Raw genomic sequence first — 56,511 nt, 5'->3', positions numbered from 1 at the left:
GAATTCGGTCTTCTGGGATTGTGTTAGAGCACGACTGGAGCACACAATTTCACACATCGCGATGACATTCGGGAGTCGTCGTGATCGGCCCGCCGCCACCACCATCCCCTCCGGCGGCGAGTGGTGCGGGTGCCTCCCCTGACATCGAGCGGCACCCGCACCGGCCACGTTCGACGCTGTTCCGTCGGGCCGTCCGACGACCACGCGGGATAGGAGAACGATCAGTGAGACTTTCGGTCATCGGCTGTGGATATCTGGGCGCTGTACATGCTGCAGCTATGGCTGGTCTGGGTCACACGGTGGTGGGTGTGGATGTGGATGAGGCGAAGATCGCGGCGTTGTCTCAGGCGCGGGCGCCGTTCTTCGAGCCGGGGTTGCCGGAGGTGTTGGCGTCGGCGATGGCCAGTGGGCGGTTGTCGTTCACGACGGATTTTTCGGCGGTCGCGGGCGCGGAGGTGCATTTCGTGGCGGTCGGGACGCCGCAGTCGGCGGGGTCGGATGCGGCGGATCTGCGGTTCGTGGATGCGGCGTTCGCGTCGTTGTTGGAGCACGTCTCGCCGGGGGATGTGATCGTGGGTAAGAGCACCGTGCCGGTGGGGACGGCTGCCCGGTTGGCGCAGCTGGTGGCCGGGCGGGTGCCTGGGGCGACGCTGGCGTGGAATCCGGAGTTTCTGCGGGAGGGTTTCGCGGTGCAGGACACGGTGAGCCCGGACCGGCTGGTCTATGGTGTCCCTTCCGGTGAGGAGGGGGTGCGGGCGGCGCGGATCCTGGATGAGGTGTATGCGTCGGCGGTGGCGGCCGGTACCCCGGTGATCGTGACCGATTATGCGACGGCGGAGTTGGTGAAGGTCGCCGCGAACGCGTTTCTGGCCACCAAGATCTCCTTCATCAACGCGATGGCCGAGATCGCCGAGGCCACCGGGGCGGATGTGACCCAGTTGGCGGACGCGATCGGCCATGACGCCCGGATCGGGCGCCGGTTCCTGAACGCCGGCGTCGGTTTCGGGGGCGGCTGCCTGCCCAAAGACATTCGCGCCTTCAGCGCCCGCGCCCGGGAACTGGGCCGCGGCGAGTCGGTGCGGTTCCTGGAGGAGGTCGACAAGATCAACCTCCGCCGCCGCGACCGGGTGGTCGACCTGGTGCGCGAGGAGACTGGCGGCCTGCACGGGGTGCGGGTCGCCGTGCTCGGGCTGGCGTTCAAACCGCACTCCGACGACATCCGCGACTCACCCGCTCTCGATATCGCCGTGCGCCTGGCCGAGGGCGGCGCGATCGTGACCGCCACCGACCCCGAAGCCATCCCCAACGCCCGCCGCCGGGCACCCCACCTGACCTACACCGACACCGCCGCGGATGCTGTCGCCGACGCCGACATCGTCGTCCTGATCACCGAATGGCCCGAATTCACCAACCTCGACCCCCACACACTCGGTCACCTCGTCACCCACAAAACCATCATCGACGGCCGCAACGCCCTCAACCCCGACGCCTGGCGCACCGCAGGCTGGAAATTCCGCGGCCTCGGCCGCTGACGAATCAGCCCTTGCCCTTGCCGGGCCCATTCCCCTTGTTGTTGCCGGGTCCCTTGTTGGGATTACCGTGCACCGGTGCCGGCGCCGGCTGCGGCTGCACCTGCTGCGGCTGATCCTGCTGCGCGGGGACCGTCGGCTGCGCCGGTTGGGCCGGCTGGGTCGCGTCCGCCGGCTCGACCGTCTGCGGCGGAGCGGTCACAGTCGGAATCGGCCGCTGCGTCGGCTCGGTCTTCGGTTCGGAGGAGGCCGGAGCCAAGAACGTCCCCAGGCTCAGAGCGAGGGCCACGATCGCTGTCGCGCCCGACGCCAGCAGAACCGCGTCGACCGCGCGCCGTCGCCCGCCGCCCACGCGCGCACGCCGACGGGGGCTCGTCAGCTGCTCCGGCGGGAGGATCGGGAGCGGCGGCGGCGTCATGGCCACGGTCGGGCCCTCCCAACCCGGGCCGGATGGTACGGCGAAGTCCTCCGGCACCACCCAGCCGGCCAGCTGCGGCGCCAGTTCCCGCGCCATGACCGCGACCTCCAACGCCGTCGGCCGGATGCGGGGATCACGCGACGTCATGGCACCGATGAGGCCGCGCCAGTCCTCGGGAAGCGACGCGGGGATGCGGGGGTCGCGCGCCACGCGGGCTGTCACGGCCTCCACCGGGGTGCCCGGGTACTCTCGCACACCGGTCAGCGACTCCAGTACGACGAGACCCAGCGAGTAGATGTCGGCGGACGGACCAGGCTCGCTGCCGTTCGCCTGCTCCGGGCTCAGATAGCCGGCGGTGCCGACGATCATGCCCGCCGTGGTCAGGCGCTCGGTGCCGATCAGGTGCGCGATGCCGAAGTCGGCCAGCTTCGCGTGCGGCACGCCACCGGGCACCTCCGAATCGGTGAGGAGGATGTTCCCCGGCTTCAGATCGCGGTGCACGATCCCCGCGGCGTGCACCACCACGAGCGCCTCCGCGATACCGGAGGCGATCGCGGCGACCGCCTCACCCGGCAGGGGCCCGCGGTCCAGTCTCGTGCCCAGGTCCTCCCCGTCGACCAGCTCCATCACCAGATAGCTCGGTGCGGGGTCGTCGCCCGACGAGAGGTGCGCGTCGTGGAGGCTCACCAGATTGGGGTGCGACAGCCGCGCCAGCGCCGTCGCCTCGCCTCGGCGGCGCGAGTCGTCGTCGGCCTCGCCCCGCGTGAACACCTTGACCGCGACGTACCGGTCGAGCTCGCGATCGTAGGCGCGGTAGACCGTCGCCATTCCACCGCGGCCGAGGCGGTCGCGAAGTTCGTAGCGGTCGAGCAGGACGGTGTCGGGTAGCACCCCGCGAGCATACGCGCACTGAGGGATGCCGTGAATCCGCCGAAAGTCATCGAATTGCCCGTTGAAATCGAGGACGAGCGGGAGATGACTGAGAGGAGTGAGCGAACGATCGGATGCCTCGCAGCCGGATGCACCGGCTGCAGACAGGGGTGTGCTCGAGGCGCTCCAGGTGTACCGGGCGGCGGAGACCGCGATGCGACGACGCACGGGAGCGGTCATGGGCATCGGCGAGAACGACTTCCTCGCGCTCCGGCTCATCCTCGACAATGCTGCCGGCGGCCGCCGCACCGCCGCCAAGGACGTGAGCGCATACGTCGGCGTCTCCAGCGCCTCCACGACAGCGCTGATCGACCGGCTCGTGCAGGCCGGACTCGTGGAGCGCCGGACGAACGACTCCGATCGGCGGTCCGTCGACCTGGTACCGACGAGGGCCGCCTTCGGCGACACCGGCCCGATGGTGGCTGCTCAGGAGCAGATCGCGGCGCAGGCGGCCGAGCTCAGCGAGGAGGACGCCCAGACCGTCACGCGCTTCCTCACCAAGATGCGGGAGACCGTCGACCGCATCAGCGCGGAACGACACGCGAATAGGCCCGAAAGGACCTGACGTCAAGGGGATTGTTCGATAACCGAAGTAGTTGTTCTGTGGTGTGCGTCAAGGAAAGGACAACCCCTCCCATGAACATCCTGCTCATCATCGTCGCAATCATCGCGATCATCCTGCTGCTCACCGGTGGCTTCGTGCAGTCTCTGAACTTCCTGCTGTGGGTCGGTATCATCCTGCTCGTGCTGGCCGTGATCGTCTGGCTGGTGCGGCTGCTGACCGGCAGCCGACGGGTATAGGGAGGCTGATCTATGAGCCTCGGTACCGGAATCGTGCTGTTCGTCATCGGAGCCATTCTGGCGTTCGCCCTCAACGTGCAGGTCAGCTGGATCGACCTCCACCTCGTGGGTTACATCCTGATGATCGCCGGTGCCGTCGGCATCATCCTCGGCATCATCCTGATGACCCGTCGCCGCCGCACAATCGCGACCACGCGCACGGCGGTCGACCCGGTGAACGGTGACCGAGTCACCCGCCGGGTGGGCGACAGCGACGACATCGTCTGACCCCGGAAAACACGAGGGCCCTCGCCACACGGCGGGGGCCCTCGTGCTGTTCACGGGAGGACTTAGATCGATTGAACGGATATCGTGACGGCGTGGCGAAGATGAGCATGTTCCTCTGCGAGGACGGCATGGTGCCGATGCCGCACATGGAATCGACGGCGGATGAGCAGGCGAAAATGGCCGCCGATGTGTTCACTTTTCTGGTGCCGTACCTTAGAGCGGCGCCGGCTGATCAGAGCTTCCCGTTTGCGGATGAGGAGCATGGCAAGCTTTCGATTCAAGCCGTAATCTGCGGGCCGGACGGCTCCGGGCAGAAAAACGCCGCTGCCGACTCAGCCGTGGCGAGCATGCTGACAAAACATGGCTTCCAAGCTGACGTTGGGACGTCCTTGAGGTCGTTCGGCCGCAACAAGGAAAAACCGCTCGATTCTTCCTGTTTCAGCGCTGATACAGGAAAAATCACGCGTCGCGCGCCGAATTCTCCTTTCCTAGGACGACCTCAGTCCTCCATCGAATCGAGGATCTCGACGAGGTCCTCATACGTGGTCAGCGGGTTGAGAACAGCGAAGCGGGTGTTGGGGCGCCCGGCGTGCGAGCTGGGCGTCACGAACGCGCGCTGCTCGTCGAGGAGGCGCGCGGACCAGAGCGCGTAGTCCTCCTTCGTCCACCCCTCACGCTCGAACACCACCACCGAGAGCTGCGGCTGCCGGACCAGGTGGTATCCGTCGCGCCGGTCGATCTCGTCGGCGATGCGCCGCGCCAGCTGCAGCGAGGCGGTGACGGCGTCGCGGTACGCGGCGGCGCCGTGCGAGGCCAGCGAGAACCAGAACGGGAGGCCGCGGGCCCGCCGCGTGAGATGCGCCGCGTAGTCCGACGGGCTCCATTCCATGGTGTCGGTGAGCGTGTCGAGGTATTCGGCGTGCTGCGTGTGGGCGCGACGGCCCGCCTCCGGGTCACGGTACAGGAGCGCGCAGGCATCGAAGGGGGCGAACAGCCACTTGTGCGGGTCGACGATGAGCGAGTCGGCGCGCTCCACGCCGGCGAACCGCGGGCGGGCCAGCGGCGACAGCATCCCGGCCAGGCCGTAGGCGCCGTCGACGTGCAGCCAGAACCCGAACTCGTCCTTCAGTGCGGCGATGGAGGCGACGTCGTCGACGATCCCGAAGTTGGTCGAGCCGGCGGTGGCCACGACCGCGAAGACCGCGTCACCGTGCTCGGCGAGCGCCGGCCGCACGGCGTCGCCGGTCAGCACACCGGACTCCCCCGGAGAGACGGTCACCACCTCCACGTCCATCACCCGCGCGGCCGAGGCGACCGATGAGTGGGCCTCAGCGCTGCAGACGATGATCCAGCGCCCGGGAGGATTGCCGCGCTCGGCGCGAGCGCTGTCGCGCGCGGCGACGAGCGCCGAGAGGTTGCCCAGCGTGCCGCCCTGGACGAACACACCGCCGGCCGACGGAGGCAGCCCGAACTCCGACGCCAGCCAGGCGAGCACCTGGTTCTCCGCGTACACGGCGCCCGACCCCTCGAGCCACGAGCCGCCGTAGACCGCGCTCGCGGACACGACGAGGTCGAAGGCGGTCGCGGCCTTGGTGGGGGCCGTCGGGATGAAGGAGAGGTAGCGCGGGTGGTCGGTCGTGATGCAGGCCGGGGCCAGGACGTGCTCGAACAGGGCGAGCGCCCGCTCGGCGCCCATGCCGTCCTCCGAGACGGTGCGCCCGGCGAGCCGGCGGAGCTCCGACTCCGGCAACGGCTTGTCGAGCGGGGTGTCGGTGGCGAGGATGCGCCGCCGCGAATAATCGAGCACGAGGTCGACCAGTTCGCTGGTCTCGGCGGTCACGCTGTGCATGCGTGCGGGATCGGTAGTCATGGGGCCTCCGCTCCCATGCTGACACACGCCGCCTGTCACCTTTCTTCCCGCAGACGCAGCTTTTCTGCGCGTTCTGGACTGCCCGCGCGCGTTACCTGCGCACTATCGTGTGCCAATGGCCGACTCGAGCGGAATCTGGGGAGGTGGACGCGCCTACGAACGCTACGTCGGGCGCTGGAGCAGCCGGGTAGCGCCGCTGTTCCTGGAGTGGCTGGACCTCCCGCACGGGCTGAGCTGGCTCGACGTGGGATGCGGCACGGGCGCGCTGACGGAGTGCATCCTCGACCGGGCGGCACCGAGGCGGGTGATCGCCGTCGATCCGGCGGAGGGGTTCGTCGCGGCCGCCGCGGCGCGGCTGGGGACGCGCGCGACGGTCTCGGTCGCCGGCGCCGACGACCTCCCGCCCCCCGACTCTTCGGTCGACTGCGTGGTGTCGGGGCTGGTCCTGAACTTCGTCCCGGACCCGACGGCGGCTCTGGCAGAGTCGCTCCGTGTCGCTCGCCCCGGCGGCACCGTCGCGGCCTACGTGTGGGACTACGCGGGACGGATGGACCTGATGCGACGCTTCTGGGACGCGGCGATCTCGCTCGATCCGAGAGCCACCGACCGTGACGAGGGCCCGCGGTTCCCGCTCGCGCATCCCGATGCCCTGGAGGCTCTGTTCACGGAGGCGGGTTGTGCCGCCGTCGACGTCACGGGGCTCGATGTCCCCACGGTCTTCTCGGACTTCGACGACTACTGGGAGCCGTTCCTCGGCGGCCAGGGGCCCGCTCCCGCGTACGCGGTGTCGCTCGACGCGGAGGCGCGGGAGGCGTTACGCCGGCTGCTGGAGACCACGCTGCCGCGCGAGCCCGACGGGTCGATCGCGCTGGTCGCGCGCGCGTGGGCGGTTCGAGGGGTCGTGCGCTAAGGTCGCCGGGTGCCTCTCACGCCAGCCGCCGACATCCCGACCGACGCCGCACTCGTCGCCGCCCTCGTGGAGGCGCAGCATCCCGACCTGGCCGGACCGCTGCGGCTGGTCTCGGACGGGTGGGACAACCAGCTGTACCGGTTGGGCGACGCGCACGCCGTCCGGATCCCGCGGCGTGAGGTCGCGGCCCACCTCATCGAGCACGAGCAGCAGATGCTGCCCGGCATCGCCCAGCGCGTCCACGCGCGGGTGCCCGTGCCGGTGCGGGTGGGAGTCCCGTCCGAGGCGTTCCCCTTCCCGTGGAGCATCATCGAGTGGATCGACGGGATCGACGGTGCGTCGATGGGCGCGGGCGAACGGGCGGGGCTGGCGGGGCCGCTGGCCGCGTTCGTCGGCGAGCTCGCCGTGCCGACGCCGGACGCGCCCCGCAACCCGGTGCGCGGGGTGCCGCTGTCGACTCGTGCGGAGGCCGTGCGCACGCGGCTGCGCTCACTGTCGGGCCGCATGGAGGTCGCGGACCTCGAACAGGCGTGGCGGGAGGCGCTCGCCGCACCGGAGTGGAGCGGACCGCCGTTGCTGCTGCACGGCGACCTCCACCCGGGCAATCTGCTGCTGACGCCGGACGGCGGGCTGGCGGCCGTCCTCGATTTCGGCGATGTCACCTCCGGCGACCCGGCGACCGACCTGGCGACGGCGTGGCTGACGTTCGACGGGGAGGCACGTGAGCGTTTCCGCTCGGCGCTTCCGACACCTCCCGACACCGCGACCTGGCGGCGGGCCCGCGGCTGGGCCGTGACCATGGCGAGCGCGCTGGCGATGTCCTCCGACGACAACCCGCGCATGGCGGCCCTGGCCCGTCACACTCTCGAGCAGCTCGGCGAGGACGCCTGAACGACGAAGCCCCCGTCGCCGCAGCCGGAGCTGCGGGGACGGGGGCTTCGCGGAGGGAGCGGCTCAGGCCACGTCGGAGTCGGCGGCCGCCAGAGCGAGGTCGGTGATCAGCTGGTCGCCCGGGATCGCGGGCACGAAGTCGGCCTCGATCTCAGCGCGCTGCAGCAGCTCGCTCATGCGGCGCTGACGCTGGCGGGGGATGAGCGTCACGACCGTGCCCTGCTTGCCGGCGCGGCCTGTGCGGCCCGAGCGGTGCAGGTAGGTCTTGTACTCGTCCGGCGCGTCGGCCTGGATCACCAGGTCGATGTCGTCGACGTGGATGCCGCGGGCGGCGACGTCGGTCGCGACCAGCACGTTCACCCGGCCGCTGGTGAGCTGGGCCAGGTTGCGCGTGCGGCGCGACTGGTTGAGGTCGCCGTGGAGGCTGACGGCCGGGATGCCTGCGTCGTCGAGCTGGTCGGCGAGCATCTCGGCGAACGCCCGGGTCCGCGCGAAGATCAGCGTCTTGCCGTCACGGTCCGCGAGCTGCTCGATGATGGCCGGCTTGTCGCGGTGCTCGATGACGAGCACCCGGTGGTCGATGGTCGAGGACGCCTGGTCCTCGCCGGCGACCTCGTGCACGGCCGGGTCGACGAGGAACTCGTCGACGAGCTGGGCCACGCCCTTGTCGAGGGTCGCCGAGAACAGCAGCTTCTGGCCGCCCTCCGACGTCTCGCGCAGGATGCGCTGCACGGGCTCCAGGAAGCCGAGGTCGCACATGTGGTCGGCCTCGTCGAGGACGGTGACGAGGACCTCGCTGAGGTCGAGACGACCCTGCTCGATGAGGTCTTCGATGCGTCCGGGGGTTCCGATCACGATGTCGACACCGCGCTGGAGGGCGCCGACCTGGCGACCCTGCGGCACGCCACCGTAGATCTGCGTGGTGAACAGGCCGACGCTGCGGGCGATCGGCTGCACGGTGCGGTCGATCTGGAGAGCGAGTTCGCGGGTCGGCGCGAGGATCAGCGCGCGGGGCGCGCGGCCCAGCTGGCGCTTGCCGCCGGACTTGCCCTGCTCGGCCCACAGCTGCATGAGGCGCTCGACGAGCGGCGCGCCGAAGGCGATCGTCTTGCCGGAGCCGGTGCGGCCGCGGCCGAGGACGTCCTTGCCTGCGAGCACGTCGGGGATGGTGGCCGCCTGGATCGGGAACGGCGTCTCGGCGCCGAGCTCCGCGAGAGCGCGGACGATGTTGCCGCCGAGCCCGAGGTTGGCGAAGGTCACGCCCTCCACATCGGAGGCCTGGATGGCGTCGGCCTGGAGGCGCTCGAGCACGACGTCGTCCTGTGCGTTGAACGCGGGCTTGTCGTCGCGCGACGGGTAGAAGTTCGAATCGCGACGCGGACGCTCGGCGCGGTCGTCGAACGAGCGGCGCGGACGGTCGTCGCGGTCGAACTGACGACGGGGACGGTCGTCGGAATCGCGACGCGGACGGTCGGCACGGTCGTCGAACGAGCGACGCGGACGCTCGTCGCGGCCGAAGTCACGGCGCGGACGGTCGGCGCGGTCGTCGAACGAACGACGCGGACGCTCGTCGCGGTCGACGTCACGGCGCGGACGGTCGGCGCGGTCGTCGAACGAACGACGCGGACGCTCGTCACGGTCGAAGTCGCGACGGGGCCGGTCGGGGCGGTCGTCGAACTGACGACGCGGACGGTCGGCGCGGTCATCGAACGAACGACGCGGACGCTCGTCGCGGTCGAAGTCGCGGCGCGGACGGTCGGCGCGGTCATCGAACGAGCGACGCGGACGGTCATCCCGGTCGTAGTCGCGACGCGGGCGCTCGTCGCCACGGCCGGCGCGGGAGCGGTTCTCCCACTCGCGTTCGGTGCGGCGCGCATCCTTGCCGCGCGGTTCCCAGTTGGGGCGCTCGCTGCGACCGGCCGAGCCGCCGCGCTCCGAGCCGCCGCGCTCCGAGCCGCCGCGGCCGGAGTCGCGGGTGCCGAAGGTGTCGCGGCCGCGGGCGGCGCGGTCCTCGGCGCTCCAGCGAGCCTTCTTGCCTGCGGCCGGGGCCTCGTCGCGGTAGCCGCGGTGCTTGGGGCTGCGGCTGCCGGCGCCCTTGGGGGCGCCGTGGGAGGAGCCGTTGTGCGGCTGAGCGGATCGTCGGTCGGTCTTCTTGTACGGGGGCATGCGTGTTCTTCCTGGGTTGCTCTGAGAAATGCGCGGCGGCACGCTGAAGCGCACCGGAGAATCCCCGTCAGACATCGCCCGGGGCCGTTCACATCGTGATGAATCCACTCGCCGAATGGCTGCGGAACCGGCCCACTTGACTTACAAACCCATCCGCGTCGAAATGCGCGGTGTCAAGAGCCGACTGATCAACGATACAGGAAGAAGGCTGAGAAGACGATGACGATCGCGCCGACCCCTGTCGGGCCGCGCGGAGCGGGGTATACAAGAGGCATGACCTCCGTCGACGCGATCGTCATCGGCTCCGGACCGAACGGGCTGGCCGCCGCCGTGACGCTGGCCAGGGCCGGCCTGAGCGTGCACGTCTACGAGCGCAACGCGACGACCGGCGGCGGGATGCGGACGGAGGAGGTCACCCTCCCCGGCTTCCGCCACGACATCTGCTCCGCGGTGCACCCGCTGGCGTTCGCATCCGGGTTCTTCCAGCGGTTCGGGCTGGCCGACCGGGTCCCTTTCATCACGCCGACGGCCTCCTACGGCCACCCGCTGCCGGGCGGGGAGGTCGCCGTCGCCTACCGCGACATCGAACGCACCGCGGAGGCCCTCGGCGCCGATGGGCCGGCCTGGCGCGCGCTGCTCGGCCCGCTGGCCCGCGAGGCGGACGCGGTGGCCCAGTTCACGGGATCGAACCTGCTTCAGCTCCCCCGGCATCCCGTCGTCGCCGCACGGTTCGGCCTCGCCGCCCTCTCGCAGGGCGGTCCGTGGTGGAACCTGCCGTTCCGCACGGAGAAGCCGGGAGCGCTGCTGACCGGGGTGATCGCACACACCACCCTCCCGCTGCCGAATCTCGCCGGCGCCGCTGCCGGGCTCGCGCTCGCGACGTACGCGCACGGCCGGGGCTGGCCCATCCCGGTCGGCGGTTCGCAGTCGATCGCCGACGCGCTGGTCGACGACCTGCGCGCGCACGGCGGGGAGGTCGTCACCGGCGCAGAGGTCCAGTCCCTCGGCGAGCTCCCCGACTCCAGGGTGGTGCTGTTCGACACGCACGTCGCCATCGCGGCCCGGCTCGGCGAGGACCGCCTCCCCGCCGACTACCTGCGCAAGGTCGCGGCCTTCCGCGACGGGAACGGCGTCTTCAAGATCGACTTCGCACTCTCGGGCCCCGTGCCGTGGGCCAACCCCGAGCTGCTCGAGACCGCGACCGTGCACCTCGGCGGCGAACGCTCCGCCATCGCCCGCTCCGAACGTGTCGTCGCCGCGGGCCGCGAGAGCGACGACCCGTACGTCCTCGTCTCGCAGCCCACGCTGTTCGATGCCGGCCGGGCTCCCGCCGGCAAGCACGTGCTCTGGGCGTACACGCACGTTCCCCGCGGATCGACCTCCGACCGCTCCGAGGCCGTCATCGCGCAGATCGAGCGCTTCGCCCCCGGGTTCCGCGACCTGATCCTCGCGACGGCCACCAAGACCGCGCATCAGATGGAGGCCTACAACCCGAGCTACATCGGCGGGGACATCTCGTCGGGCATGCCGAACCTGTCCCAACTCGTGATGCGACCGGTGCTGTCGACGGATCCCTGGCGGATGCCCGGCCGCGGGCTCTACCTCGCGTCGTCGTCCACCGTTCCGGGCCCCGGCGTCCACGGGCTGGCCGGGTACTACGCGGCACGCAGCGCACTGCGTCACGAGTTCGGCGTCACCCGGATGCCGTCCCTCGCCCCCGAGCGCTCCGCGTCGAGCGCCTCTCCGAGCCCCTCGATCCAGGAAGAGGTCGCCTGATGTCCGTCAATGTGCGCCGGTTCGCCTGCACCCCGGAGGAGGTCTTCACCGCGCTCGCCGACCCCTGGGTCTTCCCGACCTGGGTGGTGGGAGCGTCCCGGATGCGCGGAGCGGACGGGCACTTCCCCGAGCCGGGGTCGCGCCTCCACCACTCGATCGGCATCTGGCCGCTCGTGCTGAACGACGAGACAACGGTCGAGGTCTGGGACCCGCCGCGGCGCTTCCAGCTCGAGGCGAAGACGCGGCCCGTGGGGACCGAGCGCGTCGTGATCGAGGTGCGCCCGCGCGGCCGCGGCTGCGTGGTGCGCATGGAGGAGGAGGCGATCACCGGCCTCGCCGCCCGCATCCCCCGCCTGATCGCCGAGCCGATCCTCTGGATCCGCAACCGCGAGGCACTGCGTCGACTGGAGTGGGTGGCTCGGGGCATCAGCCGGCAGAAGGCGAAGGCGGTAGCGGAGGCGTAACCTCCACGACACACGCGGTGGCTAGCATCGAGCCCATGATCACGAGTGTCTCCGTCGAGCCCGCCCGCTCGCCCGGTGTGGAGGAGCTGCTGCGGTTGAGCGACGAGTTCACGTTCGCGCTCTACCCGGCCGAGAGCTGCTACCTGCTCGATGTCTCCGAACTGGAACGGCCGACGGTCACCGTGTTCGTCGGACGCGATGAGGCCGGACGGGCGCTGGGCATGGCCGCCCTGGTCGACAACGGCGACGGCACCGCCGAGCTCAAGCGGATGTTCGTGCACCCCGACGCGCGTGGCCGTGGTCTGGCCGCCGGCCTGCTCCGGGCGGTGGAGGCCCAGGCGGCCGTTGCCGGCATCCCGGTGCTGCGGTTGGAGACAGGCCCGCTCCAGCACGCCGCCATCGCCCTCTACGAGAGCCGCGGCTACGCCCGCATCCCGAACTTCGGCGACTACGTCGGCGATCCGCACTCGGTCTGCTACGCCAAGGCGCTCGTCGCCGCCTGACGGCGAGCCGCCCTAGCCGCGCACCGCGGCGCCCCGGCCCGTCACCTTCTTCTTCAAGAAGATCAGCGGCAGCAGCCAGCCGCCGAGCGCCGTGACGATCCAGACCACCAGAGCGGCGAGCACCCAGGTAACGAAGTCGTCCACCCGGATCCCGCCGGGGAAGAGGGATGCGATGATCAGCGCGATCAGAGTCGAGACCAGGCCGATGCCTCCCAGAACGGCCGACGCGTACTTGCGGGCGAGGTTGAAGATGAAAGGCGCCAAAATGCTCTGCGCCGCGGCGAAGACCACAACGGCGATGAGGAGGCCCTCCCAGTCCAGATGGAAGCCGGGGAGGAGCCACGACGCGACCAGGAGGCCGAGCGCAGCGGTGACCACGAAGATGGCCGCACGGATCAGGAATCTCACCATGGACGAAGGGTAGCGGCCTCCCCGCGGCTTGAGAACGGTCCTGGTGCGGCCTCGATGCTCCCGCTAACCTGTCTCCACCGTCGAGAGAGGCCTCCTGTGACCGATACGAAGCCCACCCTCCGCTCCTGGACCATCGCGCTGCTCGTCCTCGGCTCGGCGCTGGTGCTCATCGGTGGCGGGATGGTCGCCGGAGCCTTCGCCGTCACCGCTCTCTCCGCGGGGCGCAGCGGCTCGTGCGACTCCGCCGGGGTCGCCGACCAAGTGCTCCCGAGCGTGGTGACGATCGCGGTCGCCGGCGAGCGGGGCACCAGCAACGGCAGCGGCGAGATCATCACCGACGACGGCTACATCCTGACCAACAACCACGTGATCGCCGACGCGGCGTCCGGCGCGAAGCTCACGGTGCGGTTCAGCGACGGGCACGCGCTGCCCGCGACGCTCACCGGTCGCGATCCGAAGACCGACCTCGCGGTGGTCAAGGTGACGGACGACGAACCGCTCCCTGTCATCGGCACCGGCGACTCCGGCTCGCTGGTCGTGGGCCAGCCGGTGGTCGCGCTCGGCGCGCCGCTCGGACTCTCCAGCACCGTGACCGCGGGCATCGTCAGCGCGCTCGGCCGCACCGTCCCGGTCCCGAGCGACGACGACAGGAACGCGGTGCTCGCCGGCGCGATCCAGACCGACGCGTCCATCAACCCGGGCAACTCCGGAGGTGCGCTCGTCGACTGCCGCGGCCGCCTGATCGGCATCAACACCGCCATCGCGACCGTGCCGGGCTCGGGAGGCCAGGCCAGCACCGGCAGCGTCGGCATCGGCTTCGCGGTGCCCGAGTCACTCGCCCTGCCGATCGCGGACGAGCTGATCGCGCACGGCCAGGTCTCGCATCCGTCCGCCGGCCTGACCGTCGTGCCGATCCCGCCGGCCGCCGCCGCCGCGTTCGGGGTGACCGACGGCCTGTTCGTGCAGTCGATCGCCTCGGGCGGACCGGCGCAGCAGGCGGGCCTCGGGGTGGGCGACGTGATCACGTCGGTGAACGGGCACCCCGCGTCGAACATCGACGTGCTCACCGCGATCCAGGTGACCAGCAAGCCGGGCGACGAGGTGAAGGTCGAGTACCTCCGCAACGGCGCCTCGCAGACGACCACAGTGACGCTCGAGTAGCGCGGCGCCTGCGCTGCCCCCTCAGCTACCGCGAATGCGGCGCGAGAGCTCGGCGGCGGCCTCCCGAACACGGGCGGCGAGCGCGTCCCACTCGGCGGGCGGCACGTTCTCGCGGGGGAAGGTGACCGCGATGCCGGCGGCCGGCCAGCCGGCGTGGTCGCGCACCGACACCGCGACGGACGCGAAGCCGGGCGTGACGTCGCCGTCCTCGGTCGCGTACCCGCGCTCCCTGGCCTCCACGACCAGTCGGCGCAGCTCGGCGTAGGAGTGCGGGCCGGCTCCGGTGCGGTCCTCGAACGCGTCGGCATCAGGGTAGAGGGCGCGCAATTGCCCGGGCGGCAGGGAGGCGAGCAGAGCGCGGCCGCTCGCCGTGAGATGCGCGGGAAGCCGCACGCCGACGTCGGTGACCAGCCGAGGCCGGCGCGGCGCCCGCTCCTCCACGATGTAGACGACGTCGCGGCCGTGCAGCACCGCGACGTGCCCGGACTCGCCGAGCGCGTCCACCAGCGCGGCGACGATCGGGCGGCCGAGCCGGCTCAACGGCTGCTGGCGCGAGAACCCGCTCGACAGCTCGTAGGCCGCGACGCCCAGGCCGTAGCGGCGCGCCTCGGGGAAGTGCAGGACGAAGCCGTGCTCGGCCAGCACGGTGAGCAGGTGGTACACGGTCGAGCGCGGGAGGCCGAGGGAGGTCGCGATGGCGGCGGCCGGCACCGGCCCGCGCTGGGTGGCCAGGAAGGCGAGGATCCGCAGGGTGTTGTCCGCGGCCGGGACCTTGCTCACGACGCCTCCCGTTGTGCTCTTCGCGAGCCTTTCGACTCGCTTGCCGCCGAGCCCGAGTCTGGTATCCCGGACACCGAAGAGCCTAACCCCCGGGCGCGGAGAAGGCGCCCCGGCGCATGATCGAAGCATGTCCGCCCTCACCACCGGTTCCACCCCCGCAACCACCCATCCCGGCGACGACACCACGACCGTCACCGTCGGCGCGCGCCCCCTCACCATCTCCGAGGTCGTCGCCGTCGCCCGCCACGACGCTCCTGTGCGCCTCGACGCCGCAGCCCTGGAGGCCGTCGAGGCCTCCCGCGCGATCATCGAGGCCCTCGCCGACGACGTCGAGCCGCACTACGGGATCTCCACGGGCTTCGGCGCGCTCGCGACCACCTTCATCCCGGAGGAGCGCCGGGCCCAGCTGCAGGCCTCCCTGGTGCGCTCGCACGCCGCCGGCTCCGGTCCCGAGGTCGAGCGGGAGGTCGTGCGTGCGCTCATGCTGCTGCGCCTGGCGACGCTTGTGACCGGACGCACCGGCGCCCAGCGACGCACCGTCGAGACGTACGCCGCGCTGCTCAACGCCGGCATCACGCCGATCGTGCGCGAGTACGGCTCGCTCGGGTGCTCTGGCGACCTCGCTCCGCTCGCGCACTGCGCGCTCGCGGCCATGGGCGAAGGACAGGTGCGGGTCGACGGACGCCTCGTGGAGGCCGCCGACGCGCTCGCCGAGGCGGGCATCGAGCCGGTCGTGCTGGCCGAGAAGGAGGGGCTCGCCCTCATCAACGGCACCGACGGCATGCTCGGGATGCTGGCCCTCGCCCTGGACGACCTCGACACCCTCCTCGCCACCGCCGACATCACCGCGGCGATGAGCGTGGAGGCTCTGCTCGGCACCGACGCCGTCTTCGCCGCCGACCTCCAGCAGCTGCGCCCCCAGGCCGGCCAGGCGGTCTCGGCCGCCAACCTCCGCGCACTGCTGGCCGAGTCCCCCCTCGTCGCGAGCCACAAGGGACCGGAGTGCACGCGCGTGCAGGACGCCTACTCGCTGCGCTGCGCACCCCAGGTGCACGGCGGCGCGCGCGACACCGTCGCCCACGCGACCACCGTCGCCGAGCGGGAGCTCGCGTCGGCCATCGACAACCCGGTGCTCACGCCCGACGGCCGGGTCGAGTCCAACGGCAACTTCCACGGCGCGCCCGTGGCCTACGTGCTCGACTTCCTCGCGATCGTCGTCGCCGACGTCGCGAGCATGTCGGAGCGCCGCACCGACCGGTTCCTCGACAAGGCGCGCAACCAGGGTCTCCCGCCCTTCCTCGCCCACGAGGTCGGCGTCGACTCCGGGCTGATGATCGCCCAGTACACGGCCGCGGGCATCGTGTCGGAGCTCAAGCGGCTCGCCGCCCCGGCATCGGCCGACAGCATCCCCTCGTCGGCCATGCAGGAGGACCACGTCTCGATGGGCTGGGCGGCCGCGCGCAAGCTGCGCCGAGCCATCGACGGCCTCGGCCGGGTGCTCGCGATCGAGTTGATGACGGCCGCGCGCGGCGCCGAGCTGCGCGCCCCGCTGCAGCAGGGGCCGGCCACCGGCGCGGTGACCGCGGCGCTGCGCGCGACCGTGCCCGGCGCCGGCCCCGACCGTTATCTCTCCCCCGAGATCGAGGCCGCCGTCGCCTTCGTCGCCTCCGGCGCCGCTCGCGCCGCGGCCTCCACCGTCACCCCTCTCCACTAAGAAGCTGAAAGGACCACACCCGATGCAGGGATCACGACCCGTGCGGGCGCCGCGCGGCACCGAGCTCAGCGCCAAGAGCTGGCAGACCGAGGCACCGCTGCGCATGCTGATGAACAACCTCGACCCGGAGGTCGCGGAGCGTCCGGACGACTTGGTCGTCTACGGCGGCACCGGCCGGGCGGCGCGGAGCTGGGAGGCCTTCGACGCGATCGTCGCCACCCTCCGCGACCTGGAGGCCGACGAGACGCTGCTGGTGCAATCCGGCAAGCCGGTCGGCGTGTTCCGCACGCACGAGTGGGCGCCGCGGGTGCTGATCGCCAACTCCAACCTCGTCGGCGACTGGGCGACCTGGCCCGAGTTCCGCCGGCTGGAGGCGCTCGGACTGACCATGTACGGCCAGATGACCGCCGGCTCCTGGATCTACATCGGGTCGCAGGGCATCCTGCAGGGCACCTACGAGACCTTCGCCGCGATCGCAGACAAGTTCGCCGCCCGGCAGGGCGGGACTGACCAACAGGGTGGCGGGTCGCTGGCCGGCACGCTCACCCTCACCGGCGGCTGCGGCGGCATGGGGGGCGCGCAGCCGCTCGCCGTCACACTCAACGGCGGCGCCGTGCTGATCGTGGACGTCGACCGCACGCGCCTCCAGCGTCGCGTCGACCACGGCTACCTGGACGAGCTCGCGGACTACCTCGACGACGCGATCGCGCGCGTGACGGCCGCGAAGGACGAGCGGCGGCCGCTCTCGGTCGGGCTGGTCGGCAACGCTGCCACGGTCTTCCCGGAGCTGCTGCGCCGCGGCGTCCCGATCGACATCGTGACCGACCAGACCAGCGCGCACGACCCGCTCAGCTACCTGCCCGAAGACGTCACCGTCGAGGAGTGGCACGACCGTGCCGCCGCCGACCCGGAGGCGTTCACGATCGCGGCACGACTGTCGATGGCCAAGCAGGTGGAGGCCATGGTCGGCTTCCTCGACGCCGGTGCAGAGGTCTTCGACTACGGCAACTCCATCCGCACGGAGGCGCAGCTCGGCGGCTACGACCGGGCGTTCGCGTTCCCCGGCTTCGTGCCGGCGTACATCCGCCCGCAGTTCGAGGAGGGCCGCGGCCCGTTCCGCTGGGCGGCGCTCTCGGGCGACCCGGCCGACATCGCCGCGACCGACCGCGCCATCCTCGAGCTGTTCCCCGACGACCACAAGCTGCGCCGCTGGATCACCCAGGCCGGCGAGAAGGTGCACTTCGAGGGCCTCCCCGCCCGCATCTGCTGGCTCGGCTACAAGGAGCGGCACCTCGCCGGGCTGAAGTTCAACGAGATGGTCGCCTCCGGCGAGCTCTCGGCCCCGATCGTGATCGGGCGCGACCACCTGGACTCGGGCTCGGTGGCCTCCCCGTATCGCGAGACCGAGGCGATGAAGGACGGCTCGGACGCGATCGCCGACTGGCCGCTGCTCAACGCACTGCTGAACACCGCCTCCGGAGCGACCTGGGTGTCCCTCCACCACGGCGGCGGCGTCGGAATCGGCCGCAGCATCCACGCCGGCCAGGTGGTGGTCGCCGACGGCACCCCGCTCGCCGCCCAGAAGATCGAGCGCGTGCTGACCAACGACCCCGGCACCGGCGTCATGCGGCACGTGGATGCCGGGTACGAGCACGCGGCTGAGGTGGCCCGCGAGCGCGGGCTGCGCATCCCCATGCAGGAGCCGGCCGCCTCGGAGGCGTCGTTCTGATGCCGCGCGCGACGCTGCTGACCGGGATCGGCGAGCTCGTCACCTTCGACCCGTCGCACGAGGGGCCGCTCGGCGTCGTCCGCGATGCCGCGCTGCTCGAGGTCGACGGGCGCGTCGAGTGGACCGGCGCCGCCTCGGCGGCGCGGCGCGCGGACGTCGACGAGATCATCGACGTCGGCGGAGCGGCCGTGATCCCCGGCTTCGTCGACAGCCACACGCACCTCGTCTTCGGTGGCGACCGCTCCGCCGAGTTCGAGGCGCGCATGGCCGGTCGGCCGTATTCCGCGGGCGGCATACGGAGCACGGTCGCCGCCACGCGCGAGGCCTCGGAGGACACCCTCCGCGCCCGGTTGGCGCACCTCGTCACCGAGCTCCGTGCGCAGGGCACGACCACGTTCGAGATCAAGAGCGGCTACGGCTTGACCGTCCGCGACGAGGAGCGCATCCTGCGCCTGGCTCGGGTGGTGACCCCCGAGACGACATTCCTGGGAGCGCATGTCGTCCCGGCGGAGTACGCGGACCGCGCGGACGACTATGTCGACCTCGTCACCGGCGCCATGCTCGACGCGTGCGCCCCGCACGCGCGATGGATCGACGTGTTCTGCGAGACCGGCGCCTTCACCGTGGAGCAGTCCCGCCGCATCCTCACCGCCGGAGCCGAACGCGGACTCGGGGTGCGGGTGCACGCCAGTCAGCTCGGACCGGGCGACGGCGTCGCGCTCGCGGTCGAGCTGGACGCCGCGAGCGTGGACCACGGCACGTACCTCACCGATACCGACGTCGACCTGCTGGCGGCCTCCCGAACCGTTGCGACGCTCCTGCCCGGGGTCGAGTTCTCGACCAGGCACCCCTACCCAGACGCCCGCCGCCTGATCGACGCCGGCGTGCGCGTAGCGCTCGCGAGCGACTGCAACCCGGGCTCGTCGTTCACGTCGTCGATGCCGTTCTGCATCGCCGTCGCGGTGCGCGACATGGGCATGACGGTGCCGGAGGCCCTGCGTGCCGCCACCCTCGGCGGCGCGGAGGCGCTGCGCCGTGACGACGTCGGCCACCTGCGCCGCGGGGCGCGCGCCGACTACGCCGTTCTCGACGCCCCGTCGTACGTGCACCTCGCCTACCGCCCCGGCGTCCCGCTCGTCGTGCGGACGCACGTGGCCTGAGCTCGGCGCTAGGCTAGCCTGGAGTGTGACATTTCAGAGGAGTGAGCCGTGACCGACACCGAAGCCCGCCGACCACGCGCGCGCAGTCTCGCGCTGTACCTGACGATCGCGGTGCTGGCGACCTCCGCGATGTTCGGGGCGGTTCTGATCGTCGTCGGAGACCAGGCGAACATCGCCGGTCGTGCGTGGCTGACGCTCCTGCTCGTCGGGGCGTTCGCCGGAGCCGTCGCGCTGGACGCGACGGCGTCGAACGGGCCCAACCGCTGGTACCTCCCGGCGTCGACCATCACGAACGCCGCCCTGGTCGCGGTCGGGCTGCTGAAGCTGTGGAACGGCGTCCTCCAGCCCGACGACACCGCGGACGCCCGAGTCTGGGCGGTGCAGTTCTGGCGCTTCGCCGGCGTCGTGGTGCTTGCCCGCATGGCGCTGCTGCTGACCCAGGTGTACGGACTCCGCTTCGTTACGCGGGCCTCCTCGCGCGTGTCGTCGGTCGGCGGAGTCGTGACGCTCGCGCTCGTCTGGGCGACCGCGCTGGTGCTCGCTCTCCCGGCGATCCTCCCGGCGGCGAGTTGGCCGGACTGGTGGTGGCGGCTGGCGGCGGCGACCACCCTCGTGGCGACGGTGGCGGCGGTGATCCCGCTGATCGTGCGGGCGTTCGAGGCGAAGCCGGCTGCGGGTGTAAGCCAGCCGCCGGGCCCGCAGCTGCGGACATATCCGCCGTACCCCTTCCCGGATGCGGGGATGTACGCGCACCCTCAGCCGACCGCCGCTCCGCCCGCGATGAACGCGCCTCCGCCCGCCGCCTCCGGCTTCCCGCCCCCGCAGTAGCCCCGCCGAATCAGCGCGACATCAGCCCCGCCGCAGCCTCCAGCACCAGCAGAGCGGCGAGGCGCACGGTTCGCTGGTCGTCGGTGTCGGCGGTGGCGTCGACCTCCGCGATGTCGATCGAGCGAACCAGGGGGGAGGCGCCCGCGAGCCGGGCGAAGCGGCGCAGCTCCCACGCGGCGAGGCCGCCGGGCAGGGAGGCCGGGCAACCGGGCGCGACCGACCGGTCGCAGACGTCGACGTCGAGGTCGACGTGGACCGGGCCACCCCCGGCCCCGGCGACCTCCAGGGCCTCGGTCATCACGTCGTTGAGCGGTCGTCCGTGCAGCGTGTCGCGCGGCACCACAGTGATGCCGAGCTCCTCGGCGCGCGCGGCGTAGGCGGCCGAGTTCGCGAAGTCGGCGATGCCGATCTGCACGATCCGGCGCCCGTCGAGCCCGGCCTCGACCAGGCGGCGCACCGGCGAGCCGTTGGAGACGCCGTCGCGCAGATCGTGGTGGGCGTCGAGGGTGATGAGCCCGGCGGTCGGGAGCTCCTCACCCCACGCGCCGAGCGCGGCGGGAACGGTCAGCGAGTTGTCCCCGCCGACGGCGACCGTCAGGCGCGAACTTTCCGCAGCCTCCCGAACCGCTGCGATGGCTCGCTGCTCACCGTCGGCGCCGTCCGGCTCCGCCACGTCGCCGGCGTCGGCGAAACGCAGTGCCTCGACCTCCAGGCCAGGGACATGCAACGAATAGCGTCGCAGCGCGTCGCGCACAGCCGCCGGCGTGGCGTGCGCACCCGTCGGCGACAGGGAGGTGCGCCAGGTCGGGAGGCCGACCAGCGTGAGATCGACGGCCTCCCCGACAGGAAGCGAGGCGAGCGCCGGCCAGGAGCCGGCTCGTGGCCAGAGCGGATCGACGGAGAGTGCACCGGTGGAGAGGCTCATACCCGCGACGCTAGCAACGCGCTCACGTCGCGGCGCGCCGGCAAGCCACGGGCCCGTCTGGTATCCCGGACACTCGCCCGAGGGGACGAGCGCCCGGTGTCAGCTCAGAGCTGATGACCGCCGGCCGGCCTGGTGAACACGGGAGGCTCGGGAGACTCGGCGTCCGGTCCGCCGTCGCCGCCGGCGGGACCGGCACCGTCGCCGCCGCCCTTGGCCGCCCGGCGGGCGACCCGTCGTTCTCGGGCGCCCTCTACCAGGTTGTAGAGCGTCGGCAGCACCACGAGCGTCAGCACGGTCGACGACAGCAGACCGCCGATGACCACGATCGCGAGCGGCTGCGAGATGAATCCGCCGTGGCCGGTCAGGCCGATCGCCATCGGCGTGAGCGCAGCGATGGTCGCCAGCGCGGTCATCAGGATGGGCCGGAGACGTCGGGACGCACCGTGGGCGACCGCTTCGACCACCGAGAGACCCCTGGCCCGGTACTGGTTGACCAGGTCGATGAGCACGATCGCATTCGTCACGACGATGCCGATCAGCATCAGCACGCCGATGAGGGAGGCCACACCGAGCGGGATGCCCGAGGCGAGCTGCAGGAGGATCGCGCCGGTCGCCGCGAACGGCACCGAGACGAGCAGCAGCAGCGGCTGCCGAAGCGAGCGGAAGGTCGCCACCATCACGATATAGACGATCAGGATGGCCGCCAGCAGCGCGAGGCCCAGCTGCCCGAACGCACTCGACTGGCTCGAGGAGACACCCCCGATCTTGGCGGTTGCACCGGCGGGCAGGTCGGCCGTGTCGAGCGCCTTGGTGACCTCCTGGTTCGCCGTGGTGAGATTGTCGCCGGGTGTCGCCGTCACCGTGGAGGTGCGCAGGCCGCGCTGGATGGTGACCGTCGACGGGCCCTTGGCCTCGGCGACGGTCGCGATCGAGCTCAGCGGCACGACACCGGTGGCAGTCGGGATCGGCAGCTGGGAGAGCCCGGCGACCGTGGTCGGCGGGTTGTCGGTCTGCAGGTAGATGTTGAGGGTCGAGTTGTCGATCGCGACGCTGCCGATCTGCGTCGGCTGCATCGTCTGCGACACGATCGTGCCCACGGCGACCTCGCTGAGGCCGACCTGCGCCGCCTTCGTACGGTCGACGGTCACGGCGACATACGGCAGCGAGGCGCTCAGGTTGTCGGTGACCTGGCTGAGCGACTTCTGCTTCTTCAGCTCGGCGACGACCGAATCGGTCGCCTTCTGGAGGTCGGCGTTGCTGCTCGCTGTGATGTCCACCTCGATGTCCGTCGACCCGCCGAAGCCGCTCGACGCGGACAGTTGGATGTCGCCTGCGCCGGTGATGCCGTCGATCTCGTTCTGGATCGTCGTCTGCAGTTTGTCTTGGTCGGCGTTCGGGTCGGTCGTGATCGAGAAGGTCGTCGCGCCGCCTCCGCCCGTGAACGCGTCGCGCAGCGACGAGCCGCTGGAGCCGATCGACACCTGGACCGTCTTGACGCCCTTGGTGTCGAGCAGCTTCTGCTCGACCTGCTTGGCCGCGTCGTCCTTGGCCTGCAGGCTCGCACCCGGCTCGAGCTTCTGCGTGACGGTCAGCGAGTTCTGGCCGCTGGAGCCGAGGAAGTTGGTCTTCAGGAGCGGGAAGGCCGCGAAGGTCAGCACCAGCACCACCAGGGCTGCGACGATCGTCGTCCACGAGTGCTTGAGCGTCCAGTGGATGATCGGCAGGTAGCCGCGCTGCAGAAGCGACGGGTGCTCGAGCTCGTCGTGGCCCGACGCGATCGCGTCCGCGACCGACAGGTGCGCGGCCTCGTCGTCGTGCTCGCCGCCCTCGTGCTTACGCGCCTTGGGCGCGCGCAGGAACCAGTAGGCCAGCACCGGCACGATCGTCAACGCCACGAGCAGCGAGGACAGCAGCGCGATGGTGACGGTGAGCGCGAACGGACGGAACAGCTCGCCCGTGACGTCGCCCACGAACGCCAGCGGGAGGAACACGGCGACCGTGGTGATGGTCGAGGCCGTGATCGCACCGGCTACCTCGCGCACCGCGCGCACGATGGTGACGGCTCTGTCCATTCCGGGCACGAGTTGTCGTTTGATGTTCTCGATGACGACGATCGAGTCGTCGACGACGCGGCCGATCGCGATCGTGAGGGCGCCGAGCGTGATGATGTTGAGCGTGTAGCCGCTCGTCCACATCACGATGAACGTGATGAGCACGCTGGTCGGGATCGAGATGACGGTGACCAGGGTCGCGCGCACCGAGAGCAGGAACACCAGGATGACGATGACCGCCATCGCCAAGCCGAGGAGGCCCTCCTCGGCGAGCGAGTTGATGGACTGGGTGATGAACGGCGCCTGGTCGAAGACCACGGTGATCTTCGCACCGTTGCCGAGCTTGGTCTCGAGGTCGGGGATGAGCGAGGAGACGCCGTGCGAGACCTCCACGGTGTTGGCCGACGGGAGCTTGGTCACCGCGATGGTCAGCGCCGGCTTGCCGTCGACGCGCGACAGCGACGTCACCGGGTCGTCGGTCTGGACGACGGTGGCGACGTCGCCGATCGTGACCGGGGTGGCGGCGGCCGCCTGGGCCGCGGCCGCCTGGGCCGCGGCTGCCTGAGCAGCGCCGGCCTGAGCCGCCGCCCCCTGCTGACTCGCCGAGGCACCGGCACCGGCGCCTGCGCCGGTCGCCGCCGACGTCGTCTTGACGACCGGCAGCGACGCGATGCCGGCCACCGACGTCAGCTGCGATCCCGACTGGATCGTGAGCGTCTTGCCGTCCTCCGTGAGCGACCCGCCGGGAAGGAGCACGCCGTTCTGCTGCAGCGAGGTCTTGATCGCCGAGCTGCTGACGCCTGCGGCGGCCAGCTTGGCCGGGTCGGGCGTGATCGTGATGCGCCGGCCGACCTCGCCGACGAGCTGGGCGTCGTTGACGCCGGTCACGTTCTTGATGTCGGGCAGGGCGAGCTTCGTGATGTCGTCGCCGAGCGTGCGCTGATCCGCGTCTCCGGTGACCGCCAGCTGGATGACGGGGAGGTCGTCGATGGATCCCGAGAGCACCTGCGGGTCCACTCCGGAGGGCAGCGTCGACTTGATCCGGTTGATGGCCTGGTCGATCTTCTGCTCCGCCGTCGCCAGGTCGGTGCCGTAGGTGAACTTCACCGTGATGATCGACTGGTTCGTGCTGCTGACCGCCGAGGTCGAGTCGAGGTCGGGCACGCCCTGGATCGCGGCCTCCACCGGGGTGCTGACGTCGTGGTTGACCACCTCGGGCGAGGCACCGGGGTAGGAGGACAGCACGACGAGCTGCGGGAAGGAGATCGACGGAGCGAGCTCCTGCTTGAGGTTCGTCAGAGCGATGCCGCCGAAGACGGCGGCGACGATCGTGACGAGTGCGATCAGAGCGCGGTTCCTCATGCTGAGGACAGCGAGATAGTGCACGGAGGATCCCCTCGGCGGAAGTGAGTGCAGGTCAGGCGGCGGCGATGACGCTGCAAAAGTCTCTCATTGCAGGCTGTGCAGATTCCTCATGCCGTAGTACCACTTCGCCCGGCCAGGATCCCGCGGATCACGGTGGTCAGCAGCGCTTCCAGGCTCTCGCGGAAGTCCACCCGGAAGCGGGCGAGCTCGGGGTCGAGGCGGTACGCGTCCGCCATCCCCGGCGAGAGCCGGCAGGTCGACCAGATGCCGCCGATCCCGAGCGTGACGGTGCCGACGAAGACGAGCACATCCGCCGGTTCGTCACCGATCCACGGGGAGGCCAGGGTGCCGAGACGGGCTACATGGGCCAGCAACGCGCGCTTGTAGTCACGCGCGACAGGGCCGGAGATGTTGTGCTCGAGGATGCCGGGAGCGGCGGCGCACAGCTCGGCGAACACCGGGCGCTCGGCCGCGGAGTCTGCAACAGCGCCGGCGAGCACCTCGGGAGTCCGCGCGGTGATCGCGGCGAGCCGCGCCTCGAGCGCGTCGAGCCACGCGGCGAACTCGCGACCGTAGAGCTCCAGCAGCACGGCCTCCCGCGACTCGAAGTAGCGGAGCACGTTCGACTTCGCGAGGCCGACGCGCCGGGCCAGCTCAGTGAGGCTGAGGTCGGCCACGCGGGTGTCGGCCAGCAGCTCCGCGGCGGCCGCGAGGATGTCCTCCTTGCGCTGCGCGCGCTGCTCCTCGCTGCGCGCCCGGCTGAACGTCGCCTGGGACATGAGCCTCCCTCTTGCTAACAGACCGTCGGTCTATTAGCGTGATCACTAACAGACCATCGGTTCATTATTTCACGACCTGCGGAGGACACCGTGTACACCGTTCCCGACCAGACCGGACGTCACATCATCGTCACCGGCGCCAACAGCGGCACGGGCAAGGAGACCACCGCCCGGCTGGCCGCGGCGGGCGCAACCGTCACGATGGCCGTCCGCTCGCTCGACAAGGGGGAGGCTGCCCGCGCCGAGATCCTGACCCGGGTGCCGGGCGCCGACCTCCGGCTGCGCAGGATCGACCTCGCCGACCTGGCGAGCGTGCGCGCCTTCGCCGACGGGATGCTCTCCGACGCGGAGCCGATCGACACCCTCGTGAACAACGCCGGCGTGATGATCCCGCCCACGCGCATCGAGACCGTCGACGGCTACGAGCTGCAGTTCCAGAGCAACTTCCTCGGCCCGTTCCTGCTCACCAATCTGCTGCTCCCCCGCCTCCTCGAGTCCCCCGCGCCGCGGGTCGCGACCATGTCGAGCGGCACGGCCGACTTCGGGTCGATCCACTTCCGCGACCTGCAGTTCCGGGGGCGGTACAGCGCTGCGCGCGCCTACGCGCAGTCCAAGCTCGCCGACCTCCTCATGACGCTGCACCTGGCGGAGCTCTCGCAGACGAACGGCTGGGGCCTGCTCAGCACCGCGGCCCACCCCGGCTACACGCGCACCAACCTGCAGACCGCCGGGCGCAACCTCGGTCGCGAGAAGCCGCTGCAGCCGGCGAGCCGCACCCTCCTGCCGTCGCAGGGTGTCGAGCAGGGAGCGGAGCCGCTGCTGTTCGCCGCCGCCGACCTGGCCGCCGAGCAGGGGGCGTACTACGGTCCCTCCCGGATGGCACTGGTCGGGCCGACACACCGCGCACGCGTTCCGCGCAGCGCCCGCGGCCGCGACCTCCCCGCTTCGCTGTGGGCCGTCGCCGCGGAGCTGACGGGCGTGGACGCTCAGACCACGTTGGGCAGCGCGGCGGCCTCGAAGTAGGGCGCGGGTTCGGCCGACGCCACCGCCCACGCGCGCTCCAGCGCGGCGAACGCCCGCTCCGTCTCGTCTTCGGAGTATGTGATCGGCACCCGGAGGAACCGCTCGAACGCGCCGTCGAGCCCGAATCGCGGCCCGGCGGCGATGAGCAGGCCGTGATTGCGCGCCGCGAGGGCGAGCGCCGAGCTGACCGGCGCGCCGATGCCGATCCACGCCGCGAGGCCGCCGTGGAGGCTGGGGATACGCCAGTCCGGGAAGACCTGCGCCGCGAGCCGGCGCACGGTCTCGCGCCCGGCGGCCAGCTGCACGCGCCGCTCCTCCTTGATCTGGCGCGTCTGCGGGAGCATCCGCGCCACGACCAGCTGCTCGATCATCGGAGTGCCGAGGTCGGTGGACGGCTTGGCCGCGATCAGCCGCTGGATCAGCGGGCGCTCCGCGCGGATCCAGCCGATCCTAAGGCCTCCCCAGAGGCTCTTGCTCGCCGACCCGATCAGCAGCACCGGCGGATCGCCCGCCTTGCGGTGGGCGTACACCGGCAGCGGGAGGTACTCGCCCGCGCGGTCGATGTCGAGGTCGGCCGTCGTCTCATCGCCGACCACGATGGTCCCGTGCGCCGCCGCCGCCGCGAGCAGGCGCTCCCGGGTCGCCGGCGACATGGAGGCGCCGGTCGGGTTGTGGAAGTCCGGGATCAGGTAGGCGAGGGTCGGGTTCGCGCGCCGGATCGCCTGCTCGGCGGCGTCGGCGTCCCAGCCGTCGTCCTCCTCCGCCCCGAGCGCGTGCGGCGCGTCCGTGGGAGGGGTCACGGTGATCGGGAGGAGCCGCGCCCCGGCGAGTTTGAGGGCCTCCGTCGCGTGCGGATACGTGGGCATCTCGACGAGCGCCCGATCGCCGCGCGACAGGAAGGTGCGCGCGATGAGTGCGATGGCCTGCTGGGCGCCGACGGTCACGAGCACTTGGTCGGGCGAGGTCGGGAGGCCGCGCTCGGCGTACCGGTCGGCGATCGCCTGACGCAGGTGCGGGAGCCCGACCGGGTCGTAGCCGGAGTCGGGGAGGAAGTGCGGGAGCTCTTCGGCGGCGGCTCGCGCGGCGGCCGGGAGGGACGCGGCGGCGGGCAGGGCGGCCTTCGTGAAGTCGAGCATCCCCTCGCCGCCGGCCAGCGGCAGGGCGAGCGCCGGGCCGGGGAGGCGCGCGACGCTCCCGGAGCCGCGCACGCTGTCGAGGAAGCCGACCTCCCGCAGCTGCCGATAGGCGGCGCTGACGGTGGTGCGGCTGAGGTCGAGGCGCCCCGCGAGGTCGCGCTCGGCGGGGAGGCGGGTGCCGATCGGGATGCGGCCGTCGAGGACGAGCAGGCGCACCCGGTCGGCCAGCGACTGGTAGCCGGGGGCCGCGCCGCGCCAGTCGCCCAGGAGGGTTTCGAGCGAGCGGGCGGTCAGGTGCGCGTCGGACATGCGGGCCACTTTATCCGAATTGGCATCTTGATGTAAGGCCAATCGACCGATTGGATTGTCATCATGTCCCGGTTACTCCTCGTCCGCCGCGTCGTCCAGCTCCTGGTCGGCCTGTTCCTGTACGGCATCGCGATCGCGCTGATGGTCCGTGCCGGGATCGGCGTCTCGCCGTGGGACGTGCTGGCGCAGGGGGTCTCGTTCAAGACCGGCATCCCGTTCGGGCTCGTGACGAACATCGTCGGCCTGGTGGTGCTGGCGTTCTGGATCCCGCTGCGGCAGAAGCCAGGCCTCGGCACCGTGCTCAACGTCCTCCTGGTCGGGCCGAGCGCTCAGCTCGGGCTGTGGCTCATCCCGCAGCAGACCGAGCTCTGGGCGCAGGTGCTGCTCTTCGCGTCCGGCCTCCTGCTGCTCGCGATCGCGACCGGCCTCTACATCGGGCCGAAGCTGGGGCCGGGGCCGCGCGACGGCCTGATGACCGGCCTCCACGCCCGCACCGGGTGGCCGATCTGGGCGGTCCGCACGGCCATCGAGGTCACGGTGCTGATCATCGGCTGGTTCCTCGGCGGCGACGTCGGCATCGGAACGCTCGCGTTCGCGCTGCTGGTCGGCCCGCTCTGCAGTCTCACCCTCCCGTTCTTCGCCATCCGGCTCCCGGAGCCCGCGCCAGCGGTCGCCGAGCTGGAGGGCGAGCTCGAAGGCACGGCGGAGCAAGGCCCCGGCCTTCGTGGGGAGGGCGTGGGCGAGCAGGATGCCGTCCGTTTCGACGTGCGAGACGGCATCCTGCTCGAGTCCGACGCGTCGACGCGGTCGCGCGCCGCCGACCGGGCGGCGTCCCCGCTGGTGCGAGGCCCGCAGCCCGACCGCGCCCCCGCCGAGCCGCGCACCTCGCGTCCGTCGCGGCTCATCGCCGCGCACTGGCTCGACGACCGGCTCACCGGCCGCACCCGCCGCGCGCACGCGCGCCGCGCGTAGCCGCAGCGAGCCTCGACGCGCCGCCGAGCCGGGTGCGGCCGTGTCACCCGAGGTGGGCCGCGGCGTAGACGTGGAGGGCGTCGCGCACGAAGGCGGCGCCCTCGGCCCCGCCGTAGTTGGCGGCGAAGCGCGGGTCGGCCACGTACATGTCGCCGAGCCCCGTCAGGTAGGCGGCGGGCGGGCCGCCCTGACCGTAGCCCGGCGTACCCGGGATGTCGGCCAGCCACTGCCAGTGCCGCTGCGCGAGCGCCTGCGCCTCCTCGGAGGCCGGGTCGACCCCGCGCGCGGCCGCGGCCGTCCAGTCGGCGGCCAGCTGCTTCTGCCGCTGCTGCCAGCCTGCGCGCTCCTGCGCGGTCATGCCGCGCCACCAGCGGTCGGAGGCCGCGTACGCGTCCTTCCCCCAGCGCTGCTCGACCTCCTCCTTGTACTGGGTGTGGTCGAACCCGTCGAACATCTCTTCCGCCACGATCTCCTCTCCTTCCTCCACTGCGTGGATCGTCGCCTCGACCGACGCGATCTGCCGCGCCAGCCTTTCCCGCTCGCTGCGTAACCAACTCAGATGGTCGCGCAGGGCGGGCACCGCATCCTGCCGGTCGTCGAGCACTCGGGCGATGGCCGGGAGGCCGAGGCCGAGGTCGCGCAGCAGCAGGATGCGCTGCAGCCGCACCAGGGAGTCGCGGTCGTAGTGGCGGTAGCCGTTCGCGCCGATCCGGCTCGGAACGAGCAGGCCGAGGTCGTCATAGTGACGCAGCGTCCTGCTCGTGGTGCCGGCGATGCGCGCGATGTCCTGGATGCTCCAGTCGGCGGCGGCCTCCACCATGTCCGTTCCCCTCTCTCGTGGGCTGCGATCCACGCTAAAGGTTGACGTTACGTCAAGGTCAAGCACAAGGTCAGACGGTACTGTCTACCGTGTGCGCGCGATCCGTTCCCTGACCACCGTGGCCCCTGGCATCCTCTTCGTCGAAGGGCCGGCCTCCAACTGGACGGTGTTCCACGGCAAAGGGCGGGTGGAATTGGTCGACTGCGGCTACCCCGCCGACCGCCTCCTGGTCGAGGAGTCGATCCGCGCGGCCGGCCTCGACCTCTCCGCGCTCGCGCGCATCATCGTGACGCACGGGCACTCCGACCACCTCGGCGCCGCCCGGGCCTGGAACGAGCGCTACGGGGTGGAGGTGCTCACCAGTGCGAGCGAGCTGCCGAACGTCCGCCGCGAGATCACCGAGCAGGTGACCGTCGGCGAGCTGCTGCCGGTCGCCCTGAAGCGCGGCACGCTCGCCTGGGCCGTCGCGGCCATCCGCGCGGGCGGGCTGGGCGAGGTCGGCATCCCGTCGGCACAGGCGATCACGGTCGACGTGCTCGAGCTGTCGACCGGGCACCGCCTGGAGGTCGTGCCGACACCCGGCCACACGACCGGGCACGCCTGCTTCTTCGAACCGGAGGCCGAAGCGCTGATCACAGGCGATGCGGTCGTGACCGGGCACCCCCTCCTCACCGACGACGGCGAGCTGCAGCAGCTGCCGTCGTTCTTCCACCACGACGCCGAGCGGGCGGAGGCGAGCGCGCAGCGGCTCAGCCTGTGCGAGGCGCGGTGGGTGCTGCCGGGGCACGGCCCGGCGGTGCGGTTGTAGAGCCGCCCTACCGCTTCGCCTTCGCCGGCACCTTCGGCTGGTCGTCGGTGGGCGACGCCGTGCGGTCGCCGGACTCCACCGGCGGCACGGCCAGCTCGCCCGGCACCGCGAACTCGCCCTGGGCCCCTTCCGGCTCGCCGAGCGTGATCGGCGTCGAGTGGATGTGGATGCGCGCACGAGCGGCGGAAGCCGGGGCGAGCGGGCGGCGCGCGACGGGGCGCATGGGCTCGCCCCGACGGTCCTGGCCCGGCAGCGGGCGTGAGCGGCGGCCGTAGATCAGCGACGACGAGTCGAGCAGCCACGGCACGAGCGCGACCGTGACGCCGTGGCACAGCATGAGCTGCTTGCTCAGCCGGCGTGCGCGGTGGTTGTGCAGGAGGGACTCCCACCAGTGACCGACGATGTACTGCGGGAGGTAGACCGTCACGACTTCGGAGCCGTGCTCCTCGCGGCGGTGCTTGAGGTACTTGATGAGCGGCACGCCGAACTCGCGGTACGGGGACTCGATGATCGTCAGCGGCACGTGGATGTTCTGCTCGATCCACTGGCGCTGCAGCTTCTGCGTCGCCTCCTCCTCGATGGAGACGTGCACCGCCTCGATCGAGTCGTGGCGGGCGGCGATCGCGTAGTCGAGCGCCTTCAGGGCAGGCTTCTGCATCTTGCCGATCAGCACGACGGCGTGGTCGCCGACGCTGCCGAAGGTGGTGACGGGGTCGACCTCGATCTCCTTCTCGACGTCCCGGTAGTAGCGGTTCACGCCGAGCATCAGGAACCAGAGGATCGGCATGAAGATGAACACCAGATACGCGCCGTGCGTGAACTTCGTGATCGTGACCACGATCAGAACGACGAATGTGAGCGTCGCGCCGAAGGCGTTGATGCAGAGCGAGCGCACGATGCTGCTCCGCTCACGCGGGCCCATCGTCGCGGCGCCGTCCTTGCCGCTGCCGCGCAGCAGCGTGACCCAGTGCTTCACCATGCCGGACTGGCCGAGCGTGAACGACACGAAGACACCGATGATGTAGAGCTGGATCAGCTGCGTGAGGTTCGCCTGGTAGACCAGCAGCAGGATCGTCGCGGCCAGCGCCAGCAGGATCATGCCGTTGGAGTAGACGAGGCGGTCGCCGCGCGTGTTGAGGGCCTTGGGCGCGTACGAGTCGCGCGCGAGCACCGACCCGAGCAGCGGGAAGCCGTTGAACGCGGTGTTCGCCGCCAGCAGCAGCACGACCGCGGTCGCCGCCTGCACGATGAAGAAGAAGACGGTGTTGTTGCCGAAGGTCGCCGCCGCGATCTGCGCGATGAGCGAGCGCTGCGGGGAGGTCGCGCACTGCGCCCAGCCCTGGAGGTCGCAGGGGTTCTCGGCGTAGTGCACGCCGCTGATGAGCGCCGTGGCGGTGAGGCCGGCGAACAGGACGATCGCGATGCCGCCCATCAGGCCGAGCGTGGTGCGGGCGTTGCGGATCTTGGGGGTGCGGAACGCCGGCACTCCGTTGGCCACCGCCTCCACACCGGTCAGGGCGGAACAGCCGCTGGAGAACGCGCGCAGCAGGAGCAGGACGACACCGGCCTGCGCGATGTTCGCGGCGTGGACCGAATACGCCGCCGACTCGGCGACGGGCGGGTTGCCGAGCGCCGTGCGGACGAGCGCGGTGGCGATCATCACGAAGATGCTGCCGATGAAGATGTAGGTCGGGAGGGCGAACGCCTTGCTCGACTCGCGCACGCCACGCAGGTTGACGGCGGCGAGGATGATGACGCAGATCACCGCGAGCTCCACGCGCCAGGGCGAGAGGAACGGCAGAGCCGAGATCACGTTGTCGACGCCGGAGGCGACCGACACGGCGACCGTGAGCACGTAATCCACCAGCAGCGCGGAGGCCACGACCAGGCCGGCTTTCTCGCCGAGGTTCTTGTGCGCGACCTCGTAGTCGCCGCCGCCGGACGGGTAGGCCTTGACCAGCTGCCGGTAGCTCAGGACCACCGTGATCAGCAGGATGACGACCGCCGCGGCCACCCACGGGGCGAACGAGAGGAACGCCAGGCCGCCGAGCAGCAGGATCATCAGGAGTTCCTGCGGAGCGTAGGCGACGCTGGAGAGTGCGTCGGAGGCGAAAATCGGTAGGGCGAGGTGCTTCGGGAGTAGCTGTCCTTCGAGTTTCTCGCTCGGAAGCGGGTCGCCGATCAACCACCGCTTCGGGGATCTCCCCTCATTTGTCACGAGGGTCGAGAATACTCGCTGCGAAAACACTGTCAAGTCGGCGCGTTGCGTCGTCACCAGGATGTGATTCTGGCAACACTTGATCCGCTCCCCGCGAAGGGTCCGTTGCCGCGGAATCTCGCGGGAGGCGGCTCATCACGGGCCTCACTGGGAGTGAGATGAGCATGGCCTGAGACTTTCTGGAGTTCGTTCGGAAACCCGGTCTCACCGGCGGGTTAATTCCGGCCGATCGCCTCAGCGATCGTCCGTCGCACGCGCGTCAGTTCCTCCTTGAGCAGCGGCACCACGTTCGCCGGGAGCGCGCCGCGAGCGGCCTGGGAGCGGAGGTCGGTGCGCAACTGCTGACGGAAGTCGTTGATCGCGACCTCGGCCTCCCGAGCGGCCGCATTGGCTGCCGAGCGGGCGTCGCGGCTCGCGTCGCGCGCCTCCTGCCGCGGGTCCACCCGCGTCGCGTCGCGCTTGGCCTCCCGAGCGGCCGAGGCCAGCTCGGCCCGGAGCGTGCGCATCGCGTCGTTCACGCCGGCGCGCACCTCGTCGGCCAGCCGGCGCACGGAGTCGGTGACCTCGTCCTCGATCGCGTCGAGCTCGTGCTCGCGCGCCGCGAGCTCGGCGCGGCCGGCGTCGGTGATGGAGTAGACCGTTTTGCGGCCGTCGGTCGTCTTGGCGACGAGCCCCTCCTCCTCCAGCTTGGCCAGTCGCGGGTAGATGGTTCCGGCGCTGGGCACATAGGTGCCCCCGAAGCGGTCGCTGAGCGCCTGGATCAGCTCGTAGCCGTGGCGCGGCTCCTCCGCGAGAAGACTCAACAGGTAGAGGCGGAGGCTGCCGTGGGCGAAGACCGCGGGGGTCACGCCGACGCCTCCTTCTCGCTCACGGAGCGGAGCACCGACACGGCGCCCGACACGGAGTTGACGGAGATGTCGACCCAGTAGCCGTCGAGGCTGCCCGTGGTGGCCGTGTAGCCCTTGCCCGCGGAGCCGACCACCATGACGTTGTCGAGCTGCACGCGGCCGGAGACGGTGTTGGCGCGGTACCGCGCTCCGAGCGCCTCCGGGATGCGGATGGTCGTGTCGCCCGAGACCGTGTTCACCTGGATCTCGTCGGGAGTGCCTGAGATGTCGACCATGATGTCGGCCGACACCCCGTCGGCGCTGAACCGCGGGATCGAGCCGGTGGCCGTGATGTCACCGGAGACCGTGTGGGCGGTGATGCGGCCGGTGTGGGCGCGTGCCGACAGCTCCCCGCTGACCGAGTTGAGCTCGAGGTCGCCGACCAGGCCGTCGATGACGATGTCGCCGGAGACGGTGCTGAGCCGCGCGTCGGTCGTCAGCCCCGCGATCAGGGCGCCGGCGGAGACGACGCCGAACTTGAGCGCGACATCCCGCGGCACCAGCACGCTGATGTCGGCGCGGGCGCTCGACTTCATCGACTTGAAGACCTCGATGAAGTTGTCCCACCGCAGTTGGGGATGGTCGATCTCGAGGCGGTCGCCGTCGACCGAGACCTTGAGGTCGCGGCCGGACACCGAGTGGACCTCCACCCGTGCGCCCTGCTCGTCGTGCCCGATGATGTCGACCTGGCCGCCGAGCAGCCCGACCTTGAGGGAGCGGACGAGCTCCACGTCGATCGTGCGGCTCTCGCCCGGCTGGATCAGCCACTTCTCCTGTGCCATGGTTCTCGCGCTCCTTGCGTCGTTTCGTGCAGTGAGGCTCCGGCGGAGCCCTCGGTGACTCGCGATATATCGCGATGTTGACGTATTCACGATATATCGCGAGTTGGAGGAGCGCAAGCGCTTCTGACGGATCTCAGGGTCGGATCAGGGACATCCCCCACCCGAGGCGCTCAGCGGCGCAACCAGGGGTGCAGGAGGCGCGTGACGAACGGGAGGAGGAAGTAGGTCATCGTCGGCGTCAGGCAGAGCGTGGTGATGAGCACGGTCGCGAGCGGCCAGAGCTGGTGCCAACCGGGAACCAGATAGAACGTGAGGTAGCTGAAGGCGAGCGACAGCGGGAAGAAGCCCAGCCAGATGGTCACCGCCTGCTTCCAGCGCGGCGGGGCGGCCGGCACGCCGGGCTGAGGCTCGTCGAACCAGCCTTCGATGCCGGTGCGGCGCTCCACGCGTGACACCTCCACGAGCTCGCGGCCCTCGTACAGCCACTCGGCACGGGCGTCGGAGGCCTCCCACGCGTCGAGCGACGCTTCGTCCGCGAAGCGGTACAGCATGTGCCACTCGTGCGAGTCGGCCCGCGCCCTGACCCACCCGGATCCGAGGAAGCCCTCGTGGGTGTTCGCGAGGTTGACGCCGGCCTGCACCCAGTGGGTCACCTCCGCGAGGCGGCCGGGGTCGACGCGGCGGGTGATGGAGACGGTGACGGGGATGCGGTGGGCCTGGCTCGGGGTCTGCGCTTGTGGCTCGGAACGGGTCGGCTGAGGGCGGTGCGGCTCTTGTGGAGTCATGCCTCCATTGTCGCCGCTGCCGGTTACGGGGGAGTTTCGCGGCGGGTGCTAGGCCGTGCGGCGAACGGAGGAGATCCGCGTCAGTGCCGCCCGGATCTCCTCCATTCCCCGTTCTGGACGCAAGCGGGGCGACGGATCTCCTCCGTTTCCTGCCGCGCAGCTAACGGAGGAGCTCCGGTGCCGACTGCACGGGGAAAGCAGGCAGCGGAGGAGATCGGCAGGGATCGCGGGCGGAAGTCCTCCGTTCGCTACGCGCGACGACGGGGTCACGGCGGGTCGCGTCAGCGGGGGCCGATCAGCGAGCCTCCCTCGCGGACGACCAGGCGGGGAGCCACGAGCCGGTGGCGCGGGTCGTCGATGCCGGACTCGGGCCGCACGCGGCCGCCGTGGGCGCCGGTCAGCAGGTCGAGAACGCCGGCGGCGACGGCGTCGAGCGGCTGCCGCACGCTCGAGAACCCGAGGGAGGCGGCGACCGGGGTGTCGTCGTAGCCGATCACGGGCACTCGTCCGCCGGTCGCGGTGAGCGCGCCCAGCGCGAGCGAGTCGGAGGCGCACACGACCGCGTCGACGTCCGCGCGGTCGGCGAGCCGGCGCATCGCGGCCGCACCGAACGTGACGCCGTCCTGCGCCGTCTCTTCGAGCGCCGCGAGGGTCGCTCCGTCGACGGCGCCCGCCGCCGTCATCGCCTCCAGCCAGCCGGCCCGGCGGTCGTCGCCGGTGCCCGACCCCTCCGGCCAGCCCAGGTAGCCGATGCGCGTCATCCCGAGGTCGAGGAAGTGCCGCGTCGCGTCGCGGAGCCCCGCCCGGCCGTCCACGTCGACCCAGAGGTGCAGCGGGTCGGTCATGTCGTCGATGCCCCACGGCCGGCCGAACGTCACGAACGACTGGCCGTGCTCGATGAGCCACTCGGTCCTCGGGTCGCCGTGGAACGTGGAGGTCAGCACGAACGCGTCGACGTCGGCACCCTCGGAGAGCCGGCGGAACTGCTCGATCTCGTCCTCCGGGCCGGCGGCCGTGAACAGCAGCACCCGGAGGCCCTTGCGGTCGGCCTGCTCGGTGAGCGCGTGCAGGAAGCGGTCGAGCACGCTGCCGGAGATGCCGTCCTGGGTCAGCGGGTCGAGCCGGATGCCGATGGTCGAGCTCTTCTGCGTGCGCAAGCGGCGGGCGGAGGCATGGGGGCGGTAGCCTAGCGACCGGATGGCGGCCTCGACCCGCTCGCGGGTCTCCGGCCGCACGATGGCCGGCGTGTTCAGCACGTTGGAGACGGTCTGGCGCGAGACGCCGGCGACGTCGGCGACGTCGCTGACCGTCGGCTGCCCACTCATGCTGCTCCTTCCCCGACACGCCCGGGCTCGCCCGGAGGTTTTCTCAGACCCTACCGTCCGGTCGGCTCGTTCGTCGGCCGTGCTCGTCCGTGGTGCCGCTTGACACCTCCGGAGGCCGTGGTTATGTTGGCAGGGTCCCGGTTTGATCGTTCAAACTGCAGCGTAGCACTACCGAATTTGATCGATCCAAGGGACATGCGTGGCATCCCGCCCACGGTCTTCTTCACCCCCGAACAGCGTGGGCCCGTCTTCTCGGGCACACTCACAGCAAGGAGAGAAACACATGCGCAGAATCACATCCCGCTGGCTCGCGGGCGGCGCCGTCGCCGCCGCGGCCGCCCTCGCCCTGACCGCCTGCGGCTCCGGCTTCGGCGGAGGGAGCGGCAGCAGCGACACCGGAAAGCTCACCTCCTCGAACAAGGCGCTGACGGTCATGATCGGCTCGTCCGGCGACGCCGAGACCGCCGCTGTCAAGTCGGCCGTCAGCGACTGGTCGAACAGCTCGGGCACCAAGGCCAGCGTGGTGGCGGCCAGCGACCTGAACCAGCAGCTCTCGCAGGGCTTCGCGGCGAAGAAGCCGGCCGATGTCTTCTACCTGTCGACCGACGCCCTCGCCGGCTACGCCTCCAACGGATCGCTGCTGGCCTACGGCGACCAGCTCTCCAACAAGAGCGACTTCTACCCCAGCCTCGTCAAGTCGTTCACCTACGACGGCAAGTTCTACTGCGCGCCGAAAGACTTCTCGACGCTGCAGCTCATCATCAACAAGGACATGTGGAGCGCGGCCGGCCTGACCGACAGCGACATCCCCAAGACCTGGGACCAGCTGGAGGCCGTCTCCAAGAAGCTGACCGCCGGCGGCCACGTCGGCCTCGGCATCTCGGGCGAGTACGCCCGCGTCGGCTCCTTCATGGTGCAGGCCGGCGGCAACCTGATGAACGACGACAGCACTAAGGCGACCGCGAACAGCGACGCCAACGTCAAGGCGCTCGACTTCGTCAAGCAGATGCTCACCGCGGGTGACCTCAAGTACGCCAAGGACCTCGGCGCGGGCTGGGGCGGCGAGGCGTTCGGCAAGGGCCTGGCCGCGATGACCATCGAAGGCAACTGGATCACCGGCGCCATGAAGTCGGACTACCCGAACATCAAGTACCAGGTCGCGGAGCTGCCGAAGGGCCCCGCCGGCGCCGGCACCCTCCAGTTCACCAACTGCTGGGGCATCGCCGCCGACAGCCCCAACCAGGCCGCAGCGCTCAAGCTCGTCGAGAAGCTGACCAGCAAGGACGACCAGCTCGCCTTCTCCAAGGCGTTCGGCCCGATGCCGTCGATCAAGTCGGCCGCGTCCGAGTGGAAGTCGGCCAACCCCGACCTCGTCCCGTTCCTGGCCGCCGCGGACTACGCCAAGGGCGTTCCGACCGCCAAGGGTTCCGCCGATGTCGTGACCGACCTCAACAGCAAGCTCGAGACGCTGGCGACGAGCGATCCCAAGACGATCCTCGACACCACGCAGAAGAACCTCGAAGCGCTTCTGAAGTAAGGACCGCAGCCACCATGTCGCAAGCCACGAGTCGGTCTCGCCGTTCCGTAATCCGGCGCGGCGAGGCCGCCTCGGGGTGGTTGTTCACCGCCCCGGTCATCCTGCTCCTCGGCGTCTTCCTGGTCATCCCGGTGCTGATGGCGCTGTGGGTCAGCTTCTCCGACTGGGGCGGACGGGGCAGCCCCTTCTCGTCCGACGTGAACTTCGTCGGGCTCAAGAACTACTCGACCCTGCTCGCCGGCGGCGGGCTCGCCGAGCAGGACTTCGGGATGTCGCTGAAGAACAACGCCTGGTACGTCGTGCTGGTCGTCCCCATCCAGACCGCCGTCTCGCTCTTCCTCGCGGTGATGGTCAACCGCGCCATCCTCCGCGGCCGCGGCTTCTTCCGCACCGCCTTCTACTTCCCCTCGGTGACCAGCTCCGTCGCGATCACCGTGCTCTGGCTGTTCCTGTTCAGCACCTCCGGGGCTGTCAACCAGGTGCTCGCCTGGTTCGGCATCAACGGCCCCAACTGGTTCAACGACCCGAACGGGATCATCCACAACTTCCTCGGCCTCTTCGGCATCACCACCGGGCCGGCGGCGCTCACGCAGAACACGCTGCTCGGCGTCTCCTGGTGGGACTGGCTGGGCGGCCCGTCCGTCGCGATGACCGCGTACATCGTCATGGCGGTGTTCACCACGAGCGGTACGTTCATGCTGCTCTTCATCGCGGCCCTCCAGAACCTCGGGGGCGACGTCACCGAGGCGGCGATGATGGACGGCGCGAACGGCTGGCAGCGGTTCTGGCGGATCACCCTCCCGCAGCTGCGCCCCACGCTCTTCACGGTGCTCACCCTGGGCCTCATCGGCTGCTGGCAGGTGTTCGACCAGATCTACACCGGCAGCAAGGGAGCGCCGAGCAAGACGACGCTGACCCCGGCCTACCTCTCGTATCAGACCTCGTTCGGCAACCAGGAGTGGGGCCAGGGCGCGGCGATCGCCTTCATCCTCTTCGTCATCATCGTGCTGTTCACGATCTTCCAGCGCTGGGTGCTGCGCGAGCGAGCGGTGTCCAAGCGGCGGATGCGGCCCTACGAGGCCGTCGCTCTCGCCTCCGCTCTCCCCGGCGACTCGTCGGGCTCGGCCGCCAAGGGAGGCCTCCGATGACCGCGACAGCCGTGACCTCCGAGTCGACCGCATCGCCGCGACGGTCGTCATCGCACCCGGCCTCCCCGCGGCCGGCGGGGCGCCGGCGGCGGTCGACCGGGAGCATCGTCGGCACCTCGATCACGTACGCGATCCTCGTCGTGCTCGCGGTCGTGTACATCATGCCGTTCCTCATCCAGGTCGCGACCTCCTTCAAGACCGACGCGGACGCGACGGCGAACCCGGTCTCGCTCATCCCCCAGGTGTGGACCACGGCCGCGTACACCAAGCTGTTCCTCAACTCGGACTTCCCGATCTGGTTCATGAACTCCGCCATCGTCACGGTGGTCGTGACCCTCGGCCGGGTCTTCTTCGATTCGCTCGCGGGCTACGCGCTGGCCCGGCTGCACTTCCGCGGCCGCGGCTTCGTCTTCGCCGCTCTGGTGGCCGTCATGTCGGTGCCGATGGTCGTTCTGCTCATCCCCAAGTTCCTGGTGATCAACCAGCTCGGCATGTACGACTCGTACTCGGGCATGATCATCCCGCTGCTCACCGACGCGGCCGGCGTGTTCATCATGAAGGGCTTCTTCGAGTCCATCCCGGCCAGTGTGGAGGAGCAGGCGCGCATCGACGGCGCGGGCACCTTCCGGGTGTTCTGGTCGATCGTGCTGCCGATGGCGCGGCCGGCGCTCATCACGATCATCATCCTGTCGTTCCAGGGCTCGTGGAACGAGCTGGCCCACTTCATCGTCTCGACGCAGGACCCGGCCCTCACGACGCTCACGAAGGGCGTGGCCGGTCTCGCGAGCGGCCAGCTCAGCCAGGGCAGCCAGTACCCGCTCAAGCTCGCGGCGGCGGCGATCATGACCATCCCCGTCGCGGTGCTGTTCTTCGTCTTCCAGCGGCGGATCATGAACTCCAGCGAGGGGGCGGTGAAGGAGTGACGGCGATCGCACCCACGATCCTCGCCACCTGCGGCGGGCTCGTCGCCGGCGACTGGACCGACTCGCTCTACGGCCCCCTCCTCCATCACGCGATCGAGCTGGCCCGCGTGGTCGGCCGCGCGCCGCGCGTGACGCACATCAACACCGCCGGCGGCGATCAGCGGCACGTGGAGGGCGCGGAGCTGGAGGCGGCCCGTACAGCCGGTGTCGACGCGAGTCACGTGCGGTTCTTCCCGCACCCGAACATCGCGGACCTGCGCGACCACGTGCTGTCGCAGGATGTCGTGTGGGTCAGCGGCGGCAGCCTCCTGAACCTGCTCGCCGTGTGGCGGGCGCACGGGCTGGACGGGATCCTGACCGAGGCCTGGCGGCGCGGCGTCGTGCTGGCCGGCGGCTCGGCGGGAGGCCTCTGCTGGCACGAAGGCGGCACCACGGCCTCCCGCGGACCGGAGATCTCGGCACTGCGCGACGGGCTGGGACTCGTGCCCGGCTCGCTCGCGGTGCACTACGACTCCGACCCGCGGCGCCGGCCCGCGCACCAGGCGGCCGTCGCCTCCGGGGAGCTGCCGGAGGGCTACGCCCTCGAGGAGGGCACCGGGCTCGTCTACCAGGGCACGACCCTCGTCGACGTGGTCTCGGAGCGTGAGGGCGCGGCGGTCTGGCGCGTCTCGCGCTCCGGCGACGCTGCCGCCGGCACCTCCACCGTGACCGAGACCCGCATCACCCCGCGCGTCCTGCCGACCCTCGCATCCACCGCAACCGCATCAACCACCACCACGACCACCACCCCCGCCACGATCGAGGAGGCGCGAACGCCCCGATGACCCAGCCGCTCCAACCCCTGCTGCACGACAGCGTCGTTCTGCTCACCGCCCCCAGCCAAGCCTGGTCCGCCGCGGACGGCACGGTCGACGGCAACGGGATCCACGGGTTCTACCACTCCGACCTGCGCGTGCTCGACCGCATCCTCCTGACCATCGGAGGAGACCGGCCCGAGCACATCGCGACGGCGGGACCCGACGCGGCGACCGCGGTCTTCACCGCATTGGCCCGGCGTATCGACGACGCGACGGCCGACCCGCGCGTCCGCATCGACCGCACGCGCACGGTGCGCGAGGGGAGGCTGCACGAGCGCATCGAGCTCCGCAACGCGCTCGGCAGCCCGATCGCGACGACCGTCACGGTTTCGCTGCGCGGCGACTTCACGCCCATGCAGACGATCAAAGCGGGGCTGAGCGGCGCGGAGCACCCGGTCTCGGCCTCCGTCTCGCAGGACGGCGTCGAGTTCCGGTCGCGTCAGGTCACCGCGCGGCTGACGGCCGTCGGCGCGCGTATCGCACTCGACGACGCGGACGCCTGGATGGACTGGGACGTCGAGGTGCCTGCCCACGATCAGGTCGCGCTCGAGTGGACGGTCGAGGTCGACGACCCGACCGCGGTCGTCGCCGGCGCGGCGCCGTCGGCCGACTGGGCCGCGTTCCGGGCGGCAAGCGGCGACTCCCGGCTCGCGTCGTGGCTCGACCGCGCGCTGGCCGACCTCCAGTCACTGCGCATGTCGACGACGGCGCGACCCGACGACGTGTTCCTCGCAGCCGGCGCCCCGTGGTTCTTCACCCTCTTCGGCCGGGACTCGCTGTGGGCGGCGCGCATGGTCCTGCCGCTCGGAACCGACATCGCGGCCTCCACGCTGCGCGTACTCGCGCACTTCCAGGGCGCCGAGAACGTCGCCGAGACCGCCGAGCAGCCCGGCAAGATCATGCACGAACTGCGGCCGGCCGCGCTGACCATCCCTGGCGAGGGAGTCGTGCTGCCTCCTCTCTACTACGGCACGGTCGACGCGACGGCGCTGTGGATCGGTCTCCTCCACGACGCCTGGAAGTGGGGCCTGCCCGACGACCAGGTGCGCGAGCTGCTGCCGGCGCTGCAGGCCGCCCTGACCTGGATGCGCGACTACGGCGACAGCGACGGCGACGGGTTCCTCGAGTACGTCGACACCACCGGGCACGGCCTCGCCAACCAGGGCTGGAAGGACTCCGGAGACTCCATCCAATGGAGGGACGGCACGCTCGCCGACGGCCCGATCGCGCTCTGCGAGGTGCAAGGGTACGCCTACGAGGCCGCGATCGGAGGCGCAGAGCTGCTGGAGGCGTTCGGCCTGCCCGGCGCCGACGAGTGGAGGGAGTGGGCCGCCGGCCTGAAGGCGCGCTTCGCCGAGGCGTTCTGGATCGACGACCCGGCCGGCGCCTACCCGGCCGTCGCGCTCGACGCCGCCAAGCGCAAGGTGGACACGGTGACCAGCAACATCGGTCACCTCCTCGGCACCGGCATCCTCACGCCCGAGCAGTCGGCCCTGATCGCGCGGCGCCTGGCATCACCGGAGCTGTCGTCCGGCTACGGCCTGCGCACGATGTCGACCGACGCGGGAGGCTTCTGGCCGCTCAGCTACCACGGCGGCTCGGTCTGGGCGCACGACACGGCGATCGCGATCACCGGGCTGGCCCGCGACGGTCACGTCGCCGAGGCGGACGAGCTGGCCGACGGCCTCCTGGCCGCCGCGGCGGGCTTCGGCTACCGGATGCCCGAGCTGCACTCCGGCGACTCGGCCGCCGAGACCGCATCGCCCGTGCCGTATCCCGCCGCATGCCGGCCGCAGGCGTGGTCGGCCGCGGCCGCCGTCGCCGTGCTCTCCGCCCGGCTCGGCCTCCGCGCCGACGCCCAGGCCGGAACGCTCGACGTGCGCCCGAGCCCGCGCGCGGGAAGCATCCGCGTGAGCGGCCTCCGCTTCGCGGGCGCACCCCGCGACATCGAGGTCTGACCTCGCCGGCATATTCCCCGAGGGGCACGTAGTTGTCGCTTCAGACCCTCCGAAGTGACGACAACGTGCCCCTCGGGCGTTCCGGCGTCAGATCTGGGCCATGATCTGGCGGGCGATCACGCGGCCGGCGCGGTTGGCGCCGATGGTGCTCGCCTGCGGCCCGTAGCCCGCCAGGAAGATCCGCGAGTCCTGCCAGGCGAGTCCGGACGCGACCGTCAGGCCTCCCGTCTTCTCGCGCAGCTTGAGCGGGGCGAGGTGCCGCAGCTCCGGCCGGAAGCCCGTCGCCCAGATGATCGTGTCGGCCTGCGTCTTCGAACCGTCGTCCCAGACGACACCGTCGGGCTCGATGCGGGCGAACATGCCGCGCTCCACCAGGAGCCCGCGGTCGATGCCCGCGGCGATGCGCCGCGTGCGCGGCACGCCGGTGCCGCTGACGATGCTCGGGAGGGCCTGCCCTGCACGCGCGGCGGCGTCTTGCGCGGCGACGGCCGCGACACCGCCCTCGATCGTGAGCTCGGACTCGTCGCGGAAGTCCACCGGCCTCCGCGTCGCCCAGGTCAGTTCGCCGGCCACGCCCTCCAGCTCGAGGAGGAAGCCGATCGCGCTGGTGCCCCCGCCGACCACCACTACCGACTGCCCGGCGAGCTCCTCCGCTGACGAGTACGACGAGGTGTGGAGGTGCCGCCCGGCGAAGTCGCCCATGCCCGGGTACCACGGGATGAACGGAGCGCCCCAGGTGCCGGTCGCGTTGACGACGATGCGGGTGCGCGTCTCGCCCCGATCGTGCGCGACGACCAGGTCGGCGCCGCGGTCGAAAACCCGCGAGACCGTCACCGGGCGCTGCACCGCGAGACCGAAGTGCTCCTCGTAACGGCGGTAGTAGCCGGCCACGATGTCCTTGGCCGGCAGGGTGCGATCGGCGGTGTCGAAGCTGAGTCCCAACTCCGACATCCCTGGGAGGTCGTTCACGTGGTGGGCGCTGCCGAGACGCAGCGCGTCCCAGCGATGCTGCCACGCTCCTCCCGTGCCGGGACCACGGTCGAGGATCACGAAATCCTCTCCGGGAGTCAGCTCGAACCGGCGCAGGTAGTAGGCGACCGCGAGCCCGGCCTGCCCAGCGCCGACGATCACCACCTGGGTGTCGGTCATGCCACTGATCACGCGCTCATTCCATCATCCGACGCTGTGCGACTACTCGGGGTCTCTAGGGGTCACCATGCTAAACTCGACGCTAGTTTTCACTATTTCTGTTGGATCCCCGGGTGACATTCCCCGGGCAGGATCAAAAGGGGGTCACGCATGGGGCGCGGCCGTCAAAAGGCAAAGCACACGAAGATCGCTCGCCAGTTGAAGTCGTTCAGCCCGAACGTCAACTACGACGCACTCGAGCGCGAGCTGACCGGGCATTCCCACCACGACGACGAGCACCAGTACGACGCGTGGGCCGACTACGAGCCCGAGGGCGCCGACGAGTACGACGACGCCGACGAGGACTACGAAGAGACCGAGACCGAGACGCCGAAGCGCGCCTGACCGACGCCTCCCGCGAACGGCGCGATTCATCACGAATGTCGCCTCGCGTCAGCGGCGCGTGGCGCTACAGCCACCCTTGACGCGTGGCGATCGCGACGGCCTCGGAGCGATTGCGCGCGCCCGTCTTGCCGATCGCGTTCGACAGGTGGTTGCGCACGGTGCCGTCGCTGAGATGCAGCCGACGGGCGATGTCGGTGATCGTGCCGCCCTGCCCGGCGACCGCGAGCACCTCGGCCTCGCGCGCCGTCAGCGGTGAGGCCCCGGAGGCCAGCGACTCGGCCGCGAGCGCGGGATCGACGACGCGGAGGCCCGAGGCGATCCGACGCACCGCGTCGGCGAGCTGTCCCGACGGGGTGTCCTTCACGATGAATCCCGCGGCGCCGGCCTCCATCGCCCTGCGCAGGTAGCCGGGCCTCCCGAACGTCGTCACGATCAGCGAGCGGCACGACGGCAGCGCGGCCTGAAGCTGCGCCGCCACCTGGATGCCGTCGAGGCCCGGCATCTCGACGTCGAGCAGCGCGACGTCGGCCGCCGCGGAGCGGGCCGCGTCGAGCACTTCGTCTCCGCGGCCCACCTGGGCCACGACCTCCAGGTCTGGCTCGAGGTCGAGGAGGGCCGCGAGCGCCCCGCGGACGAGCGCCTGGTCGTCGGCGAGCAGCAGGCGGATGGTCATGGCAGCCTCCGGACGGTGAGCAGGGTGCCGCCGCGCGGCCCGGCCTCCACAGTGAGGGCGGCGCCCGACTCCCCCGCGCGCGCCGCCAGCCCGGCGATGCCCGACCCCCGCACGAGGTCGCGCCGGTCGGAGCCGAACGGCGCTGGCCCGCGGCCGTCGTCCTCGATCCGCAGCACCTCGGGCTCGACGGTGACCCAGCAGTTGCGCGAACCGGAGTGGCGGATGACGTTCGTCACGCCCTCCCGCAGCACCCAGCCGAACAGCTCGCGGAGGTCGGGAGCGACCTCCTCGCCGTTGCGCGGGAGGTGCGCCTGGATGTCGGCCGCCGCGAGCCCCGCCTGCGCCGCGGCGAGCTCTGTGGAGAGGCTCATCTCGCGGTAGCCGGCCACGGCCGCGCGGAGGTCGGCCAGCGCCGACCGGGTGAGCCGCTCGATGTCGGCGAGCTCGTCCTCCGCCCGGCCCGGGTCGACCGGGATGAGCCGGCGGGCCAGCTCCGACTTGACCGTCACCACGGTCAGCGAGTGGCCGAGCACGTCGTGCATGTCGCGCGAGAACCGCGCCCGCTCCTCCACCACTGCCAGCCGGGCGATCTCTCCTTGTGCGTTCCGCAGCCTCCGGAGGGCGTCGATCTGGCGGGCGAAGGCGCTCATCATGATGCCGATGGAGACCGTGATCAGCGCGATGAACCAGTTGTCCTCGAAGGTGCCGGTGAGCAGGAAGACGATCAGCTGCACGGCGCCGAGCGCGCAGATGATGATGGTCGACACCCACGTGCGAGCGATCGCCATGCCGGCGACGCAGGCGACGTATACCCACGTCCAGAGCGTCGCGATGCCGATGAACGGGATGAGCGTCAGCGTCAGACCGAAGTAGACCAACACCCCGATCAGCCGCGTGCGCTCGCCCTCCCACCAGAGCACCGGAGGGAGGGCGAGGAAGCCGACGTAGACCAGGGTCAGGAGGGCGGTCGCGACGATCTTCGTGCCGAGGTCGCCGGAGGAGGTCCAGAGCCCGCCGAGGACCGAGATCTGGTACAGGAGGCCGATGACCGCGCCCGGATACCAGCGGAAGGCCGACCGGTGCGTCAGCCGCGCCCACACCCCGACGGGGCGGTACTCGTCGACGTCGCTGCTGAACACGTCCCTACCCTAGCCAGCTTCGACCGGGTCAGCCGCGGGCCGCGTCGCGGCGGTAGCGCCACACGATCAGCGCACCGAGCGCGAGCGTCCAGGCGGTCAGCACCACGGCCGGGGTGAGGGCGTCGCCGCTCTGCAGCGCTCCGAGCTGGCCGACTCGGTTGAGCCAGTACGACGGCACGGCCTGTGCGACGTTCGCCACCCAGGCGGGGAAGATCTGCAGTGGGATCCACAGGCCTCCCAGTACTGCCATGCCCATGAAAACGGCCATGAACAACGGCTGCGCGAACTCGGGCTTCGCGAACTGGCCGATCAGGATGCCGAGGAGCGCGAACGGCACGAGGCCGCACCAGATGCCGAGGCAGGCGAGCAGCCAGCTCCCGACGGGAAGCGCGGGGTGGTAGAGCATCACCGACACCGTCACGATGACGACGATGCTGAACAGAGCGAGCGCGAGCGCGGCGACCACCTTGGAGACCAGATAGCCGGTGCCGCTCAGCGGCGTGATCCGCAGCTGCCGGTTCCAGCCGAGAGATCGCTCGGTGACGATGGTGAAGGCCTGCGACAGCGCGGCCATCATGCCGCCGTACGCCGAGACCTGGATGGTCGTGACGACGATCCACGGGAGGTGGGTGACGGCATCCACCTGGCCCCGGCCTCCGAACGTGCCGCCGAAGGCCAGCAGCATGACCAGCGGGACGGCGAGGGTGAAGATCATGGCCCGCATGTTCTTCAGCTGGCGGAGCGACTCGCGCCCCAGGTAGGCGATGCTCATCGGACTGCTCCTTCCGGGTCGCGCTGCTCGGTGAGGGCGAGGAAGGCCTCGTCCATCGTGTGCGCGGTCACTTCGATGTCGTGGAGGTCGTCGTGCGCGGCCAGCAGGCCGCGCAGGGTGGCGTCGGAGTCGTCGCTGACGATCGTCAGCAGGCCGGCGCGGTGCTCGACGGTGCGCACGCCCGGCAGAGCCGAGATGGAGGCTGCGGCGTCGGTCGTCCAGGCGAAGCCGGCGGTGGCGCGGATGCGGCGCCCGGACACGACGGCCTTCACCTCGGTGGGCGTCCCGTCGGCGACGATCCGCCCGCGGGCCAGCATGACGATGCGGTCGGCGTAGGTGTCGGCCTCGTCGAGGTAGTGGGTGGCGAACACGACGGTCCGGCCCTCCGCGGTGAACTCCCGCATCGAGAGCCAGAACGTGCGCCGCGCCTCCACGTCCATCGCCGCGGTCGGCTCGTCGAGGAAGAGCAGGTCGGGGTTCGACACGACGGCGACCGCGAACCGCGCGCGCTGCATCTGGCCTCCCGAGAGCTTGGCGACCCTCTGCTTGGCGATCTCCGTGCAGCGCGCCCGTTCGAGCGCCTCCGCGACGCTGAGCGGGTGTTTGTGCGCGGCCGCGACCAGAGCGACCGACTCGGCGACGGTGAGGGTCGGGAGGAGGGCGCCTCCCTGCAGCATCGCGCCCACGCGACCGTCGCGGATCGCGCGCCGGGGGTCGGCGCCGAAGAGCTCGGCGGTTCCGGAGGTCGGCCGGCCGAGGCCCAGCGCGAGGTCGATGGTGGTGGACTTGCCGGCGCCGTTGGGGCCGAGGAGGGCGACGACCTCGCCGGGGCGCACGGTCAGGTCGACGCCGTCGACGGCGGTCAACGACCCGAAGGTCTTGCGCAGACCGGAGAGGCGGATGGCTGGTGTCTCGTTCACGTCTCCCAGACTGGCGGCCCGGAGGCCTCCCTACGCAGGGCCTCCGTCAGGGTCTGGGGGTGACATTTGTCATGCTGTCGCCGGGCCGCTGGTGACGGCTACGAGAACGCGTCGCGCGAGCGGACCGCGCGGAACAACCCGATCACGCCGGCGATGCCGCCCGCCGTGACGAGCAGGGCACCGAGGATCAGGAGGAGGTCCTGGCCGATCGGCTGGGCAGGGCGCGCCGCGGTCGCGGTCGGATCAGCCTCCGGGAGGGCGGAGGCCGGCCCGGCTGCGTCACCGCCTCCGCTCGACGTCGCGACGGTGGCGGCGGGCGCCACCGGCACGGCCGGGAGCGACACGGTCGCGACGCCGGTCGCGACCGGGATCGATGCCCGGGTCAGGACGACGAAGAACCTCGAGGAGGGCGACCCCGCCTGCCGTGAGAGGAGCGGAACCGTCGCCGTGGCGCTCGACTGCCCGTCGGCGAAGGTGACGTTCCCCGTGGTGGCGACATAATCCGTCCCGGCGGAGGCCGTGCCGTCGCTCGTCGTGAACGCCGCTGTCGCCGGCCCGACCGGGCTCGGGCGCGTGACCGTGACGAGAACGGTCCGGCTGCCGGCGACCACGCTGTCCGCGACGATCGTGAGCGGCCCGGAGATCGGCACGACCGTGAGGGCGGCGGTCGCCGTCGCCGGGCGGAGTGTCGAGTCGGCGGCCGGGACGAACTGTGCGGTGAGCGTGTGGTCCCCAAGCGCCGGCACGGGGAGGTCTGTGCGGGCGACACCGCCCGCGGCGACCGGGACCGTGGTCGGCGCGGCGTCGTCGAACGAGAACGCGACCGTTCCGTCCTCAGGCGGCCCGAGCAGGAACCGCGAAACGACCGCCGTGACGGCGACCCGGCCTCCGTCGGCGGCGGTCGTCGGTGCGCTCAGCGTCACGGCGGTGGCGTCGGTACACGACGGCACGGACGCGTCCACGGTGGCGGTGGCACCGCCGAGGTTCCAGGCGAGGGTCGGCTCGGCGGCCGCGTCGAGGGTGAGCAGCCAGGCAGCGTGATGGTCGCCGGGAAGGAAGGTCGACGGCTGCCCGCGGTCGGGTGTCCCCGGCACGAAGTCGTTAGTGCCGGAGCCCGGTGCGACCTCCACCGGCACTGCGGCGGTCGAGCGGTACCCGAGGACGACCGTGCGCGAGGTGACGGCGCCGAGCGGTGCGTCCTGGACGCAGTCGACGACCGGCGTGAGGGAGGCCGCGGGCGCGGGGGGGCCGGCCGGCGTGGCCTCCGCGGGCGCTGTCGCCAGGCCGAGTGCCGCCGTGGCCGCGAATGCCACGATCCCGAGCACGCATGCCACACGAATGCTGGCATGCGGAGGGGTCACAGCGGCCACTCTAGCGGGCGGCTGCGCGCGCTCGCGCCTCCACGAAGGGGTCACGCGGTCGATGCCTCGCCGAGGGGCACGTTGTTGTCCCTTTCGGGGCGCGAAAGGGACAACAACGTGCCCTTCGGCGCGGGTTCAGCCGGCGTACGCGCCGACGAGACGCACCGCGCCGCCGTCGACACCCTTGGCGCCCTGCTCGAAACCGGTCAGGTCGCGGGCCGCTGTGGAGACCGTGCCGACCGGCCAGGTCGGGATGCCGTCGGCCGTGATCGCGGCGGCGACCGTGCTCGCGGCCTCCGGAGCGACGACGGCGAACATGCCGATGCCGAGGTTCCAGGTGCCCTCCGACGACTCCAGCGTGCTGCCGGCGAGGTCGCTCAGCACCCGGAACACCGGGGTCGGCGACCAGGTGGAGCGGTCGACCTCCACCCACGACCCCACCGGGAGGACGCGAGCGAGGTTCGCCGCGATACCGCCGCCGGTCACATGGCTGAGGGAGTGCACCGCGCCGTTCAGCGACGGCTCGCCGAGTACGCGCAGCAGCGGGGAGGTGTAGAGGCGGGTGGGCTCCAGCAGGGCCTCTCCGACCACGCCGCCGAAGTCGTCCGAGCGGTCCTCGAAGCCGATGCCGCGCTGGGCCAGGATGTGCCGCACGAGCGAGAAGCCGTTCGAGTGGATGCCCGACGACGCCATCGCCAGCACCACGTCGCCGTCGCGCACGCGGTCGGCGCCGAGCAGCTCGTCCGCCTCCACGGCGCCGACGGCGGCACCGGCGACGTCGTAGTCGTCCGGCCCGAGGAGGCCGGGGTGCTCGGCGGTCTCGCCGCCCACCAGCGCGGTACCGGTCGCCTCGCACGCGCGCGCGATGCCCGCGACGATCGTCGCGATACGCTCGGGCACGACCTTGCCGCACGCAATGTAATCGGTCATGAACAGGGGGCGCGCGCCCACCACGACGATGTCGTCGACGACCATGCCGACGAGGTCCTGACCGATGGTGTCGTGCTTGTCGAGCGCCTGCGCGATCGCGACCTTGGTGCCCACACCGTCGGTGGAGGTCGCCAGCAGCGGGCGACGGAAATCCTTCAGCGCCGAGACGTCGAACATCCCGGCGAACCCGCCGACCCCGCCGAGCACCTGCGGGCCCTGCGTGCGCGCGACGGCCGCCTTCATCAGCTCGACGGCGCGGTCGCCCGCTGCGGTGTCGACACCGGCGGCGGCGTAAGAAGAGGACGAGGATGCGGTGGGCTCGGTCACTGCTCCATGGTATCGGGGAGCGCGGCGCCGCCCGGTCGCGCCCCTACTCCTGCCGACCGGGGTCGCCGAAGCTCAGAAGGCGCTCGTACTCCGAGTCAGGCCCGGGCTCGCAGCCGTCGCTCGTGGCGCTCGCGCCGTCATCTGTCTCCGCGACCGTCTGGGCCTCGGCCTCCGGGCGCTCGAGGAGGTTCTTGCCCAGGTGGTGCGCGTCCGGCAGCTCGATCGGGTACACGCCGGTGAAGCACGCCGTGCAGAGGCGCTCGCGCGGCTGCTCGGTCGCGGCGATCATGCCGTCCTCCGAGAGATAGCCGAGCGAGTCGGCGCCGATGGACTGACGCACCTCGTCGACGCCCAGGCCGGTCGCGATCAGCTCGGCACGGGAGGCGAAATCGATGCCGTAGAAGCACGGCCAGGTGATGGGCGGGCTGGAGATGCGCACGTGCACCTCGGCAGCGCCGGCCTCGCGCAGCATCGACACCAGCGCGCGCTGCGTGTTGCCGCGCACGATCGAGTCGTCGACCACGACGAGGCGCTTGCCCTTGATGACCTCCTTGAGCGGGTTCAGCTTGAGCTTGATACCGCGCTGGCGGATGGTCTGCGACGGCTGGATGAACGTGCGGCCGACGTAGGAGTTCTTGACCAGGCCCTGACCGAACGGGATGCCGGAGGCCTGCGCGTAGCCGATCGCCGCCGGGGTGCCGGACTCGGGCGTCGGGATGACCAGGTCGGCCTCTACCTCGTGCTCGCGGGCCAGCCGGCGGCCCATCTCGACGCGGGCCTCGTAGACGCCGCGGCCGGCGATGGTGGTGTCGGGCCGGGCGAGGTAGACGTACTCGAACACGCACCCGGCGCGCTTCTCGGCGGCGAACCGCTGCGTGCGGAGGCCGTTCTCGTCGACGGCGATCAGCTCGCCGGGCTCCACCTCGCGCACGAAGCTCGCGCCGACGATGTCGAGCGCGGCGGTCTCGGAGGCGACCACCCAGCCGCGGTCGAGGCGGCCGAGCACCAGCGGGCGCACGCCCTGCGGGTCGCGCGCCGCGTACAGCGTGTGCTCGTCCATGAAGACCAGGCAGAAGGCGCCGCGCAGCCGGGGCAGGACCTCCAGTGCAGTCGCCTCGAGCGTGTGGTCGAGGTCGCCCGTGAGCAGCGCCGTAACGACGGCGGTGTCGGTCGTGTTGCCGCGGCTCAGCTCGCCGTCGAGCTGCGGGTAGCGGTCGTGCACCAGCTGCATCAGCTCTGCGGTGTTGGTCAGGTTGCCGTTGTGGCCCAGGGCGACGGTTCCGCTGGAGGTGCGGCCCAGCGTGGGCTGCGCGTTCTGCCAGCTGGAGGCCCCGGTGGTGGAGTACCGCGTGTGGCCGACGGCGATGTGGCCGGTCAGCGAGTTGAGCGCGTTCTCGTTGAAGACCTGCGAGACGAGGCCCATGTCTTTGTAGATGAGGATCTTGCTGCCGTCGCTGGTCGCGATGCCCGCGGACTCCTGGCCGCGGTGCTGCAGGGCGTAGAGACCGAAGTAGCTGAGCTTGGCGACCTCCTCGCCGGGCGCCCAGACGCCGAAGACACCGCAGGCGTCCTGCGGGCCCTTCTCTCCTGGAAGAAGATCATGACTCAGACGACCGTCGCCTCCGGCCACAGCGGACCCCTTTCTCGAGGGTTGTCGGGATGTTCAGCTGTCGACGGACGGGCGCTGGTCGCTCGGCCGCGTGTCGCCCGGCTCGGAATCGCTCGCGGAGTCGTTCTCGGTGTCGGGCAGGCGCACGTCGATTCTATCCGCCTGCACGGTGCGCGCCCGGCGGGTCGCCGCCCGGTCGATCAGGAGGGCGACCAGGGCGCCGAGGGCGACACCGATCGTCGCGCAGATCGCGAGCAGGAAGCCGAAGACAGCGCCTCGGTCGTAGGTGGGGTTCTCGGGGAACGAGTACGTGAGGATGAGCGCGACGACGGCGAAGACCACCGCTCCGGTGATCATGAACCGGAAGTACCGCGGAGAGCGCTGGACGCGCACGGCCGCCTCGGTGACGGTGGCCTGCTCTTCGGCCTCGTGCGCGGCGGCCTCCTGCGCCGCGGCCTGGCGCTGCTCGGGCTGCGGCTCTTCGGGCTGCTGCTCGGGTCGCGGGGCGGTGTCGCTCATGGCCTCCATTCTCCCTCACCGCACCTGAGCGCTCGCCCACGGCCCGACGAGGGGTCGCGACTCGCCGTCACCGCTCGCGCGAAGCGGCATGTCGCGTCCCCGCGACAGGAGGCCGAGGTCAGTACCGGAGCGGAACGAGGCCTTCGAGGGACGCCCGCTGACCGGAGGCGTGCACCGCGCCGGACCCCAGCGCATCGTCCCAGGCCAGGCGACCGGAGGCCAGGGCGAGCCAGGTGGCGGCATCGGTCTCGATCACGTTCGGGGGCGTGCCGCGCGTGTGCCGCGGCCCGGGGATGCACTGCACGGCTCCGAACGGCGGCACCCGCACCTCCACCGTATTGCCCGGCGCCCGCTCGGCGAGCAGCTGCAGGAGGTAGCGCACGGCCATCGCCGTCGTGTTGCGATCGGCGTCGTCGCCCAGCGCCGCGCGCACGGCCGCACCGCCGTCCTCCACAGATATCTTCGCCTTGGCCATATCCCCATCCTTCCACCGGGGGTCGGCGCGGCTCGGCAGCGCCCTCTAGCATTGGTCGCGTGAAGATTCTGGTCCTCGGTTCCGGTGCCCGCGAGCACGCCATCATCACCGCGCTCCTGGCCGAGGAGGCGGGCCACGTGATCGTCGCCGCGCCCGGCAACGCGGGGATCGCCGCCGACGTGGCCGTCGAGACCGGGCTCGACCCGCTCGACGGCGCCGCGGTCGCCGAGTACGTGATCGAGAACGGCGTCGAGCTCGTCGTGATCGGCCCGGAGGCCCCGCTCGTCGCCGGTGTCGCCGACCCGCTGCGCACGCGCGGCATCCCCGTCTTCGGCCCCGGCCGCGCCGCCGCCCAGCTCGAGGGGTCCAAGACCTTCGCCAAGCGGATCATGGAGGAGGCCGGTGTCCCGACCGGCCGCGCCGTGCGCGCGAGCACCCTCGCCGAAGCCGAGGGCGCCCTCGACGAGTTCGGGGCGCCGTACGTCGTGAAGGCCGACGGCCTCGCGGCGGGCAAGGGCGTGATCGTCACCTCCGACCGCGCCGCCGCCGTCGAGCACGCGCGCCACTACCTCGTGCAGGGCGGGGTGCTCGTCGAGGAGTTCCTCGACGGGCAGGAGGTGTCGCTGTTCCTCGTCAGCGACGGCCACACCGTCCTGCCGCTCAGCCCGGCGCAGGACTACAAGCGCCTCCTCGACGGCGACGCCGGCCCGAACACCGGCGGCATGGGCGCCTACTCCCCGCTGCCCTGGCTGTCCGAGACGTTCGTCGACGAGGTCATCGACACGATCGCCCTGCCGACCGTCCGGCAGCTCGCCGCCGAGCAGACGCCGTTCATCGGCCTCCTCTACTGCGGCCTGATCGTGACGCCGAAGGGCATCCGGGTCATCGAGTTCAACGCACGGTTCGGCGACCCGGAGACGCAGGTCGTGCTGCCGCGGCTGGTGACGCCGCTGTCGTCGTTGCTATACGCCGCCGCGACCGGCGAGCTGGCCGGCATGCCGCGTCCCGAGTTCGCGCTCGACACCGCGGTGACGGTCGTGCTCGCGAGCGAGGGCTACCCCGAGGCTCCGCAGACCGGTCGCCCGATCACCGGCCTCGACGAGGCGGCGCACGTGCCCGAGGTCACGATCGCGCACGCGGCGACCGCCATCGACCCGCAGACCGGCGCCCTGCTCGCGACCGGAGGCCGGGTGCTCTCCGTGGTCGCGCGCGGCACCTCGTTCGACGAGGCGCGCGAGCGCGCCTACGACGCCGTCGCGCGCATCCACCTCGAGGGCTCGCAATACCGCACCGACATCGCCGCCCGCGTCGCGCTCTCCTGAGCGGCTGGCTGTACAGCTAGCCGAGCAGGCGGGTGAGGAAGGGGTTGCGGAAGCGGCGCTCCGGATCGAGGCGGTCGGCGAGAGCGCGGAACGCGTCGAGCTTCGGGTAGAGGGTCGGGACGACCCCGTCGGCGTCGACGAAGACCTTGCCCCAGTGCGGGCGGGCGCCGAGCGGCAGCAGGGCGGCCTCCACCGCAGGCAGCACGGCCTCCACACCGGCCTGGTCGCGCAGCCACGTGAAGTGGAGGCCGACCGCGTCGGTGCCGTACGCGCTCGAGAGCCACAGGTCGTCGGCCGCGACGGTGCGGATCTCGCTGATCTGCAGCAGGGGCGCGATCACCGGGGCGAGGTTTCGCACCGCACGGATGGCCTCCACCGCTCGCGCACGCGGCACCAGGTACTCCGACTGGATCTCCTCGCCGTTGGAGGGCGTGAACTCGAAGCGGAAGTGCGCCAGCCGCTCGCTCCACGGGCCCACGACGCCGAGCTGCTCGGTGGTGTTGCGGACGTCCATGGTCGAGATCATGTGCCGCGCCTCGGTGAGCGCCGGGGCTCCGAAGAAGTCCTCGCCGATCGCGGTCGGCGCACCGTCGAGCTCCTTCAGCCAGGCGAGCGAGACCGTGTCCTCCTCCCACGTCGTGAACAGCGAGACGCTGTAAGCGGCGGAGGTGACCTCGTCGAACCGGTCGAGCACGGCCTCCCACGGCACACCGGCGAACAGCCGCTGCCGCGCGTCGAAGGTCGGGCGGATGTCGAGCGTGACGTCGGTCACCACGCCCAGGGCGCCGAGCGCGACCGCCGCCCCCGCGAACTCGGTGTCGCCGCGCGTGAGGCTCACCAGCTCGCCGGACGCCGTGAGGATGCGCAGACCGGAGACCGCGGTCGACAGGTTGCCGTTGCGATCGCCCGACCCGTGCGTCGCGGTGGCGATCGCACCGGCCACCGAGATGTGCGGCAGCGAGGCGAGGTTGTGGAGGGCCCATCCCGCGGTCTGGAGCTCGCGGGCGAGATCGCCGTAACGCACGCCGCCTCCCACGGTGACCGTGCGCGCATCGGCGTCGATGCTGATGCCGGCCGGGAGGGAGGCTGTGCTCACTAGCACGCCGTCGACATCGGCGGCCGTGTCGGCGAGGTCGTTGAACGAGTGCCTGCTGCCGAGCGCCCGGATCTTCGGAGCCGTCGTGACGATCTCGCGCAGCTCGTCGAGGTCGGCGGGCTGCAGGATGCGCTGCGCCCGGTACTCGTAGTTTCCCGCCCAATTCTTCTCGCCCACCAGGGTTCCCTCCTCGCGTCGGCGCGCCGTCGGCAGCCGTGTCCGTCGTCCCAGTCTAAGGATGTGAACGTGCACATTTCGCCCTCGGAATCCACGCGGATTCGGTCATTGCCGGGGACGAGTACGCGTGTGTATCGTCTGCCGTGAAAGCGGGACCGGCCCGCAGACGGAGGCACGAGATGGCTGAATTCGAGTACGGTCCGGCGGAGTTCATCGTCGCCCAGTTCGACAACGACAGACCGTCGCCGGGGGTGGTTCAGGCGATCCTCGACCTCGTCGAGAGCGGCACGCTGCGGCTGCTCGACCTCCTGTTCGTCACCCGCCATGAGGACGGCAGCGTCGACATCGTCGAGCTGGAGGAGATCGGCGACGAGATCGGCATGGCCGGAGTCACGCTCGAGGCGAGCGGGCTCGCCGGCGACGAGGACGTCGACTCGATCGCCGAGCTGGTCGAGCCGGGGACCACCGGCGCGATCCTCATCATCGAGCACCTGTGGGCCAGGGACCTGGCGAGCAAGTTCTTCCAGGCGGGCGGTCTGGTCGTGCACAGCGAACGCATCCCGGCGCCGGTGGTCAACGCCGCCATCGCCGAAGACTTCGAGGCGTTCATCGAATCGGACTCAGAGCCGGACATCCAGCCGGTCGAGAAGTAGGGAGCAGACATGCCATTACGACGGATGGGACGACCGGGACTCATCGGCATGGCCGCACGCACCGCGGTCGTGGCCGGTACCGCGACGGC

At 71.2% G+C, this 56,511-nt stretch carries 52 protein-coding genes (1 of these 52 only partly in view); 26 read left to right on the top strand and 26 right to left on the bottom strand.

The window, feature by feature from the left end:
- The first annotated feature begins 224 nt into the window (after positions 1–224).
- Positions 225–1,532, top strand: coding sequence for a UDP-glucose dehydrogenase family protein (locus ASF88_RS00805; RefSeq protein ID WP_055912928.1), 1,308 nt, complete (start codon positions 225–227; stop codon positions 1,530–1,532).
- Between the two features lie 4 nt (positions 1,533–1,536).
- Here the strand turns inward: ASF88_RS00805 and ASF88_RS00800 are convergent, their stop codons facing one another.
- Positions 1,537–2,838 (bottom strand): serine/threonine-protein kinase, encoded by a 1,302-nt coding sequence (locus ASF88_RS00800; protein ID WP_235493214.1) that lies wholly within the window; start codon positions 2,836–2,838, stop codon positions 1,537–1,539.
- 97 nt (positions 2,839–2,935) lie between these two features.
- On the opposite strand from ASF88_RS00800, the gene ASF88_RS00795 reads away from it, so the two are divergent.
- The 3 genes from ASF88_RS00795 to ASF88_RS00790 all read left to right on the top strand — a co-directional run bounded on the left by ASF88_RS00795 (position 2,936) and on the right by ASF88_RS00790 (position 3,945).
- Complete coding sequence (locus ASF88_RS00795; protein ID WP_055912925.1) at positions 2,936–3,442, top strand: MarR family winged helix-turn-helix transcriptional regulator; 507 nt, start codon at positions 2,936–2,938, stop codon at positions 3,440–3,442.
- Positions 3,443–3,513: 71 nt separating this feature from the next.
- Positions 3,514–3,678 (top strand): hypothetical protein, encoded by a 165-nt coding sequence (locus ASF88_RS20765; RefSeq protein ID WP_183080093.1) that lies wholly within the window; start codon positions 3,514–3,516, stop codon positions 3,676–3,678.
- Between the two features lie 12 nt (positions 3,679–3,690).
- Positions 3,691–3,945, top strand: coding sequence for a DUF6458 family protein (locus tag ASF88_RS00790; RefSeq protein ID WP_055912923.1), 255 nt, complete (start codon positions 3,691–3,693; stop codon positions 3,943–3,945).
- Between the two features lie 499 nt (positions 3,946–4,444).
- Here the strand turns inward: ASF88_RS00790 and ASF88_RS00785 are convergent, their stop codons facing one another.
- Positions 4,445–5,815: a pyridoxal phosphate-dependent decarboxylase family protein gene (locus ASF88_RS00785; protein ID WP_055912920.1), complete on the bottom strand. Its 1,371-nt coding sequence runs from the start codon at positions 5,813–5,815 to the stop codon at positions 4,445–4,447.
- A 115-nt stretch (positions 5,816–5,930) separates the two neighbouring features.
- Here ASF88_RS00785 and ASF88_RS00780 point away from each other — a divergent pair, with 115 nt between their 5' ends.
- On the top strand, positions 5,931–6,725 hold the full coding sequence (locus tag ASF88_RS00780; protein ID WP_055912918.1) for a class I SAM-dependent methyltransferase: 795 nt from the start codon (positions 5,931–5,933) through the stop codon (positions 6,723–6,725).
- Between the two features lie 9 nt (positions 6,726–6,734).
- A complete protein-coding gene (locus tag ASF88_RS00775) occupies positions 6,735–7,616 on the top strand; it encodes an aminoglycoside phosphotransferase family protein (protein WP_055912915.1) in 882 nt (293 codons plus the stop codon).
- A 63-nt stretch (positions 7,617–7,679) separates the two neighbouring features.
- Here ASF88_RS00775 and ASF88_RS00770 read toward each other — a convergent pair whose 3' ends face one another.
- Entirely contained in the window at positions 7,680–9,782 is a 2,103-nt protein-coding gene (locus ASF88_RS00770; protein WP_055912912.1) for a DEAD/DEAH box helicase, read from the bottom strand.
- 273 nt (positions 9,783–10,055) lie between these two features.
- On the opposite strand from ASF88_RS00770, the gene ASF88_RS00765 reads away from it, so the two are divergent.
- From ASF88_RS00765 to ASF88_RS00755, 3 genes are read left to right on the top strand one after another with little or no spacing between them, the layout of a single operon-like run.
- On the top strand, positions 10,056–11,558 hold the full coding sequence (locus ASF88_RS00765; protein WP_055912909.1) for a phytoene desaturase family protein: 1,503 nt from the start codon (positions 10,056–10,058) through the stop codon (positions 11,556–11,558).
- Complete coding sequence (locus tag ASF88_RS00760; protein WP_055912906.1) at positions 11,558–12,022, top strand: SRPBCC family protein; 465 nt, start codon at positions 11,558–11,560, stop codon at positions 12,020–12,022. The genes ASF88_RS00765 and ASF88_RS00760 overlap by 1 nt, the downstream gene beginning before the upstream one ends.
- A 35-nt stretch (positions 12,023–12,057) precedes the next feature.
- On the top strand, positions 12,058–12,525 hold the full coding sequence (locus tag ASF88_RS00755; protein WP_055912904.1) for a GNAT family N-acetyltransferase: 468 nt from the start codon (positions 12,058–12,060) through the stop codon (positions 12,523–12,525).
- Positions 12,526–12,537: 12 nt separating this feature from the next.
- Here the strand turns inward: ASF88_RS00755 and ASF88_RS00750 are convergent, their stop codons facing one another.
- Positions 12,538–12,936 carry a phage holin family protein gene (locus tag ASF88_RS00750; RefSeq protein ID WP_055912901.1) on the bottom strand — a complete coding sequence of 133 codons (399 nt, stop codon included), beginning with the start codon at positions 12,934–12,936 and terminating at the stop codon, positions 12,538–12,540.
- A gap of 96 nt (positions 12,937–13,032) precedes the next feature.
- Here ASF88_RS00750 and ASF88_RS00745 point away from each other — a divergent pair, with 96 nt between their 5' ends.
- Positions 13,033–14,097, top strand: a complete 1,065-nt coding sequence (locus ASF88_RS00745; RefSeq protein ID WP_055912899.1) for a S1C family serine protease — start codon at positions 13,033–13,035, stop codon at positions 14,095–14,097.
- A 21-nt stretch (positions 14,098–14,118) separates the two neighbouring features.
- Here the strand turns inward: ASF88_RS00745 and ASF88_RS00740 are convergent, their stop codons facing one another.
- Positions 14,119–14,877 carry an IclR family transcriptional regulator gene (locus ASF88_RS00740; RefSeq protein ID WP_055912893.1) on the bottom strand — a complete coding sequence of 253 codons (759 nt, stop codon included), beginning with the start codon at positions 14,875–14,877 and terminating at the stop codon, positions 14,119–14,121.
- A gap of 127 nt (positions 14,878–15,004) precedes the next feature.
- Between ASF88_RS00740 and hutH the strand changes: the two genes are divergently transcribed.
- Genes hutH through ASF88_RS00720 form a run of 4 tightly spaced genes read left to right on the top strand, consistent with a single transcriptional unit; the run spans position 15,005 to position 20,308 of the window.
- Positions 15,005–16,591: a histidine ammonia-lyase gene (hutH, locus tag ASF88_RS00735; RefSeq protein ID WP_055912890.1), complete on the top strand. Its 1,587-nt coding sequence runs from the start codon at positions 15,005–15,007 to the stop codon at positions 16,589–16,591.
- A 22-nt stretch (positions 16,592–16,613) separates the two neighbouring features.
- A complete protein-coding gene (locus tag ASF88_RS00730) occupies positions 16,614–18,320 on the top strand; it encodes a urocanate hydratase (protein ID WP_055912887.1) in 1,707 nt (568 codons plus the stop codon).
- Entirely contained in the window at positions 18,320–19,480 is a 1,161-nt protein-coding gene (gene hutI, locus ASF88_RS00725; protein WP_055912884.1) for an imidazolonepropionase, read from the top strand. The genes ASF88_RS00730 and hutI overlap by 1 nt, the downstream gene beginning before the upstream one ends.
- Before the next feature lie 48 nt (positions 19,481–19,528).
- A complete protein-coding gene (locus ASF88_RS00720) occupies positions 19,529–20,308 on the top strand; it encodes a hypothetical protein (RefSeq protein ID WP_055912881.1) in 780 nt (259 codons plus the stop codon).
- A gap of 10 nt (positions 20,309–20,318) precedes the next feature.
- Here ASF88_RS00720 and ASF88_RS00715 read toward each other — a convergent pair whose 3' ends face one another.
- The 3 genes from ASF88_RS00715 to ASF88_RS00705 form a co-directional block, all read right to left on the bottom strand.
- Complete coding sequence (locus tag ASF88_RS00715) at positions 20,319–21,233, bottom strand: arginase family protein (RefSeq protein WP_055912878.1); 915 nt, start codon at positions 21,231–21,233, stop codon at positions 20,319–20,321.
- A gap of 104 nt (positions 21,234–21,337) precedes the next feature.
- On the bottom strand, positions 21,338–24,670 hold the full coding sequence (locus tag ASF88_RS00710) for an efflux RND transporter permease subunit (RefSeq protein WP_055912875.1): 3,333 nt from the start codon (positions 24,668–24,670) through the stop codon (positions 21,338–21,340).
- 86 nt (positions 24,671–24,756) lie between these two features.
- Positions 24,757–25,428, bottom strand: coding sequence for a TetR/AcrR family transcriptional regulator (locus ASF88_RS00705; protein WP_055912871.1), 672 nt, complete (start codon positions 25,426–25,428; stop codon positions 24,757–24,759).
- Positions 25,429–25,518: 90 nt separating this feature from the next.
- Here ASF88_RS00705 and ASF88_RS00700 point away from each other — a divergent pair, with 90 nt between their 5' ends.
- A complete protein-coding gene (locus tag ASF88_RS00700) occupies positions 25,519–26,451 on the top strand; it encodes an SDR family oxidoreductase (RefSeq protein ID WP_055912868.1) in 933 nt (310 codons plus the stop codon).
- Here ASF88_RS00700 and yczR read toward each other — a convergent pair.
- A complete protein-coding gene (yczR, locus tag ASF88_RS00695; protein WP_055912866.1) occupies positions 26,415–27,896 on the bottom strand; it encodes a MocR-like transcription factor YczR in 1,482 nt (493 codons plus the stop codon). The two genes, ASF88_RS00700 and yczR, sit on opposite strands and share 37 nt — an antisense overlap.
- Positions 27,897–27,959: 63 nt before the next feature.
- On the opposite strand from yczR, the gene yczE reads away from it, so the two are divergent.
- A complete protein-coding gene (gene yczE / locus ASF88_RS00690; RefSeq protein WP_327063226.1) occupies positions 27,960–28,868 on the top strand; it encodes a membrane protein YczE in 909 nt (302 codons plus the stop codon).
- A 43-nt stretch (positions 28,869–28,911) separates the two neighbouring features.
- Here yczE and ASF88_RS00685 read toward each other — a convergent pair whose 3' ends face one another.
- Entirely contained in the window at positions 28,912–29,688 is a 777-nt protein-coding gene (locus ASF88_RS00685; RefSeq protein WP_055912860.1) for a MerR family transcriptional regulator, read from the bottom strand.
- Positions 29,689–29,779: 91 nt separating this feature from the next.
- On the opposite strand from ASF88_RS00685, the gene ASF88_RS00680 reads away from it, so the two are divergent.
- The gene (locus ASF88_RS00680; RefSeq protein WP_055912857.1) at positions 29,780–30,496 is read left to right on the top strand and encodes an MBL fold metallo-hydrolase; all 717 of its coding nucleotides are present in this window, start codon (positions 29,780–29,782) and stop codon (positions 30,494–30,496) included.
- A gap of 7 nt (positions 30,497–30,503) precedes the next feature.
- Here ASF88_RS00680 and ASF88_RS00675 read toward each other — a convergent pair whose 3' ends face one another.
- The 5 genes from ASF88_RS00675 to ASF88_RS00655 form a co-directional block, all read right to left on the bottom strand.
- Positions 30,504–32,681, bottom strand: coding sequence for an APC family permease (locus ASF88_RS00675; protein WP_235493346.1), 2,178 nt, complete (start codon positions 32,679–32,681; stop codon positions 30,504–30,506).
- Between the two features lie 248 nt (positions 32,682–32,929).
- A complete protein-coding gene (locus ASF88_RS00670) occupies positions 32,930–33,562 on the bottom strand; it encodes a PadR family transcriptional regulator (protein WP_055912855.1) in 633 nt (210 codons plus the stop codon).
- Positions 33,559–34,383: a DUF4097 family beta strand repeat-containing protein gene (locus ASF88_RS00665; RefSeq protein WP_055912852.1), complete on the bottom strand. Its 825-nt coding sequence runs from the start codon at positions 34,381–34,383 to the stop codon at positions 33,559–33,561. The genes ASF88_RS00670 and ASF88_RS00665 overlap by 4 nt, the downstream gene beginning before the upstream one ends.
- A gap of 170 nt (positions 34,384–34,553) precedes the next feature.
- The gene (locus tag ASF88_RS00660) at positions 34,554–35,168 is read right to left on the bottom strand and encodes an antibiotic biosynthesis monooxygenase (protein WP_082518657.1); all 615 of its coding nucleotides are present in this window, start codon (positions 35,166–35,168) and stop codon (positions 34,554–34,556) included.
- Between the two features lie 281 nt (positions 35,169–35,449).
- Entirely contained in the window at positions 35,450–36,493 is a 1,044-nt protein-coding gene (locus tag ASF88_RS00655; protein ID WP_055912850.1) for a LacI family DNA-binding transcriptional regulator, read from the bottom strand.
- Between the two features lie 283 nt (positions 36,494–36,776).
- Here ASF88_RS00655 and ASF88_RS00650 point away from each other — a divergent pair, with 283 nt between their 5' ends.
- From ASF88_RS00650 to ASF88_RS00630, 5 genes are read left to right on the top strand one after another with little or no spacing between them, the layout of a single operon-like run.
- A complete protein-coding gene (locus ASF88_RS00650) occupies positions 36,777–38,030 on the top strand; it encodes a sugar ABC transporter substrate-binding protein (RefSeq protein ID WP_055912847.1) in 1,254 nt (417 codons plus the stop codon).
- A 14-nt stretch (positions 38,031–38,044) separates the two neighbouring features.
- The gene (locus ASF88_RS00645; RefSeq protein ID WP_055912845.1) at positions 38,045–39,178 is read left to right on the top strand and encodes a carbohydrate ABC transporter permease; all 1,134 of its coding nucleotides are present in this window, start codon (positions 38,045–38,047) and stop codon (positions 39,176–39,178) included.
- Positions 39,175–40,101, top strand: coding sequence for a carbohydrate ABC transporter permease (locus ASF88_RS00640; protein ID WP_055912842.1), 927 nt, complete (start codon positions 39,175–39,177; stop codon positions 40,099–40,101). Before ASF88_RS00645 ends, ASF88_RS00640 begins: the two co-directional genes overlap by 4 nt.
- Positions 40,098–40,925 carry a peptidase E gene (locus tag ASF88_RS00635; RefSeq protein ID WP_082518656.1) on the top strand — a complete coding sequence of 276 codons (828 nt, stop codon included), beginning with the start codon at positions 40,098–40,100 and terminating at the stop codon, positions 40,923–40,925. Before ASF88_RS00640 ends, ASF88_RS00635 begins: the two co-directional genes overlap by 4 nt.
- On the top strand, positions 40,922–42,916 hold the full coding sequence (locus ASF88_RS00630; RefSeq protein WP_082518655.1) for a glycogen debranching N-terminal domain-containing protein: 1,995 nt from the start codon (positions 40,922–40,924) through the stop codon (positions 42,914–42,916). Before ASF88_RS00635 ends, ASF88_RS00630 begins: the two co-directional genes overlap by 4 nt.
- An 87-nt stretch (positions 42,917–43,003) precedes the next feature.
- Here the strand turns inward: ASF88_RS00630 and ASF88_RS00625 are convergent, their stop codons facing one another.
- The gene (locus ASF88_RS00625; RefSeq protein ID WP_055912839.1) at positions 43,004–44,065 is read right to left on the bottom strand and encodes an NAD(P)-binding domain-containing protein; all 1,062 of its coding nucleotides are present in this window, start codon (positions 44,063–44,065) and stop codon (positions 43,004–43,006) included.
- A gap of 150 nt (positions 44,066–44,215) precedes the next feature.
- Here ASF88_RS00625 and ASF88_RS00620 point away from each other — a divergent pair, with 150 nt between their 5' ends.
- Entirely contained in the window at positions 44,216–44,449 is a 234-nt protein-coding gene (locus tag ASF88_RS00620) for a DUF3073 domain-containing protein (RefSeq protein ID WP_055912837.1), read from the top strand.
- 64 nt (positions 44,450–44,513) lie between these two features.
- On the opposite strand, the gene ASF88_RS00615 is transcribed toward ASF88_RS00620, so the two are convergent.
- The 9 genes from ASF88_RS00615 to ASF88_RS00575 form a co-directional block, all read right to left on the bottom strand.
- A complete protein-coding gene (locus ASF88_RS00615; RefSeq protein ID WP_055912834.1) occupies positions 44,514–45,122 on the bottom strand; it encodes a response regulator transcription factor in 609 nt (202 codons plus the stop codon).
- Positions 45,119–46,261 (bottom strand): sensor histidine kinase, encoded by a 1,143-nt coding sequence (locus ASF88_RS00610; RefSeq protein ID WP_055912831.1) that lies wholly within the window; start codon positions 46,259–46,261, stop codon positions 45,119–45,121. Before ASF88_RS00610 ends, ASF88_RS00615 begins: the two co-directional genes overlap by 4 nt.
- 28 nt (positions 46,262–46,289) lie before the next feature.
- Positions 46,290–47,033, bottom strand: a complete 744-nt coding sequence (locus ASF88_RS00605) for an ABC transporter permease (protein ID WP_055912828.1) — start codon at positions 47,031–47,033, stop codon at positions 46,290–46,292.
- Positions 47,030–47,953: an ABC transporter ATP-binding protein gene (locus ASF88_RS00600; protein WP_082518653.1), complete on the bottom strand. Its 924-nt coding sequence runs from the start codon at positions 47,951–47,953 to the stop codon at positions 47,030–47,032. Before ASF88_RS00600 ends, ASF88_RS00605 begins: the two co-directional genes overlap by 4 nt.
- Positions 47,954–48,051: 98 nt before the next feature.
- Positions 48,052–49,314: a Calx-beta domain-containing protein gene (locus ASF88_RS00595; RefSeq protein ID WP_162242549.1), complete on the bottom strand. Its 1,263-nt coding sequence runs from the start codon at positions 49,312–49,314 to the stop codon at positions 48,052–48,054.
- Between the two features lie 135 nt (positions 49,315–49,449).
- Positions 49,450–50,571: a phosphoribosylformylglycinamidine cyclo-ligase gene (purM, locus tag ASF88_RS00590; protein ID WP_055912819.1), complete on the bottom strand. Its 1,122-nt coding sequence runs from the start codon at positions 50,569–50,571 to the stop codon at positions 49,450–49,452.
- Positions 50,572–50,614: 43 nt separating this feature from the next.
- Entirely contained in the window at positions 50,615–52,201 is a 1,587-nt protein-coding gene (purF, locus tag ASF88_RS00585) for an amidophosphoribosyltransferase (protein WP_055912816.1), read from the bottom strand.
- 33 nt (positions 52,202–52,234) lie between these two features.
- The gene (locus ASF88_RS20855; protein WP_235493213.1) at positions 52,235–52,699 is read right to left on the bottom strand and encodes a hypothetical protein; all 465 of its coding nucleotides are present in this window, start codon (positions 52,697–52,699) and stop codon (positions 52,235–52,237) included.
- A 118-nt stretch (positions 52,700–52,817) separates the two neighbouring features.
- A complete protein-coding gene (locus ASF88_RS00575; protein WP_055912813.1) occupies positions 52,818–53,174 on the bottom strand; it encodes a sterol carrier family protein in 357 nt (118 codons plus the stop codon).
- A gap of 59 nt (positions 53,175–53,233) precedes the next feature.
- Here ASF88_RS00575 and purD point away from each other — a divergent pair, with 59 nt between their 5' ends.
- Entirely contained in the window at positions 53,234–54,496 is a 1,263-nt protein-coding gene (gene purD, locus ASF88_RS00570) for a phosphoribosylamine--glycine ligase (protein ID WP_055912810.1), read from the top strand.
- 16 nt (positions 54,497–54,512) lie between these two features.
- On the opposite strand, the gene ASF88_RS00565 is transcribed toward purD, so the two are convergent.
- The gene (locus tag ASF88_RS00565) at positions 54,513–55,769 is read right to left on the bottom strand and encodes an FAD-binding protein (protein ID WP_055912807.1); all 1,257 of its coding nucleotides are present in this window, start codon (positions 55,767–55,769) and stop codon (positions 54,513–54,515) included.
- A 179-nt stretch (positions 55,770–55,948) separates the two neighbouring features.
- Between ASF88_RS00565 and ASF88_RS00560 the strand changes: the two genes are divergently transcribed.
- Together ASF88_RS00560 and ASF88_RS00555 are read left to right on the top strand one after the other, a co-directional pair.
- Positions 55,949–56,422 (top strand): DUF6325 family protein, encoded by a 474-nt coding sequence (locus ASF88_RS00560; RefSeq protein WP_055912804.1) that lies wholly within the window; start codon positions 55,949–55,951, stop codon positions 56,420–56,422.
- Between the two features lie 24 nt (positions 56,423–56,446).
- A protein-coding gene (locus ASF88_RS00555; protein WP_055912801.1) for an SHOCT domain-containing protein crosses the window boundary here: on the top strand, positions 56,447–56,511 show its beginning. Its footprint extends 277 nt past the window's final position; the window shows 65 of its 342 coding nt (coding positions 1–65); it begins with the start codon at positions 56,447–56,449; its stop codon lies beyond the right edge, outside the window.

This window comes from Leifsonia sp. Leaf336, from assembly GCF_001423695.1.
Classification (GTDB): Bacteria; Actinomycetota; Actinomycetes; order Actinomycetales; family Microbacteriaceae; genus Leifsonia.
The sequence above is the reverse complement of the archived record's forward strand: the minus strand, read 5'-3'. Positions and strand labels throughout refer to the sequence as shown.

What these genes read in the sequence shown, in the direction of transcription:
- ASF88_RS00655 (WP_055912850.1), bottom strand. Translation starts at nt 36,493, where the DNA reads ATGAGTGGGCAGCCGACGGTCAGCGACGTCGCCGACGTCGCCGGCGTC.
- ASF88_RS00685 (WP_055912860.1), bottom strand. Translation starts at nt 29,688, where the DNA reads ATGGTGGAGGCCGCCGCCGACTGGAGCATCCAGGACATCGCGCGCATC.
- ASF88_RS00625 (WP_055912839.1), bottom strand. Translation starts at nt 44,065, where the DNA reads ATGACCGACACCCAGGTGGTGATCGTCGGCGCTGGGCAGGCCGGGCTC.
- ASF88_RS00765 (WP_055912909.1), top strand. Translation starts at nt 10,056, where the DNA reads ATGACCTCCGTCGACGCGATCGTCATCGGCTCCGGACCGAACGGGCTG.
- hutI (WP_055912884.1), top strand. Translation starts at nt 18,320, where the DNA reads ATGCCGCGCGCGACGCTGCTGACCGGGATCGGCGAGCTCGTCACCTTC.
- yczR (WP_055912866.1), bottom strand. Translation starts at nt 27,896, where the DNA reads ATGTCCGACGCGCACCTGACCGCCCGCTCGCTCGAAACCCTCCTGGGC.
- ASF88_RS00730 (WP_055912887.1), top strand. Translation starts at nt 16,614, where the DNA reads ATGCAGGGATCACGACCCGTGCGGGCGCCGCGCGGCACCGAGCTCAGC.
- yczE (WP_327063226.1), top strand. Translation starts at nt 27,960, where the DNA reads ATGTCCCGGTTACTCCTCGTCCGCCGCGTCGTCCAGCTCCTGGTCGGC.
- ASF88_RS00705 (WP_055912871.1), bottom strand. Translation starts at nt 25,428, where the DNA reads ATGTCCCAGGCGACGTTCAGCCGGGCGCGCAGCGAGGAGCAGCGCGCG.
- ASF88_RS20855 (WP_235493213.1), bottom strand. Translation starts at nt 52,699, where the DNA reads ATGAGCGACACCGCCCCGCGACCCGAGCAGCAGCCCGAAGAGCCGCAG.
- ASF88_RS00575 (WP_055912813.1), bottom strand. Translation starts at nt 53,174, where the DNA reads ATGGCCAAGGCGAAGATATCTGTGGAGGACGGCGGTGCGGCCGTGCGC.
- ASF88_RS00620 (WP_055912837.1), top strand. Translation starts at nt 44,216, where the DNA reads ATGGGGCGCGGCCGTCAAAAGGCAAAGCACACGAAGATCGCTCGCCAG.
- ASF88_RS00560 (WP_055912804.1), top strand. Translation starts at nt 55,949, where the DNA reads ATGGCTGAATTCGAGTACGGTCCGGCGGAGTTCATCGTCGCCCAGTTC.
- ASF88_RS00780 (WP_055912918.1), top strand. Translation starts at nt 5,931, where the DNA reads ATGGCCGACTCGAGCGGAATCTGGGGAGGTGGACGCGCCTACGAACGC.
- ASF88_RS00760 (WP_055912906.1), top strand. Translation starts at nt 11,558, where the DNA reads ATGTCCGTCAATGTGCGCCGGTTCGCCTGCACCCCGGAGGAGGTCTTC.
- ASF88_RS00645 (WP_055912845.1), top strand. Translation starts at nt 38,045, where the DNA reads ATGTCGCAAGCCACGAGTCGGTCTCGCCGTTCCGTAATCCGGCGCGGC.
- ASF88_RS20765 (WP_183080093.1), top strand. Translation starts at nt 3,514, where the DNA reads ATGAACATCCTGCTCATCATCGTCGCAATCATCGCGATCATCCTGCTG.
- ASF88_RS00785 (WP_055912920.1), bottom strand. Translation starts at nt 5,815, where the DNA reads ATGACTACCGATCCCGCACGCATGCACAGCGTGACCGCCGAGACCAGC.
- ASF88_RS00605 (WP_055912828.1), bottom strand. Translation starts at nt 47,033, where the DNA reads ATGAGCATCGCCTACCTGGGGCGCGAGTCGCTCCGCCAGCTGAAGAAC.
- ASF88_RS00715 (WP_055912878.1), bottom strand. Translation starts at nt 21,233, where the DNA reads ATGAGCCTCTCCACCGGTGCACTCTCCGTCGATCCGCTCTGGCCACGA.
- ASF88_RS00615 (WP_055912834.1), bottom strand. Translation starts at nt 45,122, where the DNA reads ATGACCATCCGCCTGCTGCTCGCCGACGACCAGGCGCTCGTCCGCGGG.
- hutH (WP_055912890.1), top strand. Translation starts at nt 15,005, where the DNA reads ATGTCCGCCCTCACCACCGGTTCCACCCCCGCAACCACCCATCCCGGC.
- ASF88_RS00665 (WP_055912852.1), bottom strand. Translation starts at nt 34,383, where the DNA reads ATGGCACAGGAGAAGTGGCTGATCCAGCCGGGCGAGAGCCGCACGATC.
- ASF88_RS00755 (WP_055912904.1), top strand. Translation starts at nt 12,058, where the DNA reads ATGATCACGAGTGTCTCCGTCGAGCCCGCCCGCTCGCCCGGTGTGGAG.
- ASF88_RS00750 (WP_055912901.1), bottom strand. Translation starts at nt 12,936, where the DNA reads ATGGTGAGATTCCTGATCCGTGCGGCCATCTTCGTGGTCACCGCTGCG.
- ASF88_RS00640 (WP_055912842.1), top strand. Translation starts at nt 39,175, where the DNA reads ATGACCGCGACAGCCGTGACCTCCGAGTCGACCGCATCGCCGCGACGG.
- ASF88_RS00630 (WP_082518655.1), top strand. Translation starts at nt 40,922, where the DNA reads ATGACCCAGCCGCTCCAACCCCTGCTGCACGACAGCGTCGTTCTGCTC.
- ASF88_RS00770 (WP_055912912.1), bottom strand. Translation starts at nt 9,782, where the DNA reads ATGCCCCCGTACAAGAAGACCGACCGACGATCCGCTCAGCCGCACAAC.
- ASF88_RS00790 (WP_055912923.1), top strand. Translation starts at nt 3,691, where the DNA reads ATGAGCCTCGGTACCGGAATCGTGCTGTTCGTCATCGGAGCCATTCTG.
- ASF88_RS00660 (WP_082518657.1), bottom strand. Translation starts at nt 35,168, where the DNA reads ATGACTCCACAAGAGCCGCACCGCCCTCAGCCGACCCGTTCCGAGCCA.
- ASF88_RS00650 (WP_055912847.1), top strand. Translation starts at nt 36,777, where the DNA reads ATGCGCAGAATCACATCCCGCTGGCTCGCGGGCGGCGCCGTCGCCGCC.